The sequence below is a fragment of the uncultured Roseibium sp. genome, assembly GCF_947499295.1.
Lineage (GTDB): Bacteria > Pseudomonadota > Alphaproteobacteria > Rhizobiales > Stappiaceae > Roseibium.
This window is the reverse complement of sequence record NZ_CANMNP010000005.1, coordinates 171379-229049: the sequence shown is the minus strand read 5'-3', so window position 1 is coordinate 229049 and position 57671 is coordinate 171379. Positions and strand designations below refer to the sequence as shown.

Sequence of the window (57671 nt, the reverse complement as noted above, 5' to 3'; positions counted from 1 at the left end):
CTCCGGCGCATAGCCTGCACTTTCAATCGCCGCGCGCATGTTACCGCGAGCTGGCCGACCACCCTCACCGACACCGGTATCGAACAGGATGAGTTCGTTGCCTGTATTGACCAGAGTCGGCGTGAAGAAGGCTCTGAACTGATCAGCAGGAATGAAGTTTTCCGCCGAAAAATTGTTGAACGCGTCAGCTTCAACATTCATCCCGAATGTTTTTTGCGGTTCCGATGCCGTCACAGCGCCATCCAACAGGGTGTTGACTTCAAACTCACCGACGGAATATCGCGCCACCGGCGTTGCCATGGCCCCTTGTTTGTCTGCAGCTGCCAAGACAGCTCCGGTTGTACTGGCAAGACCGGCACCGGCAATCGCGCCGCCTGCGCCCAGCAGTGCGGCTCGCCGTGTCAGTTTCACATCAATCGTCATTCAAGTTCTCCCAAACTGCTCTTCAGCTCAACACTCGGTGATGGGGCCCGTGCATTTTCGCCAAGTTGGCCAATGGAACCGATCACAGAAACCAGTTCCGTCAGGTCAGTATCTGGCGCAGCCCGCAGAGAAGAAAAGCCATGCCTTCACAAGCAGTCAGAAGATTTCACCAATTCTTGGATCACCAAAAAGAGTGTTAAAAACATAGTTCTTACAAAGAGTTATGTACCTGGATTTTCATGCTTCTTGAATGACAGGGCGAAAATACCGTAGTTTGCGGTAACTCAGAATTGAGATCGCCCGCATGCTCCGTTCCTATATCGCTCAGGTGACCTTCCTTTGTTTGACAGCAGCTCTGCTGTTGGCAGCTTCTCAGGCAATGCGACCGGAAGGTTGGACGCTGGCCAGCCTTTATGGCTATTGGCTGATCAGGGTTCTGATCGAGGCAACCCTGTTTATTGCCTTCTTTGAGGTTATCGACCGCGTGCCCGGACTAAAGTCCCGAGTGTGGCCTGTTGCAGTGACTGCAGCAGTGGTCAGCCTGTTCCCGTTTGCGCTTTCGATAACGGCGCTCGATCTCATCCTTGGGCTACCTGAACTGGACGGCCTCACTGCTTCAGCCCTGCCAACCGCTCCCTCAACAGCGACAACCGCGAATGGGATTTCGCATATTGGCTCTTTTTTTCTTGAGGTCATTTATCTGTCTGACAATCACCTCGCGCTCTGTCTGCTGCTGACCGCACCAAAGCTGTTTGTGTTTTCGACCAACACCCAGACCGGCACCAAAGCGTTGACCGAAGCACAAAAAGACACAGCCGACGTTGCTGATTCAACGGAAAATCCTGACCTGCAAGACACAAACCTTGTGGCCGACGGCACCGGCTTTGGAAGACATTTGGAGACCCCACTTGAGGGTGACTTGCTGCGTGTTGAAGCACAGGAACACTATGTGCGGCTCGTTAGCGAGACAGACAGCCGTATGGTGCTCTATCGCTTCAATGACATCGTGGCGGAGTTGCCAGGCAATGACGGCATGCAGGTTCATCGAAGCCACTGGGTGGCATATGCGGCAGTTGTCGGCCAATCACGCGAAAACGGCCGTCTTTGGCTTGATCTGAAAGACGGCTCCAAAGTCCCGGTAAGCAGAAAATACATCGACGATGTCGATGCCCGTTTCGGCAAGGAGACCACCGCACAAAAAAAGGCGGTCAACTGACCGCCTTTAATATGATTTGAACTGGATTTTCGCAGATCAGCGCTGAAACCCGCCACCGACCGCCAGCCGCGGGCGGCTCGTTGCTCCTGTGGCGGATTGAGCAACCTGTTTCTTCTGAAACAGACCACGCTTTCCTGACACCGGCTTGAAGGCATCGGTTAGGCCGACAACCGTTTCCGCAGCTCCGAGCACGAGGAACCCGTCGTCCGGCAAGGATTTCGCCATCCGTCCGAGGATCTCGGACTTGGTGGCCTGATCGAAATAGATCAGCACATTTCGGCAGAAAATGATGTCGAATTCGCCGAGATGCGTAAAGCTCTCAAGAAGATTGAACTTCTTCCATTCGATCATGGCCCGCATGTTGGGATTGATCTGCCAGACATCGCCCTTCTGCTCAAAATATTTCAGCAGCAGCTGAATAGGCAAACCACGCTGGACTTCGAACTGGCTGTAGAGACCGGTCTTGGCCTTTTCAAGCACTTCCTGAGAAAGATCCGTACCGAGAATACGCGTCCGCCAGCCCGGCATTTTGGCCGCATCTTCCTTGAGGCAAATCGCCAAGGAATAGGGCTCTTGACCGGTGGACGCAGCCGCGCACCAGATCTTGAGCTGTTTTCGCGTCGCCCGGCTTTCCAAGAGTGAGGGCAGCATCGTGTCCTTGAAATGCTCGAACGGCGTCTTGTCACGGAAGAAGAACGACTCGTTCGTCGTCATGGCTTCAACGACTTCGTTTTCGAGCGCCCGGTTGCCACCCCGTTGCAGCTGCTGAATAACAGCACTCAGGGTTTCCAATTTCGAACTGCGCGCAACTGGCTGTAGACGGCTTTCCACCAGGTACTGCTTGTCATTTGACAGGACCAGTCCGGACCGGGTCTTCAGAAAGTTCTTGAGGAAATCAAACTCGCTTGGCGTCATCTTGTGTTCCCCTTCAATACGCGAGAGATCTTCGGACCGATCTCCTTCAAGGGAAGAATGTCACAGCACACGCCGGTCTGAGCTGCCGCACCCGGCATTCCCCAGACCACACTGGTCGCCTCGTCCTGGGTGATGATACTGCCGCCACCGGCTGCGATCGTCTTCACACCATCGGCACCATCGTGGCCCATGCCTGTGAGGATGACACCCAGTGTCGCCGAACCGTAAACTTTGGCCACGCTATCGAACAGAGGATCGACAGCCGGCTTACAGAAATTGACCGGTTCATCGTCGGTCAGTCGAATTTTGACCGCACCGCCGTCCTTTTCCAGCACCATGTGTTTGCCACCCGGTGCAACATAGATGTTTCCCGGCTTGAGCAGTTCCCCGTGTTCACCCTCCTTGGCAGGACGAAGAGCGGCTTTGCCCATGTGCTCTGCCAAAATGGAGGTGAAGGTCGGCGGCATGTGCTGGGTAATGACCACCGGTACGTCGTTCATTGCAGTTCCGACTTCCTTCATCACTTCCTGAAGAGCCTGAGGGCCTCCGGTGGAAGATCCGATTGCCAGGATCCTTGGCCGCGCTGAAGAATACGGCCTTGTCTTGAACTGTGGAGCGGCCGCAGCTGCAGGCTGAGCAGCCTGACGAAAACTTGCGCGCGTGTCTGTTGCCGGACGGGACCCCAGGGGTTTGACCGGCTGCGAAGTCCGACCAGCCCGCGTTTCAGCACGCATGGTCCGTGCTGGTCCGCGCATACGCACTGCGCGAGCACCAAGTGCCTTGACCTTCTCGATCAATTCACGACGGAAATCGATGGACGTTGTCACTTCGGAAGTGGATTCGGGCTTCGGCACATAGTCTGCCGCGCCAAGCGACAGGGCCTTCAGACTGATTTCGGCATTCCTGCGTGTCAGGGTCGAGGCCATGATGACCACGAGATCGCGTTTCTTTGCCAGCATCAACGGCAAAGCGGTCATGCCATCCATCTCGGGCATTTCGATGTCGAGCACAACGACGTCGGGATTGCTTTTTTCTATATCTTCGACGGCGAGTTTGCCGTTCCGGTGTGAGCTGACAACATTCAGCCCCTTGTCTTCGCCGAGCCAGCGGGTCAACAACCCACGAATGACGACGGCGTCGTCGACGACCATTACCTTAATCGGATCGCTACCGGGATTTGTGCCCGCGGAAGCGCTTCTCTGCGCAAATGCCATTAGAGACTGCCCAACTCAATACTAAATAAGACCAACTTCCTGAAACTTGGCTTCGACGATTTCGCGGTCGAATGGTTTCATGATGTACTCGTTGGCACCGGCACGAATGGCCCGTGCGATATGCGCAACATCGTTTTCGGTTGTGCAGAAAACCACGACGGGGTTCTCTCCACCTTCTTCACCCCTGAGGCTGGTCAGAAACTCCAGTCCGTCCATCACCGGCATATTCCAATCCAGCAGGATTGCATCCGGCATGGTCTTCCTGCACTCGTCAAGCGCCTGCTGGCCATCCTCTGCTTCCGTGATCTCGAAGTTCAAATCTTCGAGAATCCGGCGGGCGACCTTACGGATGACGCTTGAGTCATCGACTACAAGGCACTGTTTCATCAGGCGTTACTCCACTAATTAGCCGTTTCGGCCTTGTTATGCCGCAACCATTGGTTCTGTGAACATCGAACCCAGCAAACGGTCCACATCAAGAATGACCATCAGCTGACCGTCCAGGCGATGGACACCACCGGAAATCTCGGCCCAGCGACGATCAAGGTTCGACGGATTGGATTCCGCAGAAGCCGCCGGCAGCGTCAGGACTTCGCCCACGGTATCAATAACGAGACCGTAGCTTTCCTGTTTGTACTCGATACCAACGGCCATCATTTGTTCATCCTCCAGCGGAGGAAGATGGAGCCGGCGTCGCATGTTGATCGCGGTCACGATCCGGCCGCGCAGGTTCAGAACACCCTGAACTTCCGGTGCGGACATTGGCACGCGTGTAACGCTTTCGGGTACAAATACATCATGCACCTGGGAAATCGGGAGGCCAAACAGCTGGCCTCCAATCACCACGGTAACGTACTGGATCATGTCGCTTGCAGCGTTCTGATCCTCGTTGAGTTTGTGTTCCAGCACACTCATGCTGCTACTCCCATTTCACCGGAGAAGACGTCTTTCAGAGCGGCAATCAAGCCGGGACGGTCGAATTTGGCGACATAGTCGTCAAAGCCGGCCTGGCGTCCGCGTTCGATCGATGCCGGTGTCACTAGCGAGGACAGGGCCAACATCGGAATGTCACGGAAGCGTGGATCACGGCGCATCGCTTCGCAGAACTCGAAGCCGTTTATTTCCGGCATTTCGATATCGCTGACGATTGCATGGAACTTGTCACCGTTCTCCAGAAGCTCGAATGCATGCTGAGGACCGTTACAGGTCGTGACATCATAACCCGCAGCCTTGAGCACTGGTGTCAACATGTTGCGGAAGAAGGAACTGTCGTCGACGAAGAGCACTTTCTTCGTCAGCGCTTCGATATCCATCTCCTTGCGCATGAACCAGTCTTCGAAGGCCTGCGGCAGGTAGTAACCGAGGTCGATAATCTCGGTGGCACGTTCCTTGACGATCGCGGAGCCCAGGATACCCGGGCGTTCCGAGCCGACCTCGATATGCATGCGGTCTTCGACAATATCGACGATTTCGTCGACAACGAGACCCATGGACCGACCAGCGTCGGAGAACACCAGCATCGGCTGGGTGCCTTCTGTCTTGTGGCAGTCCCCGTCGTTCACGTAGACCAGCGGCATCAACGCACCGCGATACTGCACAAGGTCGCGTCCATTGGAGCGCTCGATCTTCGAGACCTCGAACTCCTCAAGGCGCGTAACCAGCGACAACGGCACTGCCTTTGGCTCCGGCGCACCGGCTCGGAACAGAAGCAGCGAGATCGAGCTCTGGCCACTGATGGCCCTGCGTGCCAGATCTTCCTGTTCGTCTTCCTCGGTTTCAGCCACAGCGCTGGAAGCATGGCTTGCCATGGCGCTTGCGATGCCGTTCGGGTCGATGATCATGATCACGGATCCGTCGCCAAGAATGGTGTTGCCGGAGAACATATCGAGGTTACGCAGCATGGTCGACATCGGCTTGACCACGATTTCTTCCGTGTGGAAGACACCGTCGACAACAACACCGAAGGTCTGGCTGCCCACCTGCATGACAACGATGAAGCCGTTGTCCGCGTCGATGGCCTTGTCTGCGTCCTCGCCTTCATAAATACCAAGGAGTTGAGACAGATGAACCAGTGGCAGCAGCTTGTTGCGCAGCCTCAGAACCGGCGTATCCTTGATCCGCTCAATGCGGTGTTCCGAATTGGTCTGTACGCGCACCAGTTCGACCACGGAAAGCTGCGGAATGGCAAATCGATCGCCGCTGGCTTCGACAATCAGCGTCGATACGATCGCCAGTGTCAGCGGGATCTTGATGATAAAGCTCGACCCCTTGCCCGTCGTAGAGCGCAGATCGACCGTTCCGCCAATCAGCTCGATGTTGTTGCGCACAACATCCATGCCAACACCGCGGCCAGAAACACTTGTCACCGATGCGGCTGTTGAGAAGCCTGCATGGAAGATGAACTTGTGGATCTGGGAATCCGTCATCTTCTCGATTTCGGCTTCAGTGGCAAGGCCACGCTCCAGGATCTTTTCCTTCACCCGGTCAACATCGATCCCCTTACCGTCGTCGCGGACTTCGATGATGATGTGGCCGCCTTCATGATACGCGGCCAGAGTGATGACACCTTTTTCAGGCTTGCCGGCCGCCCGGCGGTCTTCCGGCAGCTCCAGCCCGTGGTCTGCAGAGTTGCGAACCATGTGGGTGAGCGGGTCCTTGATCATTTCAAGGACTTGTCGGTCAAGCTCGGTATCGGCCCCGATCATTTCCAGATCGATCGGCTTTTCCAGTTCCTGGCTAAGGTCACGCACAATACGCGGCAGCTTCTGCCAGGCGTTGCCGATCGGCTGCATGCGTGTCGCCATGACACCTTCCTGCAGCTCGGCGGTCACGTTTGACAAGCGCTGCAGCGGTACCTTGAATTCACTGTCTTCGTGACGGCGAACGATTTCCAGAAGCTGGTTCCGAGTCAGCACGAGCTCAGAGACCATCGTCATCAAATGCTCAAGCGTGTCGACAGCGACGCGAATGCTCTGGTTGGATACACTACCACCAGCAGCTTTCTTCTCGCTTTTTCCTTCGGTCTTGTTCTTTGCCTCCGGCGCTTTCGGTTCCACCTTCACGGCAGCCGGTGCAGGGACAGGCTCTTCGACCTCTTCCGCGACCTCTTCGGCTTCCGTAGCCGAGGCTTCGGCAACTTCTACCTCGATTTCGGTCTCGCGGAAGGCGCGTTCAAGCTCATCAAGCGAAACTTCGCCGGGACGCAAAGGACGCTCAAGGGCCTGGTCCGCTTCTGCGTCACTCTCGTCTTCAGAATCACTTGCTTCGGCGTCTGCTTCCGCTTCGGAAGCCTCATCACCGGCGGCTTCTTCGGCCGGAGCCTCTTCACCGCCGCCTGCCATCGCAGCATCAGCCTTGGCAGACATCACTTCCAGATGTCCGATCAACTCGCTGTCGTCGCCTTGCGGTTCTTCACCACCGGCAGCTTCCAGCTCGCCAAGGATGTCCTTGATCTGGTCAATCGACGTTAGAATAAGGGACACAGCTTCTTGCGTAACCGGTGCTCCGTCACGGAACTTGCCCATAAGGGTTTCCGCAGCGTGTGCAATTCCTTCCAGCCGGGGAAGGCCAAGGAAGCCGCAAGTGCCCTTAATAGTGTGCACCAGACGGAAAATGTTATCTAAGATGGTCGCGTTGTTTGGTTCTTGTTCAAATTTGACAAGTTCAACGTCAACAACATCGAGACTCTCGTTCGTCTCAGTAATGAATTCCCTGAGGAGGTCGTCCATGTCCTGCTCTCACCCGACTTGTTACTGGTTCCGCATCCCGAAAAGGATGTCTGGACCGAAAAGTCCATGAGAGTAGGTTGACGTGAAACAGTTAAGATACGCTGAAACAGATGGAGACTTTTGTCTGACAGATTATTCTGCTGGAGACGCCGTAATTTTTACCAAGTCTTCTTGTTTATCTATCGTTAATACCATAGCGGCTTCACGAGCGAGAAGTAGAGTGTAGATCGGCTGAACCGAATGTGCATCGATGCGCTCAGGCTCTTCTCCGCCTAGAGTTTCCTTCATTCCCAAGGGGATACGCGGATTGAGGCCCTTGGCGTGTAGCGTAAATGACGGCGAAGCGGGTTCACCGGTCATTTCAACTTTGATCTCACCGCCGCGCGGCACGCACTGATTTGCGATCAGGATAAGGTTAAGGAGCAATTTGACATTATTCTTCGGCATCAGATGCCGATCGAGTTGCCAATTTAAGTCGGATTTTTCGTTTTCCATAAACCCTGTGGCAACGACTTGAGCATCTCCGAGATCGATCTCGGCACCCGCTGATCCCGCTGCCCCGAATGCCAGCCGGGCGAATTGCAGCTTTGCGGATGCCTGGCGCGCACTTTTGCGGATGAGATCCATCGCAAAGTCACGCATGTCCTCAGAGCCTTCCTCGTCCAACACTTCCAAACCGTTGGTAATGGCACCGACGGGTGAAATGATGTCGTGGCAGACACGGCTCGCCACCAGAGCGGCCAGATCAAGCGAGGTTAGCTCTTTGAGTGCGGACATGGTGGTGCTGGGCTCTTCTGTAGGTCTCGGCAAAACTGATTCGCGAATGTGATGGCAAGCGTTACACATCAGCAAAGCCGCTGCCAAGGCAACGCCAGGAGGCAAGGCAGGTCATCCAAATGAAAGTTCGCACCAATGCAAGAAAGGCGCACGATTCCGCCCGTTCTGCTGGTCTAACGCACGGGAACACAACCAACGCGCGTTGAATTTTCCTTCGCATCCTTCATCAACTGAGCGCCGCTTACAATAAATAGGAAGCGATTGACCACGGAATGAAAAAAGACAAGTCGCCCTTCGACGATGGCATAGATAAAGGGATTGCCTGCTGTCGCAAAACCTTCAGAAAGAGCGAATCCGCCGCAACCGGCAAAAAGAGGCGCGTAGGCTTCAGGGTCTCGCTCGAAGGCGGCCATATTGCCCTGATTGACGAAAATCCACTCTGCGCCGCCCCATTGCAGCTCGTATTCGCGCTTTCCCTTGCGCGGCTGCCCATCGACAAAAAAGCTGACCGGGTCGTGTCCGCCAATGGCATACCCGGTTATCGGATCTGGAACGAAAGTCTTGGGACGCGCGATACTATTCCCCGCGAAAACACACACAAGAACTGTCAAAACCAGGGAAAGACACATCCTCGTCTTTTTTTCAGGCCAGCTTTCCATTGATTCGGCTTATGTAAGGTGCGCGATTTCATGCGAATCAGCATGTCGTTGCACTAGTTTAGCATCGCGTTCCAGCCGGACCGCAACTATCGAAGCGTCTGGGGCATTATAAAGAGGAGTTGTTGAATGACACAAAAATCCTGGCGTGTGGCGTCTGTCTTGTCAGCTGCGTTCCTGTGTTTGTGTTTGTTTGCTGTCCCCCTCCCCTCTCAAGCGCAGTCCAGTGGCGATGAACCAATCCCGCCGGGCCAGACCTATGGCGAAGATGAAATCGTCAAAACCGGTCATCAGTTTTTCGGCTCAGTGTCTGGCGGCATTGCATCCGTCGTTGAACGTGCCTTTTCCCAATATGGCGAACCCAACGGCTATATTCTGGGTGAGGAAGGGTCCGGCGCGATCATCGCCGGTGCACGGTATGGTGAAGGTCACCTTTACACACGCAATGCCGGCAACCACAAAATATTCTGGCAAGGCCCCTCGGTCGGATGGGATTTTGGCGCGGATGGCGCCAGGGTCATGATGCTCATTTACAACCTTCCGACAGTGAACTCGGTCTATCAGCGTTTTGCGGGCGTGAATGGGTCTGCCTACCTGGTCGGCGGTGCAGGCATGACGGTTTTGTTGAAAAACGAGATCGTGCTTGTTCCTGTTAGGGCTGGTGTCGGCGCTCGTCTTGGGCTCAATCTTGGATACCTGAAGTTCACGGACAAGCCGACCTGGAACCCGTTCTAACGGCAAACCCGCTGCAACCAGGCATGGCAACAAGGTTTTTACCTTGTTTTGAGTACACTTGGCGGCGCGCCCTCGGTCGTCTAATGATGGAACGGTTGCGCCGAGAAAAGGAACCAGGAGCCTGACGTGATTGAAGCGGCGATGTATGTGGCACTCGGATTTTGTACGGCCGGTCTGATCGGCCTTGCGATCCTGCCTGCATTCTACCGCCGAGCGGCGCGCCTGACGGAAGAGGCGCTTCGCGCCGTAAACCCATCCAGCTATGCGGAAGTCAGGGCTGCGCAAGACCAGGCGCGCGCGCGCCACGCAGTCGAACTGAGACGGGTTGAGCGACAGCTTGAAAGCGAGCGCGAGAAGGCCTCCAAACACCATCTTGAAGCTACTCGCATGAAACGCGAGGTCGAGGCACTGGAGCGGTCGCTCCAGGAAAAGTCCGATGAGATGAATGCCAAGCAGGCCAGCATCGAAAGCGACGAAAAGGCCGCTGATCTGCTGTCCGAAGAAGTTTCCACTCTCAAGAAGAAACTGTCAGAGGCCGAAAAATCACTTGCTGAAAGCTGGACCAAATCAGCTGAAGACAATTCTTCCTCCAAAATCGAGGCAAGCGCCAAGGACGATGGCGGTTGGCTGCCTGCCAGCGACACCATGGCGCTTGCGACCATAACCGGGCTTGAGGCAGAAGTTGCAACGCTGAAGGCAAAACTGGCCAAGTACGAACCGACCGTAGCAGGTGAAGTTCAGGCGGAACGCGATGAAGCTGCCAAGGGTCGGCTGGCCGAATTGGAAGCTCAACTTGTCGACACGGAATCCAAGTATATTTCCGCTCAGGCCGAAGTGACCCGGCTGTCACTTGTTCTCGAGAGTTCCGGCAGTGCGGAAGACGAAATGAACACCGATCTGAAAGAACAGCTGGATCGGATTTCAAATGAAAGTTCAAAGCGGCTGTCAGAACTGGAAAACAGGGAACGCCAGCTCGCTCGGCTGACCGGACAAGTGAATAGGCTTCAAAACGACCTTGCCCGCGCTCCGGCTCTAAATGATCTCCGAAAAGAGTTCCGTAAGTTAGCGGACCGCGTGGCCACTGCGGACAAGGTTCTTGTCACCAAGGGTTCTGCACAGGCAGACCTCACGCCCCTCGTTTCGGAACCCGAAAAGGAAACTGGACTGGCGGCAAAGCCGAAACGGCGCGTCAAGCGCTCAGCGAACGGCGCATCCGGGGTAGAAAAACGTTCTGCCAAACGGACGGCACCCGATGCGGAAACGCCGGCCAAGTCTACCGACATTGCTTCCGCTGCAGAAGCGCTCGTCAGCCGCATCGTTGCCTCCAACAGAGGAGCTCGACCCGCGAAGGCAGTTGAGCCTGAAGCTGTGGCAGCGAACCAGCGTTCTGATGAAAATGCGCCCCAGGAAACAAAACCTACCAAACAAAAAAAGAAAGATGTGGCTTGATCTTGGAAGGTTAGGCCGGTCATCTAGGGTTTAAACGCTCAACAAAGATGACACGGCGCGTTGAGCGCCGCAAAAGAGCCCTGCCGATGCTGATTGAACGTCACAACGCTATATTGGAACTTGCCCGGCAACTGGGCCGTGTCAGCGTCGATGACCTGGCCAAACGCTTTGATGTCAGCCCGCAAACCATCCGCAAGGACCTGAACGAACTGTGTGAGCGCCGCTTGCTGGCCAGAACCCACGGTGGTGCGCTGCTTTCTTCCGGTATTGAGAACGTCGGTTATGAAGCAAGGCGGATCATCTCCAGCAAGGAAAAGGCCGACATAGGCGAAAGCGTGGCTGCGCTCATTCCCGACAACACCTCGATCTTTATCAACATCGGCACGACGACAGAGGCCGTTGCGCAGGCCTTGCTGCAACACCGCGGGCTGATGGTCATTACAAACAATATCAACGTCGCCAGTCTGATGCGTGGCTACTCCCAGATCGAGGTGGTTATCGCAGGCGGGGTGTTAAGGCACGCCGATGGCGGCATTGTCGGTGAGGCCGCGGTTGATTTCATGCGGCAGTTCAAGGTTGATTTCGCTGTAATCGGCGCTTCGGCGATCGATGCCGACGGCTCGCTGCTGGATTATGACTACCGGGAAGTGAAGGTTACAAAGACCATCATGGACAATGCCCGTCATGTCATTCTGGCCGCCGACAGCACCAAGTTCGAACGCACGGCCCCGGTCCGGGTCGGGCACTTGTCACAGGTAACCACCTTTGTGACTGACCATTGTCCCCATCCCGAGTTTGTACGCATTGCCAGCGAAGCCGAGGTGGAGATGATCGAAACCGGCCGTCAGCTGACCGAAAAATTCGCTTGATAGGTTGAAGGCCCAAGAAACAGCGAGGCTTAGCCGCCAGGCCCACGTTTATCTGCTGTTTTTCCGAGAAAAGCTGGCACGCCCAACGGGACTCGAACCCGTGTTTCCGCCGTGAAAGGGCGGCGTCCTAGACCGCTAGACGATGGGCGCGCGGGGCTCAAAGGCAAAAGCTTCAAGCCAAGGACCGTGCGTATAAGGCCGCGCAAAGCAGGACGCAACCCCTTTTGATCAATTTTTTCACGCCTGGAAGTTTATCAACGACAGAGTGTCAAAGTTGATGCGAGCCAGATGTGATCAACGTGAGACAAAATCCGTGCGGCCCAGCTTTTTTCCCGTCACGGCATCAAAGCGCAACAAGGCTGTCTTGGTGCCTTCGCGTACCAGCACAAGCAGCATTCCGTCGGAAAGATCTGCAGACAGCACCTCTGCCTCCGGTCCAACAGCGACGGTCGCTGCAACACCGCCTTCTACCGGACCTTCGTCATTTGTGTTGATCTTGTAAAGAATAGCTGCAAAGACAGCGATCAGACCGGCAAACATAATCAGGGATGAGCCAAGCAGCAGGCGTCTCAGTTTTACCTGAAGCTTCTGGGCAGCCGGGTCAAGCGGCGCCTCATCAGCGTCTTCCCGAAAATCAGGTTGTGTCATGACAGAAATTTCCCACGAAGATCCTGCTGACCTGGAGCCGGATTTCAGTTTAACGGTTGATGCAGCCGATGCCGGAAAGCGTCTGGATGCAGTGCTTGCAGCTCATCTGGAAGCTCTTAGCCGCAATAGGATCCAGTCCCTGATCAAATCCGGAGACGTCACCGTCGGCGGCGCGAAAATAGTGGAGCCTAAATACCGGGTCAATGAAGGTGATGCACTTTGTCTGACTTTACCTGAAGCGGAGGATCCGGAACCACAAGGCGAAGACATCCCGATAAACGTCGTCTTTGAGGACGAGCACCTGATTGTAGTCGACAAACCAGCGGGCCTGGTAGTCCATCCGGGCGCGGGCAACTGGACAGGCACTTTGGTCAACGCGCTGATCCATCATTGCGGCGACAGCCTGTCTGGCATCGGTGGCATCAAACGACCGGGGATCGTTCACCGCATCGACAAGGATACTTCCGGCCTGCTTGTCGTGGCAAAAACCGACCAGGCCCATCAGGGACTGGCAGCACAATTTGCAGATCACGGTCGCACCGGGCCGCTCGAACGGGCCTATGCGGCGCTTGTCTGGGGAGCGCCTTCGAGCCTCAAGGGAACGATCGACGCGAACCTTGCGCGGTCACAATCCAACCGCCAGAAGATCGCCGTGGTGAAAACATCGGGGCGCCGCGCCATAACTCACTGGCAAGTAAAGGAAAGGTTCGGAAATGACGATCAACCGGCGCTTGCCAGCCTGATGGAGTGCAGGCTGGAAACCGGCCGCACGCACCAGATCCGCGTTCACATGGCCCACATCAGCCATCCGCTTATTGGCGACAATGACTATGGGTCCGGTTTCAAAACCAAGGTTAACCGGCTCGAAGACCCGCTCAGAACCCTTGTGAGCGACTTCAGCGGGCAGGCGCTGCACGCAGGATTGCTTGCCTTCGAGCACCCCGTAAACGGTAAAACTTTGCGTTTTGAGAGCCCATACCCACCTGATTTCGCAAAACTTTTGTCCGGATTACAAAAATTTTAGGAATGAATTCTGTTTTCCGCACATGCAATCGCCTAAAATCTACCTATATTAAAATCTCTTGTGTGCCGTAATGGACACGATATTGCGTCCGTTTTCTCCCGAAAATTCTTGCTTGCGCCTTTAGCGGAGCAACCGGAGAGGCCGGATGTGGACTTGACGAAAGGGGGCGCATGTCATGGCCCAGAATGTACCGACACTCACCGCAGGGGAAGGTGGCCTGAGCCGCTACCTGGATGAGATTCGCAAGTTTCCGATGCTGCAGCCGCAGGAAGAATACATGCTCGCCAAGCGCTACAAAGAGCATGAAGACCCCGCAGCTGCTGAACGCCTGGTCAATTCTCACCTACGCCTTGTTGCAAAAATAGCTATGGGATACCGCGGCTATGGCCTGCCCATCGGAGAAGTGGTCTCCGAAGGGAATGTCGGCCTCATGCAGGCGGTGAAACGCTTCGAGCCGGACAAGGGTTTCAGGCTGGCGACCTATGCGATGTGGTGGATCAAGGCCGCCATACAGGAATACATTCTGCGTTCATGGTCCCTTGTTAAAATGGGAACCACTGCCAACCAGAAACGCCTTTTCTTCAACCTGCGCCGCCTGAAAGGCAAGATCCAGGCATTGGACGAAGGCGATCTGAAGCCGCATCAGGTAGCAGAAATCGCAACCCGCCTTGGTGTCTCCGAGGAAGAGGTGATTTCCATGAACCGCCGTCTGGGCGGTGACGCGAGCCTGAACGCCCCGGTGCGCGCGGAAGCAGACGCGGGTGAGTGGCAGGACTGGCTTGTCGACGAGAGCGACAGCCAGGAAACGCTGCTTGCCAATCAGGAAGAGCTGGACCAGCGCCGCAAAATGCTGAGCGATGCCATGGACGTCCTGAACGACCGGGAACGCCGGATTTTCGAGGCCCGCCGCCTTTCTGAGGACCCGATGACACTTGAAGACCTGTCCGGGGAATTCGGGGTCAGCCGCGAACGCGTTCGACAGATCGAAGTGCGCGCATTCGAAAAAGTTCAGAAAGCCGTTCGCAACAGCGCGCGCGCCAAGGATCAGCCCGCCGCTTAAGGTCTGATCCTTCCGAACGATCCGAGAACGCTGGAGCCACCGCTCCAGCGTTTTTCTTTTTGGTTCGGCCCCATCCTCTCGCTTGCGAAGCCTCCTGCCTGAATTTAGGCTGACCAGGTCTAAACGAAATGGATGGCCATGCGCCGGGTTCTCAAAACACTGTCGTCCAAGCGCGCCCTTGTGGCCATGATTGCCTGCGTTATTCTTGCTTTCATGACCGGGCTTCGAACCGCCGATCCGGACTTTCTGAAGTCCATTCGGGAGCTGACGTTCGATCAGTATCAGCGGCTGCATCCAAGAGAGTACCAAACCGGACCGATCCGCATCGTCGACCTCGACGAAGCATCGATTGCCGAAATCGGACAATGGCCCTGGCCACGCACAAAAATTGCGGAGATGGTCCGTGTGCTGACGGATCTCGGCGCCGCGACGATTGTCTTTGACGTGGTTTTTTCCGAACCGGACCGGACGTCGCCGGCCCAGCTTAAAAACTCTCTTGCGGCGACGACACCGAAAGAGGTGCTGGAAGCCCTTGAGATCCTTCCCGACCATGACGAGCAGTTCGCCGATACCATTGCCGAGGCGCCGGTCGTGCTCGGCTTCGCCGTAACTCCGGACGAAACCGGAAGCAAACCTGTCAAAATCGCTGGAACTGCATTTGGCGGCCAGGATCCGGTATCCTTTCTTCCGCCGTTTCCTGCGGCAGTCACGAACCTTGAAGTCTTGCAAAAGTCAGCCAGCGGCATCGGCTCCATCTCGATTTCCGAGGATGACAGAGAAGGTATTGTCCGCAGGGTCCCTCTGATTGTCAGTGACGGCGAGCAGCTTTACCCGAGCCTCGTGGCTGAAGCGTTGCGGGTCGCGCAGGGCGCCAGCGGGATCATCGTGAGGTCCACCGGCTCCAGCTCAGAGAGCGCAACCGGTGATCCAGCTGTCACCGCCATTAAGATCGGCGATTTCACGCCCCCGACAACAGCTGCAGGCGAACTCTGGCTCTATTTTACTTCTGATAGGGATTTCCCGGAACGGTATGTGTCTGCGCGCGACCTTTACAAACCTGAGAAACTACCTGAGCTTGCTGCCTTTTTCGAAGGACAAATCGTACTCGTCGGCACATCTGCCGTCGGTCTCCGCGACATAAGGGCAACTCCCCTGGGCGAACAGGTCCCTGGCGTATCCATCCACGCTCAGGCGTTGGAGCAGATCATTTTCGATCAGTATCTGTCGCGGCCCGATTGGGCCAATGGATTGGAGATCATCGCGACATTTCTGGCAGGTGCCATCATAATCCTGGCCATGCCTGCGATCGGCAGCATCGGAACCGCGGTCCTCGGCGGCTTGATGGTGGCCGGGCTGATCGGCGGGTCTTTCTATCTCTTCTGGAACAACGGTCTGCTGATCGATCCGATCTATACCAGTCTCACGGCTCTTCTCGTGTTCACCGCCGCGACTGCGCTGCTTTACTTCCTCACCGAACGGGAGAAAAAATTCGTCAGACAGGCTTTCAGCCAGTATCTGTCTCCCGACCTGGTGAACCAATTGGAGCAAACGCCGGAACAGCTGACACTCGGCGGTGAAATCAGACCGATGACCATCCTGTTCATGGACATTCGCGGTTTCACCCCGATATCGGAACAACTTACACCGGAAGAACTGGTGAGTTTTCTGAACACACTATTGTCACCCTTGTCCGATGCCATCCAGGCCGAAGGCGGAACGATCGACAAGTATATAGGCGACAGCATCATGGCGTTTTGGAACGCTCCATTGCACACACCGGACCACGCCGCGATGGCCTGCCGTGCCAGCCTTGCTATGCTCAAGGTCGTCGATGATCTGAACGCGCGGGATGCGTTCCGTTTCAAGGCTAGAAAACTGAAATCGCAATCGGTCAAGATCGGCATCGGATTGAACAGCGGCGAAGCCTGCGTGGGCAACATGGGCTCGGCCAGAAGGTTCAACTATTCGGTCATTGGGGACGCCGTCAACGTGGCCTCACGGATTGAATCAAGCTGCAAGACAGTTGGGTCAGAGCTTCTTGTATCTGAAGATACGCGCAAAGCCGCTCCGACCTTTGCCTATCTCGAGGCCGGTGAAATTGAACTGAAGGGCAAAAGCGAGCCGATCAAGCTCTTCGCCTTGCTGGGCGATGAAGGCTTAAGGAACTCGGAAGAATTCAGAGAACTGGAAGCAACCCACACCCGCCTGCTCCGCGCCGTCGCAGTAAGCGACATTCAGGCGGCAGAAGACGCACTGCAGAGCGCACTGCTGTTAGCCCCGTCCCTGATGGACTTTTACGGCCGCTTTGAGGACATGTTGGAAAATCTCAAAACCGCGAAAACTGCCAGCAGCGCCGCGCAATAGACAGCGCTGCCGGCTCGCCGAGACTCCTAGCGAATTTCGACCGCGTATGTCTCCACCGGAACGACCTTACTGATCAGTCCGGCTTCCGCCATGAACTCTGCAAAGCGCTGATAGCGACCCTCATCAAGGGCTGCCGGGCGCTTTGCAAACCTTGGCAATGTGTCCGCCCAAGCGCGCTTGTTAAGCTCATCATTCAAATGAGGATATGCCTCAATAAAGGCATTCCAGGCTTCGTCAGGATGATTGGTCAGATAGACCGTCGCAGCCTCGACTGCCGCGAGAAACTTCTCATAGCGCGGGTCTTCAACCTGATCCTTGTTCACGACATAGATCAGCTCGTCGAAAACCGGAACGCCATTCTCCTCGGGAAAAAAGGCTTTGCCTTCCTTGCCTTCAATCTCGATCTGTGTGAGCTCAAAATTGCGATAAGCGCCGATCACGGCGTCGACCTGTCCCGACATCAAAGCAGGTGACAGCGCGAAATTCACGTTGATAAGCTCAACATCGTCGACGCTGAGTCCTACCGAACGCAGCATTTGTCCAAGCATGGCATCTTCAAACCCGGACACCGAAAAGCCGATCGTCTTGCCTTTGAGGTCTGCAATTTCCTTGATCGGTCCATCTTTGAGAACAATCAGGGAATTCAGAGGCGTTTCGACCAGGGTACCAATCCAAGCGACCGGCAAACCCTCTTCGACATGCGCGTGCAATGTCGGCTGATAGGAAATTGCTATGTCGCCCTGGCCTGCGGCCACAAGCTTGGGCGGCATTGCAGGGTCTGCAGGTTCGATCAATTCAACTTCCAACCCTTCCGCTTCAAAAAACCCCTTGGTCTGAGCGGTGATAACCGGTGCATGGTCCGGATTGGTAAACCAGTCCAGCAGCACCGTTAGCTTGTCGGCGGCTTGCGCGGGCACCGCTGAAAGCATGGCGGCAGCGACAGTCAAAGACATGAGTGTTTTTTTCATTCAATCCTCCAGATTGTGGCAGTCAGTCTTCGACCTGCCATGGAACAAGAAGTCTGCTGAGATGCTCGACTGCATAGCGCAGAGCGAGCACCATGAGGGCGAGCAGGATGACGGCGGAAAACAGAAGATCGGCATTCCCGCGGGCATTCGCCTGAAGCATGATGAAGGCAAGGCCGCCTTTGGCGCCCGCCCATTCGCCAACAACAGCGCCAATCGGTGCAAAAACGGCGGCCACACGAATACCCGATACGAAAGCAGGCAATGCTGCCGGCAGGCGAAATACGTAAAGTTCGCGAAAGCGCGGAACTCTATAAAGGCGCGCAAGGTCAACAAGCCCGGAATCGAGCCGCCTCAGACCGTCATAAACCGTTGAAGTGACCGCAAAGAAAATCACCAGGATGGCCATGACGATCTTCGACGACATACCAAATCCAAGCCAGAGAACAAGAACCGGTGCAATGGCAAAGACCGGCAGGGCCTGTGTCACCAGGATGGTTGGCATGACGACCCGTCCCGCCAACGGATAAAGCCAGATCCAAACAGCAAGCGCTGTCCCGCAACTCACGCCGAGTACAAAACCGATCACCGTTTCAAGCGCGGTGATACCGGCATGGTGCAACAAAAAGGGTGCGTTTGCTGGAAACGACTGCAGCACCTCAAGCGGTCCGGGAAGCATGAAAGACGGCGGCTCAAACAGCACAACCAACAAAGTCCAAATGCCAAATATGACCAGGACGCCCACAAGAAACTTACCGCAAACTGACAGGAATGCACTCATGCCGCCTCCAAGAGGCGGTTCAACGGCTCTGGTGCCGGCTCATGATTCAGAGGCTTGTAAAAATAATCAAACCTCTGCTTTTTCAAGCAAATAGACATAGGATCTCCCGTCGTCGGACAAACCGACACTGACACTGGAGATCCGGGATTTGGCTAAGGATTCCGTCCCTTCGCCGGCATGACCCGGATCAGGTTCTAAGGGTTCGGCAACTTGCCATCTCAGTTCCGCGATACGGAACACCCCTCGGACCGAGACGGACCATGCCTAACCTTTTGGAAAAAGGCAAGACATTGGACGATCAGTTTTTGATTTTTCGGAAAAGCCGTGGCCGTTAGCCAGCTTGCCAGGAAGAAATTGCCTTTTCGACAGCGTCTTCGCCAGCCGCACCTTTTTCGAGTGTCAGGATACCGCGCTTGCCGTTTTCATACAGCATCGGAATATCGATCCAGCCCCTCTCCCTGAGAAGAGCCATGTTGCGTTGCTGCTCATTGGGCAGGCTCGAAAGAGCAATCCAGAAGAAACCAGGGGATACTTTCACCGACGCGCCAATCAGCGCATCGCCGCGGGCTTCTTCAGTCGGCTTCATCACCAAGCCTGGGACGTTGACAACATCACCGGCAGCAAAGTTTTCGGGAAATTCGTATTTGATTTCAACAAGATGACTTGCCGGAAGCGAGGTGTCGTCATTTGGCTTGATGCGAATATCAACCTTGACATCACGTTCGGGAATTTCGATTTCAGCGCTCAATACGGCTTGCGACCTGCCATCGAGATTGGTTTCCTCTTCGATGTTCCAGACAACTGCTCCCTGTGCAGCTGTTCCGGAGCCACCGGTGTCTTCACCTTCTTCGTAGAGGATGGAGCGCTGTATACCATCGTCCTGACTCGCACGTGTTTCAGAATTTGACGGTGCCTCCGGCGCAACAGCCACAAGATTATCGTCAGCCGGGGCTGGTGGTGCCGCATCGATACCGGGAACCGGAGCAGCATCGTCTGCCGGTGGTGTCGGAGCCGGTTCACTTTCAATGCTGGTCACAATCGACGGCTGCGAAGGCGCTGGTGCCGGTTCGTCAGCCTGCGGCGTGATTGTTGTGGTCGTGACGGTTCTGGCGTCCGGAGCCACAACGTCTCCATCACTGACACCTTCTCCGCCATCCAGCAACCTGTCTGAGATTTTTGAGGAATCGCTATCGTCCGCAGGAACTTCGCTTGTCTGAACCTGAGTATCCGTGCTTGGCTGCACAACAGCGGCGCTTGAGTTGCTTTCAGTTTGGCTTGCGACACGGTCTTCTGAGCCCTGTTCGCCGATTGGGAGCAGGAAATAAGCTCCTGCACCGACAACAGCCAGTGCCAGGACAGCCGCTATCGCTATCGGCAACCACCGCTTTCCTGAGCCGTCGCCACGCAAAGCGTCGGAGGCTTTCGGGCGATCCTTGCGTGAGCGCTTGGCCTTCTTGGCAGGTTCTTCCTTTGCAGCCTGTGCAGGTTCGTCGGCATATAGCCCTGCGTCCGCCGCCAATTCCGGTTCGCCAGTTTGCTCAGCAGCGACAGGTTCCGTGGCAGCCGTTTGGGGCGCGGGAGCATCAAATGCCGGTTCTTTGCGTTCAGCAGCCACCTGAGATGCAGCCTGCTCGGCGGCAGCCGGATCAACGGCTTCCTTCGCCTGCTGCACGGCCTGGCTTGTGGCCACGCCAAGACCTTCAGCTTCCACCAGGGTATCTTTCAGCGGCGAAGGCGTATCTTCCGCTTGGGGAGCAGGCGCTTCCGGCTCAACTCTCGGAGGTTCCTCAGGTGTCGGGACCGGGGTCTCTGCTACCGGTTCCGGTGCAGCCACCTGTGCCTTTGGCACCTGCCCGCCGCCTGCAGCACCCGTTGGACTGAGACCAAGACTTTCGCGTGCCGCTTCGGCTTCAACCTTGCGAATGGCCTCTTCAAGACGAAGTTGCTCAGCCGTGATCTCGGACGGCGCGAGAGGCGGTTCGTACGCTTTCAACTGATTGACGATGGCATTGCGGGCACGGCTGTAGACGCTTCTGCGAGCAGCACCGTTGTTCTCGGGCAAAGACGCGATCGTTTTCTTCAATATCGAATAGTAATCAGCCATCTTCCTGCCTACCGGCCGACTGCAGGGACTCGTCTGCGGGCCTGAATATCGGATCTTTCTCAGGCTTATAGCAAGTTTTTGAAGCCAAGAGACAATCTTCGCACGCTAAGCTTCAACCGAGTTGCCTACAATACCTTTTCTACCACTGTCTAAGTTCAAGAGACAGGCTAGCCTGTCCCTTGACGGGACGCACTGTTTGTTCTGATTCGCAGTACGCCACTATCTCGTTCAATAATGTGTTTTTCCAGACACAGATCTCAATCCTGGAAAGGATTCTGCACAAGAATTGTGTCATCCCGCTCAGGGCTGGTGGAAAGAAGCGCCACAGGAGCGCCAATCAACTCCTCCACATGACGTACATATTTAACGGCCTGCGCTGGCAAATCCGCCCAGCTGCGAGCCCCTTCCGTAGATTCTTTCCATCCCGGCAGTGATTCGTAGATCGGAATGACGCGCTCCTGAGCACCCTGCGAAGCAGGCAAGTAGTCAATCCGTTCGCCGTCAAGCTCGTAGCCAATGCAGATCTTGATTTCATCCAGGCCGTCAAGAACATCGAGTTTCGTCAATGCAATACCATTGATGCCTGATGTACAAACCGTCTGGCGTACGAGAACCGCATCGAACCAGCCGCAACGGCGGCGGCGTCCCGTTACGGTTCCAAATTCATGGCCACGTGTTCCAAGAAACTCACCTACCTCATTTTCCTGTTCGGTCGGGAACGGTCCTTCACCGACCCGCGTCGTATAAGCCTTGGTGATCCCAAGCACATAATCGACGGAGCCCGGGCCGAGCCCGCAACCTGTTGCAGCCTGGCCGGCGACGGTATTGGAAGACGTGACGAACGGATAGGTACCGTGATCAATGTCGAGCAATGCTCCTTGTGCACCTTCAAACAGAATGCGCTTGCCCTGGCGGCGCTGCTCGTCCAACAGATACCAGACCTTGTCCATATAAGGCAGCACTTTGTCAGCAACGCTCGCCAGCTCATCGTAGATGGCCTGAGCAGAAATTTCTTCTTGCCCCAGGCCGCGCCGCAGCGCGTTGTGGTGCGTCAAAAGACGATCGATCTTGGCCGGCAGCGTCGTCAGGTTCTTCAGATCCATCAACCGGATTGCGCGCCGCCCGACTTTATCTTCATAAGCTGGACCTATGCCACGCTTGGTGGTGCCGATACGCGTTCCGGTGTTGGAGTTTTCACGCAGGGCGTCGAGCTCCCGGTGAAGAGACAGAATGAGGGTCACGTTTTCAGCAACGCGCAGGCTTTGAGGCGTAACGACAACACCCTGTGCGCTCAGACGCTCAACTTCCTCGGCAAGCGCATGCGGGTCCAAAACAACGCCATTTCCAATGACGGACAACTTGCCTTCGCGCGCCACGCCGGAGGGCAGAAGAGACAGCTTGTAGCTGACACCGTCGATAACCAGCGTATGCCCGGCGTTGTGTCCGCCCTGGAACCTTACGATGACATCGGCTTGTTCCGACAACCAGTCGACAATCTTGCCTTTGCCTTCGTCTCCCCACTGCGAACCGACAACAACCACATTCGCCATTTAGTTTCTGCTCTCCTGAAGCGTCTTCGCACGGAACCGCCTGACTTGCGCTGCGCAATAGGGGCCGGTATGTGCCAACATGACAAACCCCGGCGACCGGACCGGGGCAAACGGCGCGGACTATAGACAGGTTTCCATGCTCTTGCGAGTCTTCGAACCGAAATAAATCATACGGTCCGCGTGGTTTTCAGCTGCCTGGCATATAGGATCTTTCAGGGCGACAATTAGGCAGGCCCGGAAGCATCCGGCGAAGGCTTGTCGGAGGTCTCCTCCCTGTCTCCCCCAGCCAAACGATAGATCATCGGAGATGTCCTGAGCAGCCAGACAAAACGTTCACGCTCGTTGGCGGGAATCGCTTGCCGGCTGAACATCCTAAAGATGACGAAAAGCACCAAAGCCAGATGAAGGGTTGCCGTATAGACGAAGAATGCGGCGGGACCGAACATGCCCATCAACAATGAGGCAATAAACGGTCCAAGCACCGCACCGCAGCCAAATGACAATGTCAGACCTGCAGCAATGTCGACAAACTGCCCGGGTTTTGCGTGATCGTTCGCATGCGCAGCGGCAAGCGAATAAAGAGGCAGGGCAAAACCGCCAAAAAGAAAAACCCCCATAAACAAATCGGTTTGGCTGGATGTTCCCGATATGAAGAGACAGGCAAGGCCAGCTGCAATCGTGAAGCCGATGAGAACCCATCTGCGGTCGACCCTGTCGGACATCCAGCCCGCCGGATACTGAAACAACGCACCCGCAAAGACCCAAAGAGCGATAAAGATCGCAACGGTTTCGAGCCCAAGGCCAATCGACTCGGCGTAAACCGGCCCGACCATACGAAATGCGCCATTCGTCAGACCAATCGTGAATATTCCGACCATCGCAACCGGAGACACCCGCCATAGCGCTAAGGGGTTGACGATTTTTGCCGGCGGTGCAGCCGGATTGCTTTCTCGCGTCAGGGCAACGGGAACAAGTGCAAACGCGAACAGCATCGCCAAGACGATCAGGATATCGCTTCCTGTTGCTCCAAAGATCGGCAGCATGAATTGGCCACCCATGACGGCAGCCAGATCAACAATCCTGTAAACGGAAAGGATGCGCCCCCTCGAAGCGTTGGATGCAATGGAGTTCAACCAGCTTTCCAGAACCATGGCCGTGCCGCAAAATGCTGCACCGCTGACAAAGCGCGCGATCATCCAGGGCCAACCCGCAGGTGCAAAGGCAATCGCGAGTATGGCAATCGCGCTGATGGCCGCCAGCGCCGCAAACACGCGAATATGTCCTGCGCGTGCGATCAGGAACGGTGCCAGAAGAACCCCGCAGATCAAACCTGCATAATAAAGAGAACCGAGCAGACCGATGCTGGCGTCAGAAACCCCTTCGACACGCGCCCGAACCGCGATCATGGTCATCGCCAGTCCGTTTGCTCCCAAAAGACAGGCAGCGGCAATCAACAGTGGCGATATGCGCCCTGCGAGCGGCCTCGCCTCTCCAGCGGTCGAACTCTGTGTCATTGTCGGCTTTCTTTTCTTCCTATTCCACAAATCGGATTTCGGGTGTCCGCACGTCTTACGGCATGGTAGGCGAGAGACGTCACTCCAAATCAACGAGAAATGTCAATGTCGCTTCGAAACTGGATCCTGTTGTTTATTCTCGGCGCTATTTGGGGCGGTTCCTTTCTTTTTGCCAAGGTCGCAGTTGCAGAAATTCCGCCATTCACACTGGTCTTTTTCCGAGTTTCGATTGCCTGCGCCGTTCTACTCCTCGTTCTTTGGCACCAAGGCCTGATCAAGCACCTGGAATGGCGATATGCCGTGCCGTTTCTGGTAATGGGCTTCCTCAACAACGCCGTTCCGTTTTCCCTCTTGTTTCTGGGGCAAACGGAAATTGGCGCGGGGCTGGCATCAATTCTAAATGCAACAACACCGGTCTTCACCGTAATCGTTGCAAGCTTGATCGTGAAACAGGAACCACTTCAGGCAAACCGCGTTGCCGGCGTCGTGCTGGGTGTTGTCGGAGTGGCAATCATGCTGTCGAGCAGCCTCACAGGTCTTGCCACCGATCCTCTCTGGGCGCAGCTCTGCTGTCTTGGAGCCGCAGTTTCCTATGCCTTTGCCGCAACATTTGCGAAACGCTTCAAGGATGTGCCGCCGCAGGTTGCTGCGACCGGACAACTGATCGGGTCGAGTGTGCTGATGCTGCCGGTTGCGGTTCTGACAAGCGCCGGCTGGTCTATAGGCGACCCTGGCATAACCGCATGGCTCAACGTGTTGGCCCTCAGCATCCTGGCGACCGCCTTCGCCTATCTGATCTATTTTCAGTTGCTGGCAAACGCAGGTGCCACAAACGCTTCACTGGTAACACTGATCGTGCCGGCGAGCGCGCTCTTCTTTGGCTGGCTCATTCTGGGTGAAAACCTGAGTGTACTTCAACTCAGCGGCTTCGGCGTGCTCCTGATCGGACTCGTCGTGCTTGACGGCAGAGTTATGCGCGGCAAGCAGGCAAAAACCGTTTAAAGCGGAGGCGCTGCGCTGCCAACGCCTCCTGCTGCATTATTGAAACTCGAGAGCTTTCACCTGTTTTACATGCGAAACGGCCTCTAGGCGGGACATGACTTCCTCAGGCACTCTTCCATCAACCTCGACCAGACAAATGGCATCATCACCCGGCGCAAGGCGACCCAGATTGAACGTCGCGATATTGACGCCATTGTTGCCAAGTTCCATGCCCAGATGCCCAATGAAGCCTGGCTTGTCTTCATTGGTGATGTAGAGCATATGCTGGCCAAGTTCGGCCTCCATATTAATGCCCTTCACCTGAATGACCCGAGGTTTGCCATCGGCGAAAACCGTACCGGCCACCGACCTCTCCTGTCTTTCAGTGATCACCGTCAATCTGATGTAGGTTTCGTAGGCACCCTGTTTTTCACGCCGGATTTCCTCAACCTTGACACCACGTTCCTTGGCCAGAATGGGTGCAGACACCATGTTGACGGTTTGTAAAAGCGGCGTCAGCAGACCGGTGATCGCGGCCGCTGTCAGCGCCTGAACGTTCATTTCCGACACAGCGCCTGCATATTCCAGCCTGACGCCCTGGATCGCGGTTTCCGTTAACTGACCAGCGAAGGAACCGAGTTGCTCGGCGAGCCGAACAAAAGGTGCGAGCTTGGGTGCTTCTTCCGCTGAAATTGAAGGCATGTTGAGCGCATTGCGCACTGCGCCATGCAGAAGGTAGTCGCACATCTGTTCGGCGACTTGAAGCGCGACATTCTCCTGCGCTTCCGACGTTGACGCACCAAGATGCGGTGTCGATACAAAATTGGACGTTCCGAAGAGGATGTTCTCCTTGGCCGGCTCCTCAACAAAAACGTCAAAAGCCGCACCTCCGAGTTTCCCCTCATCGAGCGCTGCCTTGACGGCTTTTTCGTCCGCCAGACCGCCACGCGCACAGTTGATGAGATAAGCCCCCTTCTTCATCTTCGCGATTGCATCCGCATTGATGATGTTGCGAGTCTTCTCGGTAAGAGGTGTATGCAACGTGATAAAGTCCGCGCGCTCAAGCAGATCGTTCAATTCAACCTTTTCGACACCGAGCGACATCGCACGCTCTGGTGTCAGGAACGGGTCATAAGCGAGAACGCGCATCTTTAGGCCGATGGCGCGGTCTGCAACGATGGAGCCAATATTGCCACAGCCGACCAGCCCAAGCGTCTTGTCGGTAATTTCACGGCCCATGAAACGGGACTTTTCCCACTTGCCTGACTGTGTCGATGCGTCAGCCGCCGGAATTTGCCGCGCGACCGCCATCATCATTGAGATGGCATGTTCAGCGGTGGTGATCGCATTGCCGAACGGCGTGTTCATGACAATGATGCCGCGCGCAGTCGCCTTGGGAATATCGACATTGTCGACACCGATACCGGCCCGGCCGATCACCTTGAGATTGTCGGCTGCCGCAATGATCTTTTCCGTCACCTTCGTGGCGGAACGAATGGCCAGCCCATCATACTGACCGATGATTTCGAGGAGTTTTTCCTTGTCTTTGCCAACATCAGGCAGGAAATCGGCGTCGATGCCACGATCCTTGAAAATCTGAACTGCTGCGGGCGAAAGTTTGTCGGAAATCAATACCTTGGGAGCCATAAAAGCATCTCCTTGAATAAATGCCGTGACCGGGCAGAAATCCGCCCGGCAGTATCACTGTGTTTTGGAGATATGCTCAGGCCGCCTGAGGAAGCTTGCCTTTTTCGAGCGCGAACGCCCAATCGAGCCAAACCGTCAGGGCCTGCAGGTCAGCTGTTTCAACTGTTGCCCCTGCCCATATTCTGAGACCGGAAGGTGCATCGCGATAGGCACCGATATCGAAGGCGACACCTTCAGCATCGAGTGTGGAGACGAGCGCCTTGGCAAATGCGGCCTGCTGATTTTCTTGCAATGCCAGAACACCTGGATCCGTGACCTTCAGACACACGGATGTATTCGACCGCGTTGCGGAATTTTCAGCCAGAAAATCTACCCACGCGGTCTTCTCGACCCAGTCGGCAAGAGCCTTGAGATTGGCATCGGCACGCGCACAAAGGCCCGACAAGCCGCCAATTCCGTCCGCCCATTTCAACGCATCGAGATAGTCTTCAACACACAACATGGAAGGAGTATTGATGGTCTCGCCCTTGAAAATGCCTTCAATCAGCTTGCCGCCTTTGGTGAGGCGGAAGATCTTGGGCAGCGGCCACGCGGGTGTATAGCTCTCGAGGCGTTCCACAGCTCTCGGGCTGAGGATCAACACACCATGCGCTGCTTCACCGCCAAGCACCTTCTGCCAGGAGAAGGTGACAACATCGAGCTTTTCGAAAGGAAGTGTTTGTGCAAAGGCGGCAGATGTCGCATCGCAAATCGTGAGACCGGCACGATCATCCGCGATCCAATTGCCATCGGGCACCCGAACACCGGACGTCGTTCCATTCCAAGTAAAGACAACATCATTGTCGAAATCGACGTCACCCAGATCGGGTAATGCGCCATATGGCGCTTTCAAGATCCTGGCATTGTCCAGCTTGAGTTGTTTGACCACGTCGGTCACCCATCCCGCGCCAAAACTCTCCCAGGCCAGCAAATCGACGCCGCGCGCGCCGAGAAGCGACCACATCGCCATTTCGACCGCGCCCGTGTCGGAAGCCGGCACAATACCGATGCGGTAATCGTCGGGAACACTCAGGATCTTGCGCGTGAGGTCTAACGCTTCAGCCAGTTTGGCCTTTCCGGGCTTGGCCCGGTGAGACCGTCCAAGCTGTGCGTCTGCCAGTTGATCAAGGGACCAACCGGGGCGCTTGGAACAAGGACCTGACGAAAAATTAGGATTGGCCGGACGCACGTCCGGCTTGGCAGTAAGTTCAGTCATATCTGTCTACCCTCGCAGATAGTTGCCCCTCGTTGGGGAGGGGTGGCCCACCTATGGGGATAAGGCGTTCCTGACGCCTGGTCAACGGAAAATGGGAAAGTTATCGCGGCATGTTTGTTTGCAGCGGGTCTTTCACTAAGACCGCCACCTGCTTGCCGCAGCTACGAAGGAATGCAAAAATTCGAGGCTTGGCGCCTCATGGACAGCGTTTTGCGTTGCGTTGCATGCGAAAGTTAACATGCGACTGAACGGCCCCATTGAGCCGGGGCCCCAAATAGAAAAAGGCCAGTCCAAGGACCGGCCTTTCTTGAAAAAGTTCGATGCGCAAATTAGAAATTGCTGCTGATCGGCCCTTGCGGTTCGTAGTAAACCGGCGCGGCAGGTGCAGCACGGCCACCGAATGTGTAGCGCGCACCAAGTCGGAACTCGTGAGCAGAGAGATCTTCGTATTCGATTCGGGCGTTTTGACCACCAGTGCTGAACTTGGCAGAGTGGGCGTCGCCAATGTTCAAATACCTATACCCACCATCCAGAGCGAGATTCGGCGTGATATCATATGACGCGCCAGCCATAAGCGCCCAAGCGAAATTCCACTTGCTATCACCTTCATATGTTCCACTCGCACCGTTCGGATTCTGGAAGCGAATGTCACTCGTAGTAACATAAGAAGCACCAATACCTGCGCCAACGTAGGGAGTGATTTTGTTCCAAGTGCCAATGTCGACATATCCATTCAACATAACGGTCCAAACATCAATGTCGGCTTTTTCAATTGAATAGTCTGGGGAACAACCAAAACAAGGTGCCTTGGACTTCACTTCAGCAGGGAATTCGTAGTCAAGCGTCAGATCCGTGCGGAAGTGATTGTTGAATTTATAGCCAACACCACCTCCCAACATGAATGTCCCGTCCATATCTTCATCGAAGAAATCCAAGGTGCCGTATTTAATGTCCGGTGCATTGTAGATCTTGTAGCCAATATCGCCGCGCAGATAGAAACCACCAACGGCGGGTGCTGGCGCTGCGGGAATATGCTCGATGACCGGGGTTGGCAAATCCGCAGCGTAGCCCGCGGAGGAAAGCACAACAGCAAATCCGGCCAAAGACAAACGCTTAAAGAAATTGTCCATGTCCTAGTCCTCTTCCAGTGAGCGCCCGCTTCAACCAATGCCGGACACATCAAACTTGTGAGGATACTGACGGGAATTCATTAATTGTGACTTAACTCTGTTCTTTAACCGTGTTTTTTTACGTTAAGGAAACCTTAACAAGAATAACACTGTTTAAGGTTCATTAAAAAGCCGTCCAAGTCGGGCGGCTTGAATACAGAAAATAAACATAAGATGATCTTCAGGCCGCAGCCGAAGCAACCACACCGGCAATGTCATTGACTACTTGGTTTACGAGATCAGCATCATCCCCTTCCGCCATCACCCTGATCAAGGGCTCCGTCCCGGATGCACGAATGACAAGACGACCGGTTTTTCCAAGTCTGGCCTCGCCATCCTCAATCGCCGTTTTCACCTTATCTTGTTCCAGCGGAGTGCCCCCCTTGTAGCGGACATTCTTTAGGATCTGAGGCACCGGCTCGAACCTTCGGCAGACTTCCGAAACCGGCTTGTTCTGATCCTTGACACAGGCCAGCACCTGAAGTGCAGCGATCAGGCCGTCGCCCGTTGTAGCGAAATCGGATAGGACAATGTGACCTGATTGTTCACCGCCGACATTGTAACCGTTGGCCCGCATGTGTTCGACCACATAGCGGTCTCCCACCTTTGTTCGTGCGAGCCCCAAACCAAGATCTTCCAGGTATCGTTCCAGCCCAAGGTTGGACATGACAGTCGCCACGATCCCGGGCGCTGACAGCCGGTTGTTGGCCTGCCAGGACTGAGCCACCAGAGCCATGAGCTGGTCGCCATCAACAACCGTCCCGTTTTCATCGACAATGATCACGCGATCCGCGTCGCCATCGAGCGCGATCCCGATATCCGCCCGCACTTCGTGAACCTTGCGCGAGAGTGCTTGTGGCGAGGTGGAACCGCAATCCTGATTGATGTTAAACCCGTCCGGCGTAACACCCATGGAAATGACATCTGCTCCCAGTTCCCACAACGCCTCCGGTGCCACTTTGTAGGCGGCTCCATTTGCGCAATCAATCACGACCCGAAGGCCTTCAAGGTTCATTTCCCTTGGCAAAGTGCGCTTTGCAAATTCGATATAGCGCTGCTGTGCGCCATCAATTCGTTTCGCGCGGCCAAGATCGCGCATGCCGGCAAGGCGAGAGGTCAGATCGCTTTCAACGAGAGCCTCGATATCCTTCTCTATGCCATCACTCAGCTTGAATCCGTCCGGCCCGAAAAACTTGATGCCGTTGTCCTGGAAAGGATTGTGCGAGGCAGAAATCATGACCCCAAGGTCGGTTCTGAGTGATCTCGTCAGCATCGCCACCGATGGTGTCGGCATTGGGCCAAGCAGAAAGACATCCATGCCAACCGAGGTAAATCCGGCAACAAGAGCATTTTCGATCATATACCCGGAAAGGCGGGTGTCCTTGCCGATGACCACACGATGCCGGTGTCCGCCGTTTCTGAAAACGAGACCGGCGGCCATACCGACTTTCAAGGCCATTTCTGCGGTCATGGGATAACAATTGGCCTGGCCGCGAATACCATCGGTGCCAAAGAATTTACGCATCAATCATGCCTGTCTGACTATTTGTTTGGCGTTCCTTGTAACGCAATCAGGAACGTCTGCGCTTCAAAATATGTGAGCAATTGTTACTAATCACTAACAAGTCTTCGGAACGTCTAAATGAAAAATGCCCGGCGATGCCGGGCATTCTCGACTTGCGATCTCTGTTTGACGGATCAGGACTGCGGTTGAGGCTCCATGCCACCACTCGCCTCGTCTCCACCGCGCTTCGCTCCCGCTGTCGGTACAGCGGATGACCGGCCTACGGGTTGATCGTCATCCGTATCGCGAACCGGCGGCTTCCCGTCCAAGAGATCCTTGATCTCGTCACCGGACAAGGTCTCATACTCCAGGAGCCCTTTGGCGATCGTGTGAAGCTGGTCCTCATGGTCTCCAAGGATCTTGTTTGCTGTCTCATATCCTTGATTTACGAAGGATTTGATTTCTGCATCCACGATCTTCTGGGTCTCGTCAGAAACGCTCTGGTTCTTGGCGACCGAGTGTCCAAGGAAAACTTCTTCCTGATTTTCACCATAAAGCAGCGGGCCGAGCTTGTCCGACATGCCGAACTGGGTCGCCATTGCACGCGCCAGCTTGGTTGCCATCTGGATGTCGCCAGTTGCGCCGGAAGTGACTTTCTCGTAGCCAAAGATCATTTCTTCGGCGACACGTCCGCCCATGGCCACAGCAAGGTCAGCCTTACACTTGGCGCGGGTCAGGGACACCTGATCTTTTTCTGGCAGACGCATCACCATACCGAGCGCGCGACCCCGCGGGATGATTGTTGCCTTGTGGATCGGATCAGACGCTTCCTGATGCAGCGCAACCAGCGCATGGCCCGCTTCGTGATAAGCGGTCAGTTTCTTTTCTTCCTCAGTCATGACCAGTGTACGGCGCTCTGCACCCATCATGACCTTGTCTTTGGCATCCTCGAATTCAGCCATCGTCACCAGACGCTTCGAACGTCGGGCGGCAAGAAGAGCGGCTTCGTTGACGAGGTTCATCAAATCCGCACCCGAGAACCCGGGCGTTCCACGTGCGAGTGTCCGCACATCGACATCCGGAGCCAGAGGCACTTTGCGCATATGCACTTTCAGGATCTTCTCACGGCCGGTGATGTCAGGGTTCGGGACAACGATCTGACGATCAAAACGGCCCGGACGCAACAGCGCCGGATCAAGAACATCGGGGCGGTTGGTCGCTGCGATGATAATGATGCCTTCATTTGGCTCAAATCCATCCATTTCGACCAGCAACTGGTTGAGCGTCTGCTCACGTTCATCATTGCCGCCGCCAAGGCCGGCACCGCGATGACGGCCGACCGCATCGATTTCGTCGATGAAGATGATGCAGGGCGCGTTCTTCTTCGCCTGTTCAAACATGTCGCGAACACGGGATGCACCCACACCAACGAACATTTCCACGAAGTCGGAACCGGAAATGGTGAAGAAAGGAACGTTCGCTTCACCTGCAACTGCTCGCGCCGTCAGCGTCTTACCGGTACCCGGAGGGCCAACCAGCAACACGCCGCGCGGGATGCGGCCGCCGAGACGCTGGAACTTCTGCGGGTCGCGCAGGAACTCAACGATCTCCTGAAGGTCTTCCTTGGCTTCATCGATACCTGCGACGTCTTCAAACGTCACACGGCCATGGGCTTCGGTCAGCAGCTTGGCTTTGGATTTGCCAAAGCCCATTGCCTTACCGCCGGACCCTTGCATCTGGCGCATCACGAATATCCAGATACCCAGTATAATCAGCATGGGCAGCCACGAGAACAGTGCGCCAAGCAGCGGTGAACTTTCCGCAGGCGGCGTTGCCTTGATCAACACGCCCTTTCCACGGAGTTCGTCGACATACTGCGCACCGTCGGGTGCATAGGTCTGGAAGGCACCACCACTATTGTAGTTGCCGGTGATCTTCTGTTCCTGAATGACAACGGATCTGACCTCACCATTGTCGACCTGTTTCATGAAGTCCGAATAAGCAATGTCATTCGTTGCGCCTTGTTGCGCAGGACTCTGAAACAGCTGGAACAATGCGATCAAAAGCAGGGCGATGATCACCCAAAGAGCGAAGTTGCGAAAATGTGCGTTCATTTTGTTCCCTTAACCGCCCGACGCGACTTATCTGCACGCGGTTATTTCTCTTCCAGCGAAGATAGGTCGCCCAAAGCCCTCTGCCAAGGCGGTGCGCCATAGTTGCGCAGATGAACTGACTATTTTGTTAAGCCAGGACGTCTATCAGATGTTGCGAGTGGGGAAAACTCTAGATTTCCCCGTTTTCGGCATCTTCGTCGAAATGGTTACCCGGCAATTTAACTCGTTTTGGCAGCCGCTCCAATTCCAAATCCTCACACATGTCGGAATTGACAGTCTCAAAACTGACACTGGCAGCGTGATTTAGCGCAATACCCTTGCCTGTCCAGATAACGGGCGAACAGTCAAAAGCCTCACGGGGCCAGCCATCCGGCCAAATAATTGTGCTTCTGGCGATCGGCGCTTTGCAAAGAGGCCCAAGAAAAAAGCCCTCTTGAAAACCGGCCCGTTCGCTTGCTTCCGGTACTTTATACCGAAATCGATTGTCCCAGATCCCGCCCCCCACAAAGGGAGCGATTGTTGCGGGGACTTTTCGACCGGGTTCTCGCCAACACCAGATTGTCTCCTCGCTGGCCCCCAACTGGCACCCCGACAGGGTTTGCCGAAACGTTTCCTTCGTCATCAGACCACTGTCCAGCGCCTGAATGCTTGAAAACCTGCGCTTGATCTGCCGTCCGCTGACCCGATCCAGCAACAACCCCAAGAGCCGCAGCCGAAACTCTTGCTCCAAAGCTCGAAAGGCAGGCAAACGCAATTTGACCGGCCCTGCGGGATGCTCAACGAAGAGACGTTCGGCAATTTCCTGCACGGACACTTCCAAAGCCTGGCGCGCTCGACGAACATGCAAACTGGTTTGAGAAATTCGCTCCGGCGTCAAACCTTCAGTTTCCAACAGTCCCAAAATGCGCCGCAACCGGCTTCTCTTGTATTTCTCATCTCCGTTGGAAGGATCTGAGCACCAGCTCAGTCCACGTTCCCTGAGGCTGGCTTCCAGCTGCGCCTTTCGTACACTTAAAAAAGGACGCAAAAGCCGCAGTCCCTCCGGGCCATCCGGCTCGTCAGCAGCCATGGCACTTAATCCGGATATACCGCTGCCTCGGGTCAGACGATCCAAAAACGTCTCTGCCTGATCGTCAAGATGATGGCCCAGCAACAGCGCCTGAGCGCCGGCATCAGACAGACGGCTTGCAATAAGTTGGTAGCGCGCAACGCGTGCCTCTTCCTGAATATTGGCCAAGGGTTTGGCTCCAACCCAACGCAGCACAGTCGCGGGCAACCCCCTTTTCCCAGCTTCCTGGACTACAAAAGAGGCCTCTTCCGCGCTCTCGGACCGCAATCCGTGGTCGACAATTACCACTTCCGAGGATCCGGACCAGCCGGTCCTTTGACGCCATTCATCAAACAGCACCATGAGGCAAAGCGAGTCCGCGCCGCCGGATACAGCAAGTGCGAGGCTTGAAAAAGAATTCAGTTTTGAAAAGAGGAAATCGACGTCTTCGACCGGGAGCCCTTGCGGCTCAACCGGTCCGTCAGGAACATTGTGCACGGCTGCGCTCGTCCCGCGCCTGTGTCAAAACCGCCGAAGCAGCGTTCGGGTATTTGTTCAAAAGTTCTGAAAACGTTGCACAGGCAGCTTCGGCTTCACCGAGACCGCGCAGGGAAACACCAAGTTTCAGCAAACTATCCGGGCTTTTCGAGTTGCCTGGATGATCTGTATAGGTCTTCAGAAATGCGTCAGCTGCTTCGCGGTAATTCTGCTGCGCCAGAAGGCTTTCCCCAAGCCAGTACTGTGCCTGTGCGGTCAGGTCGCTGTTGGGGTAATTCTCAAGAAAATTGCGAAACCCTTGCTCCGCGCCCCGATAGTCACCGTTCACGGCCAGCGAATAGGCCTGATTGTAGTCGGTGTTCGGATCACCGCTACCAATAACCGAAGCGATTTGATCGTCATCAGTCGCCAACCCGGGCCCCGGTGTCGACAAGTCGTCACCAAGGCCGTTCAAACCATCAAGGCCACCATTGGCAAGAGCTGACAGATCAATCGGCCCATCAGTCGACAACCCGTTGCCCTCGTAGCCGCCTGACTGATCCCAGTTGCCATCTCCGGAACCATCAGCCGGCAGTGCCGCTGCACTGCCGTTAGGAGCAGCCAGAGTGCCTGTTCGCGGCGATCCGTCCGCAGCCAGCCCCGGGGCAGTGCTGCCCGGAGCTCCCTGAGGCACGAATTGCGAGCGTTTGCCAGGTGTTCCGCCTTCCAACTGCTGAAAACGGTATTCATTGTCTTCCTGCATGCGGCGGATCTGATCCTGCAGTTCCCGCATCTGAAAAGACATTTGTTCCAGCTGGCCGGTCAGAACCCTGATCCGGTCTTCCAGCTGGCTGATTCTGACAGCCGATTCGTCATTCCGCCGACCGAACAACTGTGCTTCGGACGGTGTGGCAGTTGCGATGACAACCATCGCCAAAAGGAAACCTGCCAAGCCCTTCATATGTCGCATTCGCTCCTCCGGGTTGGGATCTGTTAGCATCCGTCGTCAAGTCTTTTCATCAGACTGATTTCGTTTGCAGTACAGTTCCTCGCGCATGTTGTCTTAACATGCCCCGCTCTTTACTCAAGTGCACAGAGCGCCCGGACTTCGGCTAAAGTTTGACGGTCCGTGGTATCGGCAGGGAGAAATCTGTTTCAGTCCGTCAAATACGAAAAAAGCCGGACACGTGGTCCGGCTTTTTCTTGTACTTTACAGTCCGATCAATTGGTCGCGTTGTTCAACACGGTCACCGCGCGACGGTTCTGCGACCAGCAACTGTTGTCGTTACAGACCGCAACAGGGCGTTCCTTGCCGTATGAGATGGTTTTGATCCGCGACGCGCTCACGCCCTGGCCGACAAGATAGTCGCGCGCAGCCTGCGCACGTCTTGCACCCAGCGCAATATTGTACTGCCGCGTACCACGCTCATCCGCGTGCCCTTCCACCGTGATGGTGTATTGGGAATAGCGATTGAGCCACTTGGCCTGATTGGCAAGCGTAGCCTGACCTTGCGAGTTCAGCACCGACTGGTCTTCTTCAAAAAACACGCGGTCGCCGACATTCACGACAAAATCCTGGCCGGTTCCCGGTTTCACATTGCTTGAAAGCCCGTCCGGTTTGGTCTGGGCACATGCGGCCGCGAAAAGAACGGCGAAACAGATCACGATCCATCGCGCGCTCTGACCGGCGTATTCTCGTTTGAACATTCCTGTCTCCTAATCCCCAGCCCGACTCCCGGGACTCCCGGTTCTTGGTAAACGCTTTCTAGTCAAAGCTGGTTAAAAGCCTCTTTGCAAACATGGTTAATCGTAACTTAACACGAACGCTGAAGAGACTTTGCTGTTGTTTAGTCTATGAGAGGCGACCATGACGGGTCCGAAGCGAAGGCAGGCGTATCCAGTCTCAGCTCATTGTAGCCCGTCAGATCAACGGTCCAGACTTGCGGACCGCCATTCGCGCCCGGCGTGTCGCGGAAGAACACCAGAACACGGCCGTTTGGTGACCATGCCGGCCCTTCGTTGTGGTAGCCCTCGGTGAGGATACGCTCACCTTTTCCATCCGGACGCATAACACCGATCATGAACCGTCCCTGATGCTGCTTGGTAAATGCGATCAAATCACCGCGAGGTGACCAAACAGGTGTTGAATAACGGCCGGGTCCAAAAGAGATGCGCTGCGCGTTTCCGCCGTTCGCACCCATGACATAAAGTTGCTGTGTCCCCCCACGATCCGATTCAAACACGATGCGGCGGCCGTCGGGCGAATAAGACGGGCTTGTGTCGATGGCCGCCGTATTGGTCAGGCGCGTCGTTCGGCGGGACCGCAGATCCATTTGGAAGATGTTGGCATTGCCGCCCTGCTGCAGGCTCATGATCACGTTTTGACCATCAGGAGAAAACCGCGGCGCAAACGTCATTCCCGGAAAATTGCCGACAATCTCTCTCTGGCCTGTTTCGATGTTGAGCAAGTAGACACTTGGGTCAGCACCACCATAAGACATGTAGGTGATTTCCTGGCTCGTCGGCGAGAAGCGCGGGGTCAGAACCAGATCGTCACCCCGGGTCAGGTACCGCACATTGGCGCCATCCTGATCCATGATGGCTAGACGCTTGATCCGTTTGTCCTTAGGCCCGGTTTCATCGACATAGACAATCCGCGTGTCGAAGTAGCCTTTTTCGCCAGTCAGGCGCTCATAAATCGCGTCCGCAATGATATGCGCCAGACGCCGCCAGTTTTCAGGGGTCGTGTAAAACTGCTGTCCGAGCATTTGCTCGGCAGCAAACACATCCCACAGACGGAATTCGGCGCGGAGCCGGCCGTCCGGCTGTTTGATCACTGTGCCGGTCACCAGGGCCTGAGCACTGATCTGACGCCAGTCGCCAAAGCGTGGCGTGGAATTCACGCTCATGTTTTTTTGGATGAAACTTGCCGGGTCCAGAGGGTTGAAAAGCCCTGAACGTTTGAGATCCGCTGCAATGATGCTGGTCATATCAGCAGCCAGTTTGCTGTCCCCGCCATCGGCGGAAAAGGACGGCAAGGCAATGGGAAGCGGCTCGATATTGCCCTGCGTGATATCAATCTCGACCAATGCGGACGCGGGTTGAGGAGCCAGCGTCATCAGGACTGCGGCGACCAATGCGAGCCCCGGGACCTTGTGGCCAACGAGATCAGAAAGACGTTTCAACATTCCACGCATGAGCAATATCGCTCCCTCACCAACATTGTCCGGATTTCCGGACTATCCCCCGATGATCATCTCTCTCGGGTCAAAATTGATAATCACTTCCTGCCAAGCGTCATACTTGGCAATTGGAAGAGAATAAGGCTGACAGCGCATGACTGCGCGTACAGCGCTGCTTGCCGCCGCTCCGAAGGCCGGGTTCCCGTTCGAATTGAGCACCCGTGGGTTCCCTGAAACCTGACCATCTTGCGACAGGTTGAATTGTACTCTAACTTTGAGCTCTTCGGCACCGACAGCACCGACAGGCGGGTTCCAGCAGGCAGCCACCTGACCGCGCAGGGCATCCAGTTCGGACTGGGACATGCGCACATTCTGAGCACCATTGCGCGAACCCAGCGATGCTGGTTCCTGCGAAGCGTTTCCTTGCTGTCTCTCAGGTTCAACCTTGTTCAACAGCGCCGCTATTTCTTCAGTGTTGAGGTCTTCTCTCGGCGGCTCCTGCGTCCTGCGCGGCGGCGCAGGCTTGGTGCGGGGAGCAACGCTGGTGACGATCGGTTGTGGCGCAGGGGCTGCTTCCTGCTGCGGGGCTGGTTCAGGTGCCGGTTCCGGATCGGCAGCAGGCTCAGGTGGAGGCGCAGGCGCAGGTTCGGGTGCAGCGACGGGTTCCGGCTCTGGTTCAGGTTCAGGATCAGCAACGGGCTGAGGTTCCGGAGCAGGTGTCGGTGCGGGTGACGGCGTCGGCGGTGTCGGCTGCTCAACCTGGCTCTCACCTGGTCTGTCAGTCGGTTGTGGCGGCTCTTCCACCTCGGTTTCAGACGGCTGAGTTGCAGCCACGTCGCGGACCTCGGCAGTTCGCTCACCAATGCGAAGTCGGGTAAATTCTTCAACGGGTATCAGGTCGACCGGCAGGGATTCGACCTGTGGAACAGAAAAACTCTCCGCGTCCGGAAAGGCCAACAAGCCCCAGAAAAGAATGGCCGAGTGACCGGCTAATGACGCGATGAGACCTGCGCGCATGACGCGTTACGAGTCCCGTTCTTCCAGAGTGACAAGGCCGAGCCGTTTAAACCCAGCCGCATTGATCCGGCCCATGAGTTGCATCATGGTGCCGTAATCGGCGTCCTGATCTCCGCGCACATATATGCGCTCCTCGTATCCGTTTTCCGCAATCGCCTCGAGTTTGGGCACGATTTCGTCGATGGCAATCGGTGTGTCCTGAATGAAAATCTCACCCGCCGAATTGACCGAAATCGTTATCGGTTCCGTGTCACCTTCCAGCGCCTTGGCGCGGGTCTCCGGCAGGTCAATGGGAACGCCGACCGTCAGGAGCGGAGCGGCAACCATGAAGATGATAAGAAGCACCAGCATGACGTCGACGAAGGGCGTCACGTTGATTTCGCTCATGGGCGCGTGCCGACGGCGGCGACGCCCTCTGCGCCCTCCACCTTCTTCTGCGGATCCGACCTGCATGGCCATGCCTTAGCCTCTCTCGTCGATCTGGCGTGAAAGGATCGCGGAGAATTCATCCGCAAAACCTTCCATCCGGGCAACTGCCTTGCCAACGTCGGAATTGAATTTGTTGAAGGCAATCACGGCCGGAATTGCGGCAAGCAATCCGAGCGCAGTTGCAAAAAGAGCTTCGGCAATACCCGGCGCCACGACGGCGAGATTGGTGCTTTCGGAAGCTGCGATCGCCTGAAAGGCGGTCATGATCCCCCAAACGGTGCCGAACAGACCGATAAAGGGAGCAGATGACCCGACCGTTGCCAGGATCAGCAACCTGTTCTCCAGCCGCTCCGCTTCACGCTGAATGGTGACGTCCATGACCCTGTCAATGCGTTGCTGCAGGCTACCGATGGCCGGCCGCTGGCCTTCATGACTGCGCTTCCATTCCCTCATGGCGGCAACGAACAACGCAGCCATGGAATGGTTCACACGGTTGTGGAGCGTGTTGTAAAGCTCTTCAAGCGACTGACCTGACCAGAAGACCGTTTCAAACCGTGTCATCTGGCGCCGTGTGCGGCCAATCAGCAGAATCTTGTCGACTATGATCGCCCAGCACCATACCGACGCAGCGAGCAACCCGATCATGACAATCTTGACGACGATATGCGCCTGCCAGAACAACGCAAAAAACGACAGCTCGTGTTCTGGTGCTGCCAAAGTGGATTGGACGAGTGTTTCCATTTATTCCTTAGACCTCTAGGCCGTCTGACGCTGTTGCGCTTTAAAAGAACCGGCAGCCACAGCAGAGAACCGGAATCAGACAACCAGCTCGAATAACCAGTCGCCTCTCTGACGTTTGAATTTGTCAAAACTGGGACTTTTCCAACCTTTAAGCCCCTTTCTAAAGGAATCAATTAAGGTAAATGCAAGATTAACGAAGCGATTTGTTTTGTAAGTATTTTGCTTTGTAAGGGTTTCTGTTCCCGCAAGACCACACTCAAGTCGATCACCTGGTGAAGGTTTCATCCGGCAGATGACGTTGAAGTTTTTCTGCCAAAGCAACGGGTAAGCGGGTTGGCTTGCCTTCACTCGTGATGATTGCAACCGTCACGGCCGCCGAGATCATCAATTCGTCACCTCTGTGGATCAATTGGTCCAGCTTCAATCGAGCGCCCCTGTATTCTGCGATACTCGTGTGCACTTCCAGCACATCGTCGATCCTTGCGGGCCTTTGGAAGTCGAGTGTCATGGTCCGCACTGCGAACGCAAGAGACACGCCATGGACGCCCTTTGCCAGTTCGGCATGATGAATTCCCACGAGACGAAGAAAATCTGACCGTGCACGTTCGAAGAAGCGTACATAAGCCCCGTGATACACGATCCCGGTAAAATCAGTGTCTTCATAGTAGACGCGTACCGGAAGCACATGACCGCCTTCTTCCAGGCGGCCGGCAAGGTCGGGCCAATCCGTCACATCCACACCCCTTCATGACACTTAAAAAAAGCCCCCCGATCTTCTGACCGGGAGGCCTCCATTGCCTTGAACACTTACCTAGGTTCGACGTCAGGCCGCCGCAACCTCGGAGAGGAATTTCTCCACCGAGGCACGAAGTTGCTCGGCTTGCTGTTTCATTTCGATAGTTGCCGTCAACATGTCATCGACCGCCAAGGAGTTTTCTGAAACCCCTTCATTCAGCGATGCAACTGTCGACGCGACACTGCGTGTGCCATCTGCGGCTTCCGCCACGTTTCGGGAAATCTCACCCGTTGCCGAGCCCTGCTGCTGAACAGCATCGGAAATGGTTGTTGTATAGGAATTGACTTCCTCTACCGATTCCGAGACCCGGGCGATTTCTTCCACCGCTTCGGTGGTCGACGCCTGGATCGCAGCGATCTGCGCCGAAATCTCTTCGGTTGCCTTTGCCGTTTGACCGGCAAGCGACTTTACTTCCGAGGCAACAACCGCAAAGCCCTTGCCGGCATCTCCGGCACGTGCGGCCTCAATCGTCGCGTTCAGGGCCAATAGATTGGTCTGTTCGGCAATCTCTGAAATCAGCGACACGACGTCGCCAATCTTGTTGGCAGCTTCCGCGAGACCAGAGATTTTCGAATTGGAGCTCTGGGCGGCGGTCGTTGTCTGGCTGACGATCGATGCCGTTGTTTCCACCTGACGGGAAATCTCCGAGATCGAAGCATTCAGCTCTTCGGTTGCAGAAGCAACGGCCTGCACATTGGACGATGCGTTTTCAGACGTCGTCACCGCGGCTTCACCCTGCTCGGAGGCGGATGCAGACCTCTGACTGAGCTGCGAGGAAACATCCTCGACCCGTGCAATGTTGGTTTCAACCAGTTCCAGTACGGCCTGGGACTCTGCCCGGAAGTCGCCGATCAGGGAATCGATCAGCTTCTCGCGCTTTTCACGGGCGATATGGCCAACCTTGCGTTCCGACGCCATGCGTTCGCGCTCAACGGAATTGTCCTTGAACACTTCGATGCAGCGCGCCATGCGACCGATTTCATCATGACGCTCGGTTGCTTCGACAGCCACCTCCAGATCACCATCCGCAATCTTGCGGGCCGCAACCGATAGCCGCTCCATGGGAGAGAACATGCGGCGCGTGATCCACCAGATCAGAAGAACGATCGGCACGAGGCAGGCAAATCCTGAAATGACGGCGCCGTATGTGATCCGGTCAGCAGCAGCGGACAGTTCAGTCTGCTGAACAGCATCCACAACACCATAGACCGTTCCCTGATAGGTGTTGGTGGCTTCAGCAAAACGATAATCATTGCCGTCCAGTTTGATCAGACGGTCGCCCGCGGAAATTTCGCTCAGCATGTGAACGGCTTCTGCCTTACCGGCATTGTCCAGCTGGATAGCCTTTCCGGCAACATCCACCAGGAAGAAGCGTTCGCTGTCTGCAAGTCCTGTCGGTTCATTCAACAGCGATGCCAGCGCCTGCATATTCGCAGAGAAGGCAACAGCGCCAAAGAAACGGTCGAGATAGAAGACAGGTGCTGCAAGCACCAGCGACACGGTGCCATCTTCGCCGGTGACAAACCCAGACGAATAGATTTGCCCACCGGCAAGGGTTTCGTCCTTTGCGGCGGCAAACAGTTTGCCGAATGCGGCCTGGACAGGATGACCCTGGATATCGGCAGCATCCACGTGATGGGCGAATTCCTCACCCTTGCCATAAGTGTAGGTGATGAAGCCGTCCGGGTTGGCAAGCGCAGCATCAGAGAACAGGCCTTGGCCGATAACATCCTGATAAATCGGATGCACCACCTTGTGATTGTTCACGTAGTAGTTGGATTCTGCCGGCTCAACCAGCAGATGACGCTCGTGAGCTGGATGCGGATTGTCTGTGACGAAAATCTTGCGGAGCGTCTCGTTCTGACCCTCTTTCAAGTTTTTCCAACCCACCAGGGTCTTCATCAGGCTGTCCTTGGCCTCTTCAAGAGACACGAAGAACTTCGCGCTGTACGTGACTTGGTCCAGTGCCATTTCAAGCACTTTCTGCTTTGCCTTGGTGGCACTTTCCAGCCCGTTGTCCGCCTGTCCGTTGGCAACGTCCCTGGACAACATGGACGTAACGGTAACAATGGCGACGCACATGGTCAGAGCGCCAGCCAGAAACATAAGAGCAAGTTTTGATGAAAGCCGCTTACGCATGATTCCCCCACAAATTTGGGGGATCATAGGTTGAGATTCGCCAATAAATGTTTAATCAAAGTCGAGCTAGTTCGATAAAATTACCTATAAGTTGACTTTCAAAATCACACGTAAAACTAGTCCGGGTCCTGAAACAAACCCATTTGCGGAGCGTTCGGCCGGGACGGCGTAGCCAGTCCTAGATGCTCGAATGCCATGGGTGTCAGAACGCGCCCGCGCGGTGTTCGCTGCAGGAAACCATTCTGAATCAGATATGGTTCGACAATCTCCTCAATAGCGTCCCTTGGCTCCGACAAAGCTGCCGCAATGGTCTCGATCCCAACGGGCCCACCGCCAAAATTGACGGCAATCTGATTGAGGTAGCGCCGGTCAAGACTGTCCAACCCCGCTTGGTCGACCTCCAGCTGACGCAACGCCTTGTCGGCGAGCGCACGATCAACTCTTTCCGTGCCTTCGAAGACGGCAAAGTCCCGCACGCGGCGAAGCAGCCGGCCTGCAATACGCGGCGTACCGCGAGACCGCTTTGCAATTTCGCGTGCACCGTCTTCGGCCATGCCGATCTGAAGGATCGATGCGCCCCGCTTGACGATATGTTCAAGTTCCGCGACCGTATAGAATTGCAGACGCACGGGAATACCGAACCGGTCACGCAGCGGTGTTGTCAGGAGGCCAAGCCGCGTTGTCGCGGCAACAAGAGTGAATTTTGCCAGGTCGATCTTCACCGATCGCGCCGCCGGCCCTTCACCGATGATCAGATCGAGCTGGTAATCCTCCATTGCCGGATAAAGCACTTCCTCAACCGCAGGGTTGAGCCGGTGGATCTCGTCGATGAAGAGCACGTCCCGCTCTTCCAGATTGGTGAGCAGAGCTGCAAGATCGCCTGCTTTGGCAATAACCGGACCGGATGTTGCCCGAAAATTCACTCCAAGCTCACGCGCCATGATCTGGGCCAGCGTTGTCTTGCCGAGGCCGGGCGGCCCGACGAAAAGCACATGATCAAGCGCCTCTCCACGTGCCTTGGCCGCACCAATGAAAACTTTCAGATTGGCACGCGCCTGGGCCTGGCCGACAAACTCGTCCAAAGCCTGCGGACGCATGGTGCTGTCGATCTCATCGCCGCGAATTTCCGGTGTCACAATGCGTTCGTTATCCGACATGGCTAACGACCACAAACAGCATCACCAGGAGAAACAGGGAATATGCCACCCTGATCGCATAGAATTTCTTGAACTGGCTTCGCACAAACGGATCGTCCGTTTCGATACGGCGCCCCTTGATCGCAAATGGACGATCGCCGACAGACAGCGAGAAACGGTGGTCCAGATACATGATACCGCCGATCCCCAGGACAATGAATGTTATGGCAATGACGGCATAAGTGAACGCTATCATGCGGACAATTCCTTCAAACCGAGGCGGATCAGCTTTTCCGTAGATGCATCTTCACCTGCGGACTGCATTGCCTTGGCAACAGCCGCACTTGCCTGTGGCTGAGGGTAACCGAGATTTGTGAGCGCGGAGACGGCTTCGGCAACCGGGCGCGCAGCAACATTGTCTGCCACATCCTGCGAAACGGCAATCGTTCCTTGATCGACGGTTGCCAATCCTGGTGCCTTGTCCTTGAGTTCGGTCAGGATGCGCTCAGCGACACGTTTGCCGACACCTGGCGCGCGCGAGATCGTCGCCTTGTCGCCAAGCGCTATGGCATTGGCCACTTCACTGGCTTTCAAGATACCCAAGATACCGAGCGCAACCTTTGCCCCGACGCCTTGAACGGTCATCAGGATCCTGAACCATTCCCGCTCCGCTTCTTGAGCGAAACCGAACAATCGGATCATGTCCTCACGCACCATGGTTTCAATGAACAGTACCGCCGCTTCTCCGGTTCTCGGCAAGCCCTGAAGAATGCGTGAAGGGCAGTGAACCTGGTAGCCGACACCGTGCACGTCGAGGATCACATGATCTTCCCCGTAACTGTCGACGGTCCCTTTCAGCTTTCCGATCATACCGCCCCCATCGCCGCAAGGCGTGCTGCGCTGTTGGCCCGATGCTGTGCGTGGCAGATGGCAATCGCAAGCGCATCTGCCGCATCGTCCGAGTTGAACGTCGCACGGGGCATCAGCACCTTGACCATTGCCCGGATCTGTTCTTTCTCAGCGTGTCCTGTTCCAACCACGGTCTTCTTCACAAGATTGGGCGCGTATTCTGCGACCGCCAGTCCAGCAAGCGAGGGAACCAACAACGCCACGCCACGGGCTTGGCCGAGCTTCAGCGTCGCCCCGGCATCCTTGTTTACAAATGTATGCTCAACGGCAGCTTCTTGCGGCTCGTGCTGCCGAACAACCTCGGAGAGCCCGTCATGCAACTCCACGAGACGCTCGGCCAGGCTTTTCTTGTTGTTTGAAGTCACCGTGCCGGAAGCAATGAAGGACAGCCTGTTACCCGCCGCCTCGATCATGCCCCAACCGGTGCGCCGCAGTCCCGGGTCGATCCCCAGCAATCGAATCGCATGTGTCATGGAACAAATCGGTAACAAAACTTCTTCGTTGACGCCAGCAGAAGCGGAGCTTACCAACCTAAAGCCTGTCCAAAACCCGGTCAGAGAGGCGTAGTTGGCATATGTTGTCCATCTCCGGCACTGCCCTTGTCGATCGTTTTCGGCCTTCGGCTTGAGGCAAACGACCGCCATCGCATGGATGCCGCTCACCAAAGAGATTGCATGGACGAAATTTTCACCTCGTTTACACCTGAGATGCTTGCCTTCCTGGCGCTAGTTCTGTTCGTAGCCGGGTGCGTTCGCGGGTTTGCAGGTTTCGGTGCGGGCATGATTTTCATCCCGGTTGCAACGAGTGTCATCCTGCCCGCCACCGCAGCTGCGACCTTCCTTTTCATAGACAGCATCGTGACGCTGCCCCTTCTGGTACGTGCCGTCAGGCAGTGCGTATGGTCCACAGTGTTGCCCGCCGTGTTCGGCGCAATTGTTTTTGTGCACTTCGGCGCATGGCTTCTGGCCAATACGGACATTCTTGTTTTGAGATGGGCCATCTTTGCCATCGTGACCGGGCTACTGCTGCTTTTGATTTCAGGCTGGCGCTACCGAAAGCAGCCTAATTCGGCGATTTCGTTCGCAACAGGTGGCGTCTCCGGCATTCTTGGAGGCGTATCGCAAGTGTCAGCCCCACCCGTTGTTGCCATGTGGCTGTCCAGTTCCTCCAATCCTCAAACCATCAGAGCCAATCTGATCGTCTTCTTTTCGCTGGCAAGCGTGGGGACTTTTTTCGCCTATTTGCTGCACGGGTTTTTCACCATCAAGGTGCTTCACCTGCTGGTCGTTGCGGTTCCGGTTTATGCTCTTGCGATCTTTGCAGGCACGCGCGGCTTCAAATGGGCAAATCCGAGCCTTTATCGGAAGGTCGCCTATGTCCTGATTGCCCTGGCTGCTTTGACAAGCATGCCCGCGCTGGATGGACTATTCCGTTGACGCTTCTTGTTCCAGAACCTTTTCTCGCCACTTCCCGCATTTTTCGCTCATGAGCCGTTCCAGCTCGCTCTCAAATTCTGAGCGGCTTGAACATGCTTGCGCAAGAATGCTTAGAGCGACGATTGTTGCATCGACCGCTTCTTCGCGCACATCCTCAATGGAATGGTTCTTGTAGGCACTGCCCGGGGCCTTGGTGACGGACAAAACAGCCTGAGCCAGTTCACCGGCCTCTTCGGAAAGCTTCAAGGTGCGTTCCTGCAGCGTCTTGGGATCGTCCTGGGTCAACTCGAAAATCTGGAACACTCCGAAACCTTTCAATTCTCAACGCCCGCAATGCACCAGCCTTTCGAAACGAAAAACCCCGGCCAGGCCGGGGTTTTGCAAAGCATCGTCACGCACGCTCAGGTCGCGAGCGCGGCCATGGTTTCTTCATCAACATCGAAGTTCGAATAAACGTTTTGAACGTCGTCATCGTCTTCAAGCATGTCGATGAGTTTCATCAGCGTTTGCGCCTTGTCCACATCGACGGGGGTCAGGTTCTGCGGTTTCCAGATAATCTTGGTGGAATCCGCTTCGCCGAGTGCATCTTCAAGCGCCTTGGCTACATCGTTCAGATCTTCAAAGGCGGTATAGATCGTGTGACCGCTTTCATCAGATTGAACATCTTCAGCACCCGCCTCGATCGCAGCCTCCAGAACCGCATCGGCCTCACCAGCTTCCGGCTTGTAGATGACCTCACCAACACGATCGAACATGAAGGAAACTGAGCCGGTTTCCCCAAGCGAGCCGCCACATTTGGTAAAATAGGAGCGGACGTTGGAAGCAGACCGGTTGCGATTGTCCGTCAGCGCTTCGACAACGACGGCAACCCCGGCGGGTCCGTATCCTTCGTAGCGGATCTCTTCGTAGTTATCGCCATCACCCGTTTGCGACTTGTTGATCGCCCGCTGGATATTGTCCTTGGGCATCGACTGGGCCTTGGCGTTCTGAACGGCAAGACGCAGGCGCGGATTGGAGTCTGGATCAGGGTCACCCATCTTTGCCGCGACGGTGATTTCCTTGGACAGTTTGGAGAACATCTTGGAGCGGGCCGCATCCTGGCGGCCCTTGCGGTGCATGATGTTCTTGAATTTTGAATGGCCTGCCATGGCTCTTCTCGGTTCTTCTTAAGGTGATGTCGATGAAAACTGCGCCCGCTTATAGGCAAGTTGCGGTCGAAAATCCAGCTTGCGGAAACGCCCGACCACTCATCAGGCCGGATCGGACCAGAAATGCGGCAGGACCGGCTCTAACCGCCCACCGATCCGGATCGGGGCAATCCGTTCGGCAAGTCCTGTCCGGTCATTTGTCTCTATTGCCACGCCACAGATGGTGGCGTCTCCCGTTGCAGGCGCGAACCTTGATCCAGGTATCTTGCGTTGGAACCGATTGACCGGTTCTTCCTTGTCCATTCCAAGCACGCTGTCATAAGCACCGCACATTCCGGCATCCGATAGATAGGCGGTGCCGTTCTCCAGGATCTGGTGGTCGGCAGTTGGAACATGGGTATGTGTGCCAACCACAAGGCTGACCCTCCCGTCCAGGAAATGGCCCATAGCCTGTTTTTCGCTGGTTGCCTCGGCATGCATGTCGACAATGATCGCATCTGCAACTTCAGCCAGCGGGCAGTCAGTTACAACCCTTTCCATCGCAGCAAACGGGTCATCAAGCGCATCCATATAGACGCGGCCCATCACATTGGCGACCATCACCTGCGCGCCATTTCGGGCCGTATAGAGATGGGCTCCCCTGCCCGGCGTGCCAGAAGGAAAGTTCACAGGCCGAAGCAGACGATCCTGACGCTCGATGTAAACAAGTGTATCCCGCTGGTCCCAGACGTGATTGCCGGTCGTTACAACATCTGCACCTGCGTCCAGAACATCTTGCAGAATTGCCTCGGTAATCCCAAAACCGGATGCCGCATTTTCACCGTTCACAATGACGAAGTCGAGCTGATTGGCCTCTACAAGCCCGGGCAATTTGTCGATCACAGCAGAACGACCGGAGCGGCCGACAAGATCCCCCAGAAACAAAATACGCATGTAACCTCGCTAGGCGTCCAAAAGCTGACATGCGACAGCGGCCTATAGTCAGCTGAATGCCCGGTATCCGACTTCAGTTAAAATCCCATTCAGTGGTTTGTCATGCGCTTCAATGGGCACGCGGTCAACCTCCTGAACCGCAAAAGCCACGCCGATACACAAGAGGGGGCTTTCCTTTTCGATGGCGGCGATTGCCGTGTCGTAATGACCCTTTCCATAGCCAAGACGGTTGCCGGCATTGTCAAAGCCCGACAAAGGCATGAGCATAACATCCGGACGCATTTCATCTGCAGAAGGTGCTGGTTCCAGCGTCCCAAATCCTGCCGGCACCAATTCGCAGCCACGCTCAAGTCTGCGAAACTGAAGATGAGGTTCGGCAATAGCCGGCAGACACAGTGGATGACCCTTTTGACGCAAAATGTCCATGAGCGGTCTGAGATCTATCTCGTCACGGATCGGCCAGAAACCTGAAACAACAGCCCCATCAGGGAGAGGCAAATCGTCGACATGATCAATCAGAGCGAGGCTCTTTTCGATCCGTTCGATTTCGCTCATCGCCTTTCGGCGGGCGAGTGCCTGCTTGCGAACAATTTCTTTTTTTTCGGCTAGGGAAGAATGAATTGCCATGGCCCCTTAAGTCAAAGCGATCAAATCTGTCTCGGCCCGGTCCGCCGCAAGCGCTGCGGCCGGCCAGTTCAGCCGGGCATTGAGAAAAGAAATGTGCAGCCGTCCGACCGTTGGATCTGCAATCCCGGAGAACCTACAATGTAGGTGGGCGCCGTATGCAACGGACCACGGCCCAGCGCAGGGACAGCTCCCGAAGGAATGCGTAAGGCCCCGGGGATAATGTTCCTGACGTATCGGGCAGCCGCGACTACGGCATATAGACCCGACCTCCGGCAATTACCAGAGCGGCTGGACATTCAATACAAATGAATTTGAAGACTGAATGCAAAGGGCCGCCGCATGATCCGGCATTGTTCAGGAGTTTTCCGGATTTTTGAGGCTCTTGCTCAAGCCATCGGCAAGGCTCTCAATCCTTGCCGCAGCGGTATTGACCGCCCTGGAGAGTTCTTCTTCATTCTGGCTCATGTTGTCGAGCGCCGCGTCCTGCTGCCGTTTGGCGTCTTCCAGGTCGGCTTCAAGCCTGACTATCTTGCGTTCAAGCTCCGACAATTGGTCGGTTGCCATAATGCCGGCCATGACAGTCAGACGCTGGTCGCCGATTTCCCCGAATGCGCCCTTCAATTCACCTATCCAGCCGTCGAAACGCGCAGCAAGACCCTGAAGACGCTCCTCTTCACCATCATCGCAAGCCATGCGGAAGGCTTTGCCGTTAATTGTGACGGTAATCTGCGCCATTTTTCAGTCAGCCTCCATGCGCATCCAGAACACTGCGGATAGTCTCCATCGCAGAAACAAGCCGGCGGGACACGTCCTTGTTGGCTTCTTCCAAACGGGAAGCTCGCGCTTCGCTTTCATCGAGTGATGCAGCCAGTTGAGACCGGTCTTCGCCAAGCCTTTGAAGATCATCCTGCAAGGCATTCAACGATCTGTCGGCGTCCATTCGACGCTGAACAGCCGCCTCCAGCTGACCGACGGCTGAATCAAGGCGCTTTACCGCGTCGGTGAGACTGGTTTTTTCCATACAGTCGACATCCGCCATTTATTACATGGTCCCAACGTGTTTTGCGGCGGTCCGCCAGTTCCTTTCAAACGCACATTCTGGAGATTTGACGCTTTCGCTGCCGCCCCGCCCAAGGTCCAATGACACTTCGGACATTGCGTTCACGCGAATGTTTCGCGGCGAAAAAGCAAATCTTTTTCAGGGCGTCGAGCTTAGGCATCGCAACTTCTCTCAGTCAATGGCACCATTGGCAGAATCCTCAACTCTATAACGCCCAAAAAGAAAATTTCTTCCGGGATTCCGTTGGCTCGCCTTTGTTGACTCGCCGACGGTTCCTGATATTTGTCTGGCGCCTGTTCGAAATTGACGATAGTCAGCTTCTGAGCAACGTACCTCATTCACACCTTGCCGGGTGGTCCAACTCCGGCAATGGCGCTTCAACGCAAGCAACGGGAAGACGATGACCGATATTGAAAAGCACCAGCGCATGGCAAATGCGATCCGCTTCCTTGCCATCGATGCCGTGGAAAAGGCGAAATCCGGTCACCCCGGACTGCCCATGGGGGCCGCCGATATCGCAACCGTTCTGTTTACCCAGTTTTTGAAGTTCGATCCGACAGCACCCGACTGGTCCGACCGTGATCGGTTCGTTCTTTCTGCCGGTCACGGGTCCATGCTGCTTTACAGCCTGCTGTATTTGCTCGGCTACGAAGACTTCACGCTTGATGAAGTCAAGAATTTCCGCCAGCTCGGATCGCGCACGGCCGGTCACCCCGAATATGGTCATGGTGCCGGCATCGAGACGACAACCGGCCCGCTTGGCCAGGGGCTGGGCAATGCCGTTGGAATGGCGATTGCAGAACGCCTGCAGGAAGAGCGTTTCGGCAAAGACCTTGTTGATCACTACACATACGTTCTCGCCGGCGACGGCTGCCTCATGGAAGGTATCAGCCAGGAAGCGCTGACACTTGCAGGTCACCTGAAGCTGAACAAGCTGATCGTGATCTGGGACGACAACGGCATTTCCATTGACGGTAAGGTCGAAATTACCGATTCGACAGACCAGCAGGCCAGATTTGCAGCGTCTGGCTGGAACACGTTGAGTGTCGATGGTCATGACCCGGACGCTCTTGCCGCCGTGATCCGCCAAGCCCAGGCAAGCGATCGCCCCACCCTGATCGCTGCCAAAACCACAATCGGATTTGGCGCTCCTACCAAGGCCGGGTCACAGAAGGCACACGGCTCACCCCTCGGTGCGGAAGAAATTGTCGGGACACGGGAAGCTCTCAACTGGCCGCATGAACCCTTCGACATTCCGAGTGATGTTTTGGATGCATGGCGGATTGCCGGACTTCGCTCCGCTCACGCGCACAAGGACTGGCAAAAGCGATTTGCCGAGGCGGACGCGGAAACGCGGGCCGAGTTTGACCGCCGGTATCGTGGCGATCTGCCGGCGACCTTCACCCAGGCCATTCTGGACTACAAGAAGAAGCTCGCAGACGAACAGCCGACCATGGCAACGCGCAAGGCTTCCGAAGCTGTCCTGAGCGTGATCAACGAAGTTGTTCCGGAAACGATTGGTGGGTCTGCTGACCTGACCGGGTCGAATAACACCAAGACGCCGCAGACCGCCCCGGTGACACCGGACGATTTCTCCGGACGTTACATTCACTACGGCATTCGTGAACACAGCATGGCTGCGGCCATGAACGGGATGGCGCTCCACGGCGGCCTGATCCCTTATTCCGGCGGCTTTTTGATTTTCTCCGATTATTGTCGTCCCTCGATCCGGCTTGCAGCATTAATGGGCCAGCGGGTTGTCCATGTGATGACGCACGATTCCATCGGACTTGGCGAAGACGGTCCGACCCACCAACCAGTGGAGCACTTCGCGGCTTTGCGCGCGATCCCGAACCTTACGTTCTACCGGCCTGCCGACATCACCGAAACGCTGGAATGCTGGCAACTGTCGCTTGAAGACAGATCCGGACCGTCTGTACTGGCGTTGACCCGCCAGAACCTCCCCTCTCAGCGCAAGACTTTCGAAGACGACAACCTTTGTGCCAAAGGCGCTTATGTGCTGATTGACTGTGAAGACAGCCCAGCGGTCACTATCTTCGCGTCGGGTTCGGAAGTCGAAATCGCCGTCGACGCTCATAAAGAGTTGACCGAAGATGGTATTGCGACGCGAGTTGTCTCTGTTCCATCTTTCGAGCTGTTCGAATCCCAATCGGACGACTACAAGGCAGACATCATCGGCGACAGCCCGGTCAAGATTGCCGTGGAAGCGGGCATCCGCATGGGATGGGACCGTTTCGTCGGCAATGACGGCCTGTTTGTCGGAATGACCGGCTTCGGCGCGAGCGCACCCTACAAGGAGCTTTATGAGCACTTCGGCATCACCAAGGACGCTGTTGTCTCTGCTGCGAAAGAAAAGCTCGCAACTTAATTGAGATCAATTCCCGGCGACGCCAGATCCCCCATATGTTGCCGGGCCCTGAGCACTTGAGGCTCTTCCAAGCGACCACGACACATGTGGTCATAAAGTTGGCGTTTTTCTTGGAACAAAACGCCGAAGATCGCAGGAGTGGAATATGGTAACCAAGGTAGCAATCAACGGTTTTGGCCGCATTGGCCGGAACATCCTGCGCGGCATTGTCGAATCCGGCCGCACCGACATTGAAGTCGTCGCCATCAACGATCTTGGTCCGGTTGAAACCAACGCACATCTGCTGCGCTATGATTCCGTTCACGGCAGATTCCCTGCCGAAGTGACAGTCGACGGCGACACCATATCGGTTGGTGGAGGCAAACCCATCAAGGTCACCGCCATTCGTGACCCGAAGGAACTGCCATGGGGCGAGCTTGGCGTCGACATCGCGATGGAATGCACCGGCATCTTCACCGCCAAGGAAAAGGCCTCCATGCTTCTGGAAGCCGGCGCAAAGCGCGTTCTCGTTTCAGCACCAGCTGCGGGCGCTGACAAGACCATCGTTTATGGTGTGAACCACGATGCACTGACCTCAGAAGATCTGGTCGTATCCAACGCATCGTGCACAACCAACTGTCTGTCCCCGGTTGCTTACGTTCTCAATGACACGGTCGGCATTGAAAAAGGCTTCATGACGACGATCCACTCCTACACGGGTGACCAGCCGACCCTGGACACCATGCACAAGGATCTTTACCGAGCGCGCGCCGCTGCCATGTCCATGATCCCGACATCCACTGGTGCTGCAAAAGCTGTCGGACTGGTGCTGCCGGAGCTCAATGGCAAGATGGATGGTGTGGCAATTCGCGTACCGACACCGAATGTCTCTGTGGTCGACCTCAACTTCATTGCCAAGCGCGAGACCAGCGTTGAAGAAATCAATGCAGCGATCAAGGAAGCTGCGGACGGCAAGTTGAAGGGTGTTCTCGGTTACACGGAAGAAAAACTCGTTTCCATGGACTTCAACCATGACAGCCACTCTTCCGTCTTCCACATGGACCAGACCAAAGTTATGGACGGCACCTTTGTGCGCATCCTGACCTGGTACGACAACGAGTGGGGTTTCTCCAACCGCATGGCCGACACGGCCGTTGCCATGGCGAAGCTCATCTAACCAGATGATCTGGTTGACCAGACAATCAGTCTGACATTTGGCGGGTGCAGCAGCGTTGCATCCGCCTTTTCTTTGTTTCGCACTGGGGAAGTTGCATGACAGTTGCGATCATTATTTGTGTCGTTGTCCTGCTTGGGCTCGGTTTTTATTGGCTGGACCGCTCTAAGGAAAGAAATGGGCAGCGCAATCACCGGCACTGGCAGCCTGACGTTGATCAGCAAAAGGCCGAAACGATCAAGAACCTCGAAAACCCACCAGATCGCTAGACCATCTTTTTCCAAATTTTGGAGACCACGTGCTCGAACTTCTCACCGTTATCTCACTGACGATTGTCGTTGCCATTGTCCCGGGACCTGACTTTGCAGTCGTTTTGCGCAACGCCCTGATCGGCGGCAGACTGGCCGGCATCATGACGGCGCTCGGCATCGCATTGGCACTGGGTGTTCACGTCACCTACGCGCTCGCGGGCATCGGCCTGATCGTGTCCCAGTCAATAATACTGTTCAATGCACTCAAACTGCTCGGTGCTGCCTATCTGATCTTTCTTGGAGTGATGATGTACCGGACAGCGTCAAAAGACATGCCAGGCAGCAATGGCCTTTCCGGCATGCCGCCACTCAAGGCGCTGCGTTGGGGTTTCTTCACGAATGTGACCAATCCAAAGGCGACGATGTTTGCTTTGAGTGTGTTTCTGCAGGTTACGTCGCCCATGACCCCGCTCTGGACGCAAGTCGGCTATGGCATGATCATGGCAGGCGGCGTCTTTTTGTGGTTTGTTCTGGTCACGCTGTTCTTCACGCTGCCATCCGTGCGGTCTCAGTTCATGCGCGCCAAGCTTTGGCTGGAGCGCTCCTTCGGCGTGCTGCTGACCTTGTTCGGCATTGGCATCGCTGTCTCCACCAACTCCACCCGTCCCTGACAACAGGTGTTCTCATGGCTTTCAATACACTCGACAATCTCAATGACATTACCGGCAAACGGGTTCTCGTCCGTGTGGATCTGAATGTGCCGATGGACAACGGCAAAGTCACGGACACCACACGCATCGAACGGGTTCTGCCGACGATTCGCGAACTCTCCGAAAAAGGTTCGAAGGTCGTGCTGCTGGCGCATTTCGGCCGTCCGAAGGGCGAGCGGGTGGCATCCATGTCGCTTGCACCGGTCGCACCCTCGGTCTCCAGATTGCTCGGCAAAGCAGTCGGCTTTGCAGATGACTGCATCGGCCCGGTCGCATCTGACGCCATATCCGCAATGTCAAATGGTGACGTTCTGCTCCTTGAAAACACGCGGTATCACAAGGGCGAGGAAAAGAACGACCCCGCTTTCGCCGAAGCCTTGGCCGCAAATGGCGACCTCTACGTGAACGATGCGTTCTCCGCAGCACACCGTGCCCACGGCTCGACGGAAGGAATTGCCAAACTGTTGCCGGCTTACGCCGGACGGACAATGCAAGTGGAGCTTGAGGCGCTCAGCTCTGCGCTCGGTGAACCTGTTCGGCCTGTCCTGGCCGTTGTTGGCGGAGCGAAAGTGTCTTCAAAGATTGACTTGCTGGAGAACCTCGTTTCGAAGGTCGACATGTTGGTGATCGGTGGAGGCATGGCCAACACGTTCCTTGCAGCAAAGGGCGTCAATGTCGGTAAGTCACTTTGCGAACACGACCTTGCCGATACAGCCAACAGGATCATGTCAGCCGCCAATGCAGCCAATTGCGAAATCGTTCTGCCAGCGGATGCAGTGGTTGCACGGGAATTCAAGGCAGGCGCTGAAAATGAAACTGTTTCCTTGGATGCGATACCCGCAGACGGCATGATCCTCGATGTGGGTGCAGCATCGATCCAAACCGTCGCTTCCAAGATCGATACCGCCAAGACACTGGTCTGGAACGGTCCGCTCGGTGCGTTTGAGATTGAGCCTTTCGATACGGCAACGGTTGCTGCCGCTAAACATGCGGCCGCCAACACCAAAGCCGGCAAACTCAATTCAGTTGCTGGTGGAGGTGACACGGTCGCAGCTCTCAATCACGCTGGTGCGGCAGATGATTTCTCTTATGTCTCAACAGCGGGGGGTGCTTTCCTTGAGTGGCTGGAAGGTAAGGAATTGCCTGGCGTCAAAGCGCTTGAAGCCTAATTGGCAAGTTCGGCAGGAGGACCATCATGCAGCGAAGTTTCACAAACATCCTGACGGAAGAAGTTGCTGCAACAGCGGCCTTCTACCAGGGAATTCTCGGCTTTGAATCGCGCTTTTCCGCAGACTGGTTCGTCAATCTTGCTGACCCGGACAATCCGGCCCTGGAGCTCGGAATTCTCAAACAATCGAGCGAGATCGTTCCGGCAAGGGCCCAGCGGGCCCCTGCCGGAGTGATCCTGACTTTCGTCGTTGATGACTGCGATGCTGTCTATGAGAAAGCGCTCGCGCAAAACGCAAACATTGTCGAAGCCCCTCGGGAAATGCCTTACGGACAGAGGCGCATGATCCTTCGTGATCCGGCTGGCACATTCGTCGACATCAGTTCACCCAGCGCATGATTGAAAGTGAAATGGGCCTGGCAGAAAATTTATTTTTATTTCCAAATTAAATACGAGAGTGAATTTCCTGCCATCTCTTTGTATTTAAATTGATTTAACCGGCGAGGCCCTCTTTCAACGGCCAAAAATCTTGATAGAAACACCGATGATTGACGCACCGCAACACCGGCAACGTGAATACTTGCTATGGTAAGGCTCGTTTCGCAGACACCGGATCAGGGGAGACTTTAATGGCACGTATCACCCTTCGCCAGCTGTTGGACCACGCAGCGGAAAACGACTACGGCGTTCCCGCATTCAACATCAACAACATGGAGCAGGCGCTGGCGATCATGGCTGCGGCCGATCAGACAGACGCTCCGGTGATCATTCAGGCCTCCCGCGGCGCACGCGCATATGCCCACGACGTTATGCTGAAGCACATGATGGATGCTGTAGTGGAGATTTATCCGCACATCCCGGTCTGCGTGCATCTGGACCATGGCAACGCACCCCAGACATGCATGAGCGCCATTCAGGCAGGCTTCACATCCGTGATGATGGACGGCTCGCTTGAAGCCGACGGCAAGACCCCGGCCAGCTGGGACTACAATGTCGGCGTCACCAAAACGGTGACCGACATGGCTCATCTCGGCGGCATTTCCGTTGAAGGTGAACTGGGCGTCCTCGGATCGCTTGAAACCGGCATGGGCGACAAGGAAGACGGGCACGGCGCGGAAGGCAAACTAAGCCAGGACCAGTTGCTGACCGACCCTGAGGAGGCCGTAAAGTTCGTCAGGGAAACCAAGGTCGACGCGCTCGCGATCGCCATGGGAACGAGCCACGGCGCTTATAAGTTCACGCGCCAGCCTGACGGCGAAATTCTGGCGATGAACGTGATCGAGGAAATTCACCGCCGCCTTCCGGACACCCATCTCGTGATGCACGGATCATCGTCCGTTCCGCAGGATCTCCAGGACATCATCAACCAATATGGTGGTGAAATGCCCCAAACTTGGGGCGTCCCTGTCGAAGAAATCCAACGCGGCATCAAGAATGGCGTTCGCAAGGTAAATATCGACACCGACAACCGGATGGCGATCACCGGCCAGATCCGGCGCGTTCTTTCCGAAAACCCGTCCGAGTTTGACCCGCGCAAATACCTGAAGCCTGCACGTGATGCGATGCAGAAGCTCTGTATCCAGCGTCTGGAAGCGTTCAACACGGCTGGTCAGGCATCCAAGATCAAGAAAATCATCACGCTGGCCGACATGGCTGCCCGCTACCAGGATGGCAGCCTCGATCCCAAAATTGGCTGACGCCCTCTCTCCCGGGACGTCAATTCATTCACTTTCTTGAAAGAGGGGCCTTGCGTCCCTCTTTTGCCGTCTTTAGGGACAAGAACCCGATTTGTGATTGAACAGGACCTGACCACCGTGAACCGCCCGCGCCTTCTTCTCGTTACACCGCCGGAATTCGATCTGGCCGAACTGGCAGGCAAACTCGACCAGGCCTTTGCAGGTGGCGATATCGCCTGTGTGCTGATCTATATGCCGGGTGCAAACACAAAGGACCTGCAAACAGCAGCTGAAACGCTCGTCCCCATTATCCAAAAGGGAGGAGCTGCGGCGATTGTCTATCGCGACACGCAGGCAGCCGGCCGTTCCGGTGCGGATGGTGTCCATGTCGACACATCTCTGGAGGACCTGAAACTCGCCGTTGAAAGCTTCCAGCCCGAGCGCATTGTCGGAACCGGAGGCACCAAGCTAAAACACGATGCCATGGAATGGGCGGAAACCGGAGTAGACTATATCTTCTTTGGCAAACTGGATTTGGCCGAGAAGGAAAACGCACATGCCAAGACCCTTTCTTCCGCCTCGTG

The 57671-nt window shown here is 55.7% G+C and carries 55 protein-coding genes, 1 tRNA gene, 1 other RNA gene and 1 riboswitch (2 of these 58 only partly in view); of the genes, 17 read left to right on the top strand and 40 right to left on the bottom strand.

Translation table 11 applies throughout. The features are described from left to right. Positions 1-423, bottom strand: partial view of an MBL fold metallo-hydrolase gene (locus Q0835_RS11015; protein WP_298961054.1) — the 5' portion only. Its footprint begins 549 nt before the window's first position; only the first 423 of its 972 coding nucleotides appear in the window; it begins with the start codon at positions 421-423; its stop codon lies beyond the left edge, outside the window. A gap of 304 nt (positions 424-727) precedes the next feature. Between Q0835_RS11015 and Q0835_RS11010 the strand changes: the two genes are divergently transcribed. Further along, positions 728-1639 (top strand): LytTR family DNA-binding domain-containing protein, encoded by a 912-nt coding sequence (locus Q0835_RS11010; RefSeq protein WP_298961053.1) that lies wholly within the window; start codon positions 728-730, stop codon positions 1637-1639. Positions 1640-1675: 36 nt separating this feature from the next. Here Q0835_RS11010 and Q0835_RS11005 read toward each other — a convergent pair whose 3' ends face one another. The 7 genes from Q0835_RS11005 to Q0835_RS10975 all read right to left on the bottom strand — a co-directional run bounded on the left by Q0835_RS11005 (position 1676) and on the right by Q0835_RS10975 (position 8902). Continuing rightward, entirely contained in the window at positions 1676-2554 is an 879-nt protein-coding gene (locus Q0835_RS11005; protein ID WP_298820011.1) for a protein-glutamate O-methyltransferase CheR, read from the bottom strand. Further along, positions 2551-3768 carry a chemotaxis response regulator protein-glutamate methylesterase gene (locus Q0835_RS11000; RefSeq protein WP_298961051.1) on the bottom strand — a complete coding sequence of 406 codons (1218 nt, stop codon included), beginning with the start codon at positions 3766-3768 and terminating at the stop codon, positions 2551-2553. Before Q0835_RS11000 ends, Q0835_RS11005 begins: the two co-directional genes overlap by 4 nt. A gap of 21 nt (positions 3769-3789) precedes the next feature. Next, a complete protein-coding gene (locus Q0835_RS10995) occupies positions 3790-4155 on the bottom strand; it encodes a response regulator (protein WP_265682866.1) in 366 nt (121 codons plus the stop codon). Positions 4156-4191: 36 nt separating this feature from the next. After that, entirely contained in the window at positions 4192-4683 is a 492-nt protein-coding gene (locus Q0835_RS10990; RefSeq protein WP_298819989.1) for a chemotaxis protein CheW, read from the bottom strand. Then, the gene (locus Q0835_RS10985) at positions 4680-7496 is read right to left on the bottom strand and encodes a hybrid sensor histidine kinase/response regulator (protein ID WP_298961049.1); all 2817 of its coding nucleotides are present in this window, start codon (positions 7494-7496) and stop codon (positions 4680-4682) included. The genes Q0835_RS10990 and Q0835_RS10985 overlap by 4 nt, the downstream gene beginning before the upstream one ends. 132 nt (positions 7497-7628) lie before the next feature. Continuing rightward, a complete protein-coding gene (gene chpT / locus Q0835_RS10980) occupies positions 7629-8273 on the bottom strand; it encodes a histidine phosphotransferase ChpT (RefSeq protein ID WP_298819985.1) in 645 nt (214 codons plus the stop codon). 173 nt (positions 8274-8446) lie between these two features. After that, positions 8447-8902 (bottom strand): YHS domain-containing (seleno)protein, encoded by a 456-nt coding sequence (locus tag Q0835_RS10975; protein WP_298961046.1) that lies wholly within the window; start codon positions 8900-8902, stop codon positions 8447-8449. A 156-nt stretch (positions 8903-9058) separates the two neighbouring features. Between Q0835_RS10975 and Q0835_RS10970 the strand changes: the two genes are divergently transcribed. The 3 genes from Q0835_RS10970 (at position 9059) to Q0835_RS10960 (ending at position 11982) form a co-directional block, all read left to right on the top strand. Further along, complete coding sequence (locus tag Q0835_RS10970) at positions 9059-9664, top strand: DUF1134 domain-containing protein (RefSeq protein ID WP_152499956.1); 606 nt, start codon at positions 9059-9061, stop codon at positions 9662-9664. Between the two features lie 126 nt (positions 9665-9790). Beyond that, positions 9791-11113 (top strand): hypothetical protein, encoded by a 1323-nt coding sequence (locus Q0835_RS10965; protein WP_298961043.1) that lies wholly within the window; start codon positions 9791-9793, stop codon positions 11111-11113. A gap of 86 nt (positions 11114-11199) precedes the next feature. Beyond that, complete coding sequence (locus tag Q0835_RS10960) at positions 11200-11982, top strand: DeoR/GlpR family DNA-binding transcription regulator (protein ID WP_298819979.1); 783 nt, start codon at positions 11200-11202, stop codon at positions 11980-11982. Positions 11983-12056: 74 nt separating this feature from the next. Here the strand turns inward: Q0835_RS10960 and Q0835_RS10955 are convergent. Together Q0835_RS10955 and Q0835_RS10950 are read right to left on the bottom strand one after the other, a co-directional pair. Then, a tRNA-Glu gene (locus Q0835_RS10955) sits at positions 12057-12132 on the bottom strand. Positions 12133-12276: 144 nt separating this feature from the next. Beyond that, positions 12277-12630, bottom strand: a complete 354-nt coding sequence (locus tag Q0835_RS10950) for a hypothetical protein (RefSeq protein WP_298819977.1) — start codon at positions 12628-12630, stop codon at positions 12277-12279. Between Q0835_RS10950 and Q0835_RS10945 the strand changes: the two genes are divergently transcribed. From Q0835_RS10945 to Q0835_RS10935, 3 genes are all read left to right on the top strand, one after another. Next, the gene (locus Q0835_RS10945; RefSeq protein WP_298961040.1) at positions 12629-13654 is read left to right on the top strand and encodes an RluA family pseudouridine synthase; all 1026 of its coding nucleotides are present in this window, start codon (positions 12629-12631) and stop codon (positions 13652-13654) included. The two genes, Q0835_RS10950 and Q0835_RS10945, sit on opposite strands and share 2 nt — an antisense overlap. 175 nt (positions 13655-13829) lie before the next feature. Further along, on the top strand, positions 13830-14714 hold the full coding sequence (gene rpoH / locus Q0835_RS10940; protein WP_298819973.1) for an RNA polymerase sigma factor RpoH: 885 nt from the start codon (positions 13830-13832) through the stop codon (positions 14712-14714). A gap of 138 nt (positions 14715-14852) precedes the next feature. After that, positions 14853-17078, top strand: a complete 2226-nt coding sequence (locus tag Q0835_RS10935; protein WP_298819971.1) for an adenylate/guanylate cyclase domain-containing protein — start codon at positions 14853-14855, stop codon at positions 17076-17078. A 26-nt stretch (positions 17079-17104) separates the two neighbouring features. Here Q0835_RS10935 and Q0835_RS10930 read toward each other — a convergent pair whose 3' ends face one another. From Q0835_RS10930 to Q0835_RS10910, 5 genes are all read right to left on the bottom strand, one after another. Then, positions 17105-18046: an ABC transporter substrate-binding protein gene (locus Q0835_RS10930; protein WP_298819969.1), complete on the bottom strand. Its 942-nt coding sequence runs from the start codon at positions 18044-18046 to the stop codon at positions 17105-17107. 22 nt (positions 18047-18068) lie between these two features. After that, a complete protein-coding gene (locus Q0835_RS10925) occupies positions 18069-18824 on the bottom strand; it encodes an ABC transporter permease (protein ID WP_298961037.1) in 756 nt (251 codons plus the stop codon). A gap of 147 nt (positions 18825-18971) precedes the next feature. Continuing rightward, a riboswitch (TPP riboswitch) is annotated at positions 18972-19078 on the bottom strand. A 77-nt stretch (positions 19079-19155) separates the two neighbouring features. Next, on the bottom strand, positions 19156-20928 hold the full coding sequence (locus tag Q0835_RS10920) for a hypothetical protein (protein ID WP_298961034.1): 1773 nt from the start codon (positions 20926-20928) through the stop codon (positions 19156-19158). A gap of 257 nt (positions 20929-21185) precedes the next feature. Further along, on the bottom strand, positions 21186-22478 hold the full coding sequence (locus tag Q0835_RS10915; protein WP_298819963.1) for an adenylosuccinate synthase: 1293 nt from the start codon (positions 22476-22478) through the stop codon (positions 21186-21188). A gap of 224 nt (positions 22479-22702) precedes the next feature. Next, entirely contained in the window at positions 22703-23992 is a 1290-nt protein-coding gene (locus tag Q0835_RS10910; RefSeq protein WP_298819961.1) for an MFS transporter, read from the bottom strand. 105 nt (positions 23993-24097) lie between these two features. Here Q0835_RS10910 and Q0835_RS10905 point away from each other — a divergent pair, with 105 nt between their 5' ends. After that, positions 24098-24994 carry a DMT family transporter gene (locus tag Q0835_RS10905; RefSeq protein ID WP_298961031.1) on the top strand — a complete coding sequence of 299 codons (897 nt, stop codon included), beginning with the start codon at positions 24098-24100 and terminating at the stop codon, positions 24992-24994. A gap of 36 nt (positions 24995-25030) precedes the next feature. Here Q0835_RS10905 and serA read toward each other — a convergent pair whose 3' ends face one another. From serA to ruvC, 18 genes are all read right to left on the bottom strand, one after another. Further along, positions 25031-26620 carry a phosphoglycerate dehydrogenase gene (serA, locus tag Q0835_RS10900; RefSeq protein WP_298961028.1) on the bottom strand — a complete coding sequence of 530 codons (1590 nt, stop codon included), beginning with the start codon at positions 26618-26620 and terminating at the stop codon, positions 25031-25033. Between the two features lie 76 nt (positions 26621-26696). Then, a complete protein-coding gene (locus Q0835_RS10895) occupies positions 26697-27875 on the bottom strand; it encodes a phosphoserine transaminase (RefSeq protein ID WP_298961026.1) in 1179 nt (392 codons plus the stop codon). Between the two features lie 329 nt (positions 27876-28204). Beyond that, the gene (locus tag Q0835_RS10890) at positions 28205-29005 is read right to left on the bottom strand and encodes an outer membrane protein (protein WP_298961024.1); all 801 of its coding nucleotides are present in this window, start codon (positions 29003-29005) and stop codon (positions 28205-28207) included. Positions 29006-29225: 220 nt separating this feature from the next. After that, positions 29226-30572 carry a phosphoglucosamine mutase gene (gene glmM, locus Q0835_RS10885; protein ID WP_298819951.1) on the bottom strand — a complete coding sequence of 449 codons (1347 nt, stop codon included), beginning with the start codon at positions 30570-30572 and terminating at the stop codon, positions 29226-29228. A gap of 170 nt (positions 30573-30742) precedes the next feature. After that, the gene (ftsH, locus tag Q0835_RS10880) at positions 30743-32662 is read right to left on the bottom strand and encodes an ATP-dependent zinc metalloprotease FtsH (RefSeq protein ID WP_298819949.1); all 1920 of its coding nucleotides are present in this window, start codon (positions 32660-32662) and stop codon (positions 30743-30745) included. A gap of 169 nt (positions 32663-32831) precedes the next feature. Then, on the bottom strand, positions 32832-34208 hold the full coding sequence (gene tilS, locus Q0835_RS10875; protein ID WP_298961021.1) for a tRNA lysidine(34) synthetase TilS: 1377 nt from the start codon (positions 34206-34208) through the stop codon (positions 32832-32834). Next, positions 34192-35157: a tol-pal system protein YbgF gene (ybgF, locus tag Q0835_RS10870; protein WP_298819945.1), complete on the bottom strand. Its 966-nt coding sequence runs from the start codon at positions 35155-35157 to the stop codon at positions 34192-34194. The genes tilS and ybgF overlap by 17 nt, the downstream gene beginning before the upstream one ends. Before the next feature lie 251 nt (positions 35158-35408). After that, a complete protein-coding gene (pal, locus tag Q0835_RS10865; protein WP_298819942.1) occupies positions 35409-35894 on the bottom strand; it encodes a peptidoglycan-associated lipoprotein Pal in 486 nt (161 codons plus the stop codon). A 140-nt stretch (positions 35895-36034) separates the two neighbouring features. Next, positions 36035-37306 carry a Tol-Pal system beta propeller repeat protein TolB gene (tolB, locus tag Q0835_RS10860; RefSeq protein WP_298820177.1) on the bottom strand — a complete coding sequence of 424 codons (1272 nt, stop codon included), beginning with the start codon at positions 37304-37306 and terminating at the stop codon, positions 36035-36037. Positions 37307-37426: 120 nt separating this feature from the next. After that, on the bottom strand, positions 37427-38386 hold the full coding sequence (locus Q0835_RS10855; RefSeq protein ID WP_298819939.1) for a TonB C-terminal domain-containing protein: 960 nt from the start codon (positions 38384-38386) through the stop codon (positions 37427-37429). A 6-nt stretch (positions 38387-38392) separates the two neighbouring features. After that, complete coding sequence (tolR, locus tag Q0835_RS10850; protein WP_152499922.1) at positions 38393-38845, bottom strand: protein TolR; 453 nt, start codon at positions 38843-38845, stop codon at positions 38393-38395. 3 nt (positions 38846-38848) lie between these two features. Then, positions 38849-39556 carry a protein TolQ gene (gene tolQ, locus Q0835_RS10845; protein ID WP_298819936.1) on the bottom strand — a complete coding sequence of 236 codons (708 nt, stop codon included), beginning with the start codon at positions 39554-39556 and terminating at the stop codon, positions 38849-38851. A gap of 265 nt (positions 39557-39821) precedes the next feature. Next, complete coding sequence (gene ybgC / locus Q0835_RS10840; protein WP_298961018.1) at positions 39822-40289, bottom strand: tol-pal system-associated acyl-CoA thioesterase; 468 nt, start codon at positions 40287-40289, stop codon at positions 39822-39824. 90 nt (positions 40290-40379) lie between these two features. Next, on the bottom strand, positions 40380-42491 hold the full coding sequence (locus Q0835_RS10835; RefSeq protein ID WP_298961015.1) for a HAMP domain-containing methyl-accepting chemotaxis protein: 2112 nt from the start codon (positions 42489-42491) through the stop codon (positions 40380-40382). A gap of 116 nt (positions 42492-42607) precedes the next feature. Continuing rightward, complete coding sequence (ruvB, locus tag Q0835_RS10830) at positions 42608-43648, bottom strand: Holliday junction branch migration DNA helicase RuvB (RefSeq protein ID WP_298961012.1); 1041 nt, start codon at positions 43646-43648, stop codon at positions 42608-42610. Further along, entirely contained in the window at positions 43638-43883 is a 246-nt protein-coding gene (locus Q0835_RS10825; protein WP_298819926.1) for an endonuclease, read from the bottom strand. The genes ruvB and Q0835_RS10825 overlap by 11 nt, the downstream gene beginning before the upstream one ends. Beyond that, on the bottom strand, positions 43880-44497 hold the full coding sequence (ruvA, locus tag Q0835_RS10820) for a Holliday junction branch migration protein RuvA (RefSeq protein ID WP_298819925.1): 618 nt from the start codon (positions 44495-44497) through the stop codon (positions 43880-43882). The genes Q0835_RS10825 and ruvA overlap by 4 nt, the downstream gene beginning before the upstream one ends. Beyond that, the gene (ruvC, locus tag Q0835_RS10815) at positions 44494-45009 is read right to left on the bottom strand and encodes a crossover junction endodeoxyribonuclease RuvC (protein ID WP_298819924.1); all 516 of its coding nucleotides are present in this window, start codon (positions 45007-45009) and stop codon (positions 44494-44496) included. The genes ruvA and ruvC overlap by 4 nt, the downstream gene beginning before the upstream one ends. Before the next feature lie 201 nt (positions 45010-45210). Between ruvC and Q0835_RS10810 the strand changes: the two genes are divergently transcribed. Then, positions 45211-45972, top strand: a complete 762-nt coding sequence (locus Q0835_RS10810) for a sulfite exporter TauE/SafE family protein (protein WP_298961008.1) — start codon at positions 45211-45213, stop codon at positions 45970-45972. Here Q0835_RS10810 and Q0835_RS10805 read toward each other — a convergent pair. The 7 genes from Q0835_RS10805 to Q0835_RS10775 form a co-directional block, all read right to left on the bottom strand. Then, positions 45961-46290 (bottom strand): MazG-like family protein, encoded by a 330-nt coding sequence (locus Q0835_RS10805; protein WP_298961004.1) that lies wholly within the window; start codon positions 46288-46290, stop codon positions 45961-45963. The genes Q0835_RS10810 and Q0835_RS10805 overlap by 12 nt on opposite strands. Positions 46291-46373: 83 nt before the next feature. Next, positions 46374-47120 carry a YebC/PmpR family DNA-binding transcriptional regulator gene (locus Q0835_RS10800; protein WP_298819919.1) on the bottom strand — a complete coding sequence of 249 codons (747 nt, stop codon included), beginning with the start codon at positions 47118-47120 and terminating at the stop codon, positions 46374-46376. Positions 47121-47222: 102 nt separating this feature from the next. Next, positions 47223-48053 (bottom strand): TIGR00282 family metallophosphoesterase, encoded by an 831-nt coding sequence (locus Q0835_RS10795; protein WP_298961001.1) that lies wholly within the window; start codon positions 48051-48053, stop codon positions 47223-47225. A 48-nt stretch (positions 48054-48101) separates the two neighbouring features. Then, positions 48102-48680, bottom strand: coding sequence for a 5-formyltetrahydrofolate cyclo-ligase (locus Q0835_RS10790; RefSeq protein ID WP_298819914.1), 579 nt, complete (start codon positions 48678-48680; stop codon positions 48102-48104). A 92-nt stretch (positions 48681-48772) separates the two neighbouring features. Further along, positions 48773-48927, bottom strand: a non-coding RNA gene (gene ssrS / locus Q0835_RS10785) — 6S RNA. Between the two features lie 107 nt (positions 48928-49034). Beyond that, complete coding sequence (locus Q0835_RS10780) at positions 49035-49415, bottom strand: cell division protein ZapA (protein ID WP_152499910.1); 381 nt, start codon at positions 49413-49415, stop codon at positions 49035-49037. A gap of 7 nt (positions 49416-49422) precedes the next feature. Then, the gene (locus Q0835_RS10775; RefSeq protein WP_298819911.1) at positions 49423-49719 is read right to left on the bottom strand and encodes a DUF4164 domain-containing protein; all 297 of its coding nucleotides are present in this window, start codon (positions 49717-49719) and stop codon (positions 49423-49425) included. A 421-nt stretch (positions 49720-50140) separates the two neighbouring features. Between Q0835_RS10775 and tkt the strand changes: the two genes are divergently transcribed. From tkt to Q0835_RS10735, 8 genes are all read left to right on the top strand, one after another. Beyond that, positions 50141-52129, top strand: coding sequence for a transketolase (gene tkt, locus Q0835_RS10770; RefSeq protein ID WP_298960999.1), 1989 nt, complete (start codon positions 50141-50143; stop codon positions 52127-52129). 145 nt (positions 52130-52274) lie between these two features. Then, a complete protein-coding gene (gene gap, locus Q0835_RS10765) occupies positions 52275-53285 on the top strand; it encodes a type I glyceraldehyde-3-phosphate dehydrogenase (protein WP_298819907.1) in 1011 nt (336 codons plus the stop codon). Between the two features lie 95 nt (positions 53286-53380). Next, positions 53381-53551, top strand: a complete 171-nt coding sequence (locus tag Q0835_RS10760; protein ID WP_298819906.1) for a hypothetical protein — start codon at positions 53381-53383, stop codon at positions 53549-53551. Between the two features lie 29 nt (positions 53552-53580). After that, on the top strand, positions 53581-54204 hold the full coding sequence (locus tag Q0835_RS10755; RefSeq protein WP_298960997.1) for a LysE family transporter: 624 nt from the start codon (positions 53581-53583) through the stop codon (positions 54202-54204). Positions 54205-54218: 14 nt separating this feature from the next. Further along, positions 54219-55412, top strand: coding sequence for a phosphoglycerate kinase (locus tag Q0835_RS10750; RefSeq protein WP_298960994.1), 1194 nt, complete (start codon positions 54219-54221; stop codon positions 55410-55412). Positions 55413-55438: 26 nt separating this feature from the next. Next, complete coding sequence (locus tag Q0835_RS10745) at positions 55439-55810, top strand: VOC family protein (protein WP_298960992.1); 372 nt, start codon at positions 55439-55441, stop codon at positions 55808-55810. A gap of 230 nt (positions 55811-56040) precedes the next feature. Beyond that, a complete protein-coding gene (gene fba, locus Q0835_RS10740; RefSeq protein WP_298819898.1) occupies positions 56041-57108 on the top strand; it encodes a class II fructose-bisphosphate aldolase in 1068 nt (355 codons plus the stop codon). Between the two features lie 93 nt (positions 57109-57201). After that, positions 57202-57671 carry the 5' portion of a thiamine phosphate synthase gene (locus Q0835_RS10735; protein WP_298960989.1) on the top strand. The gene runs 202 nt beyond the window's last position, so 470 of the gene's 672 nt are visible here — the first part of the coding sequence; it begins with the start codon at positions 57202-57204; its stop codon lies beyond the right edge, outside the window.

Bases quoted from the DNA above. Each gene is read 5' to 3' on its own strand.
- Q0835_RS11010 (WP_298961053.1), top strand. From the start codon at position 728: ATGCTCCGTTCCTATATCGCTCAGGTGACCTTCCTTTGTTTGACAGCA.
- Q0835_RS11005 (WP_298820011.1), bottom strand. From the start codon at position 2,554: ATGACGCCAAGCGAGTTTGATTTCCTCAAGAACTTTCTGAAGACCCGG.
- Q0835_RS11000 (WP_298961051.1), bottom strand. From the start codon at position 3,768: ATGGCATTTGCGCAGAGAAGCGCTTCCGCGGGCACAAATCCCGGTAGC.
- Q0835_RS10995 (WP_265682866.1), bottom strand. From the start codon at position 4,155: ATGAAACAGTGCCTTGTAGTCGATGACTCAAGCGTCATCCGTAAGGTC.
- Q0835_RS10990 (WP_298819989.1), bottom strand. From the start codon at position 4,683: ATGAGTGTGCTGGAACACAAACTCAACGAGGATCAGAACGCTGCAAGC.
- Q0835_RS10985 (WP_298961049.1), bottom strand. From the start codon at position 7,496: ATGGACGACCTCCTCAGGGAATTCATTACTGAGACGAACGAGAGTCTC.
- chpT (WP_298819985.1), bottom strand. From the start codon at position 8,273: ATGTCCGCACTCAAAGAGCTAACCTCGCTTGATCTGGCCGCTCTGGTG.
- Q0835_RS10975 (WP_298961046.1), bottom strand. From the start codon at position 8,902: ATGTGTCTTTCCCTGGTTTTGACAGTTCTTGTGTGTGTTTTCGCGGGG.
- Q0835_RS10970 (WP_152499956.1), top strand. From the start codon at position 9,059: ATGACACAAAAATCCTGGCGTGTGGCGTCTGTCTTGTCAGCTGCGTTC.
- Q0835_RS10960 (WP_298819979.1), top strand. From the start codon at position 11,200: ATGCTGATTGAACGTCACAACGCTATATTGGAACTTGCCCGGCAACTG.
- Q0835_RS10945 (WP_298961040.1), top strand. From the start codon at position 12,629: ATGACAGAAATTTCCCACGAAGATCCTGCTGACCTGGAGCCGGATTTC.
- Q0835_RS10950 (WP_298819977.1), bottom strand. From the start codon at position 12,630: ATGACACAACCTGATTTTCGGGAAGACGCTGATGAGGCGCCGCTTGAC.
- rpoH (WP_298819973.1), top strand. From the start codon at position 13,830: ATGGCCCAGAATGTACCGACACTCACCGCAGGGGAAGGTGGCCTGAGC.
- Q0835_RS10935 (WP_298819971.1), top strand. From the start codon at position 14,853: ATGCGCCGGGTTCTCAAAACACTGTCGTCCAAGCGCGCCCTTGTGGCC.
- Q0835_RS10930 (WP_298819969.1), bottom strand. From the start codon at position 18,046: ATGAAAAAAACACTCATGTCTTTGACTGTCGCTGCCGCCATGCTTTCA.
- Q0835_RS10925 (WP_298961037.1), bottom strand. From the start codon at position 18,824: ATGAGTGCATTCCTGTCAGTTTGCGGTAAGTTTCTTGTGGGCGTCCTG.
- Q0835_RS10920 (WP_298961034.1), bottom strand. From the start codon at position 20,928: ATGGCTGATTACTATTCGATATTGAAGAAAACGATCGCGTCTTTGCCC.
- Q0835_RS10915 (WP_298819963.1), bottom strand. From the start codon at position 22,478: ATGGCGAATGTGGTTGTTGTCGGTTCGCAGTGGGGAGACGAAGGCAAA.
- Q0835_RS10910 (WP_298819961.1), bottom strand. From the start codon at position 23,992: ATGACACAGAGTTCGACCGCTGGAGAGGCGAGGCCGCTCGCAGGGCGC.
- Q0835_RS10905 (WP_298961031.1), top strand. From the start codon at position 24,098: ATGTCGCTTCGAAACTGGATCCTGTTGTTTATTCTCGGCGCTATTTGG.
- serA (WP_298961028.1), bottom strand. From the start codon at position 26,620: ATGGCTCCCAAGGTATTGATTTCCGACAAACTTTCGCCCGCAGCAGTT.
- Q0835_RS10895 (WP_298961026.1), bottom strand. From the start codon at position 27,875: ATGACTGAACTTACTGCCAAGCCGGACGTGCGTCCGGCCAATCCTAAT.
- Q0835_RS10890 (WP_298961024.1), bottom strand. From the start codon at position 29,005: ATGGACAATTTCTTTAAGCGTTTGTCTTTGGCCGGATTTGCTGTTGTG.
- ftsH (WP_298819949.1), bottom strand. From the start codon at position 32,662: ATGAACGCACATTTTCGCAACTTCGCTCTTTGGGTGATCATCGCCCTG.
- ybgF (WP_298819945.1), bottom strand. From the start codon at position 35,157: ATGCGACATATGAAGGGCTTGGCAGGTTTCCTTTTGGCGATGGTTGTC.
- pal (WP_298819942.1), bottom strand. From the start codon at position 35,894: ATGTTCAAACGAGAATACGCCGGTCAGAGCGCGCGATGGATCGTGATC.
- tolB (WP_298820177.1), bottom strand. From the start codon at position 37,306: ATGACGCTGGCTCCTCAACCCGCGTCCGCATTGGTCGAGATTGATATC.
- Q0835_RS10855 (WP_298819939.1), bottom strand. From the start codon at position 38,386: ATGCGCGCAGGTCTCATCGCGTCATTAGCCGGTCACTCGGCCATTCTT.
- tolR (WP_152499922.1), bottom strand. From the start codon at position 38,845: ATGGCCATGCAGGTCGGATCCGCAGAAGAAGGTGGAGGGCGCAGAGGG.
- tolQ (WP_298819936.1), bottom strand. From the start codon at position 39,556: ATGGAAACACTCGTCCAATCCACTTTGGCAGCACCAGAACACGAGCTG.
- Q0835_RS10835 (WP_298961015.1), bottom strand. From the start codon at position 42,491: ATGCGTAAGCGGCTTTCATCAAAACTTGCTCTTATGTTTCTGGCTGGC.
- ruvB (WP_298961012.1), bottom strand. From the start codon at position 43,648: ATGTCGGATAACGAACGCATTGTGACACCGGAAATTCGCGGCGATGAG.
- Q0835_RS10825 (WP_298819926.1), bottom strand. From the start codon at position 43,883: ATGATAGCGTTCACTTATGCCGTCATTGCCATAACATTCATTGTCCTG.
- ruvA (WP_298819925.1), bottom strand. From the start codon at position 44,497: ATGATCGGAAAGCTGAAAGGGACCGTCGACAGTTACGGGGAAGATCAT.
- ruvC (WP_298819924.1), bottom strand. From the start codon at position 45,009: ATGACACATGCGATTCGATTGCTGGGGATCGACCCGGGACTGCGGCGC.
- Q0835_RS10810 (WP_298961008.1), top strand. From the start codon at position 45,211: ATGGACGAAATTTTCACCTCGTTTACACCTGAGATGCTTGCCTTCCTG.
- Q0835_RS10800 (WP_298819919.1), bottom strand. From the start codon at position 47,120: ATGGCAGGCCATTCAAAATTCAAGAACATCATGCACCGCAAGGGCCGC.
- Q0835_RS10795 (WP_298961001.1), bottom strand. From the start codon at position 48,053: ATGCGTATTTTGTTTCTGGGGGATCTTGTCGGCCGCTCCGGTCGTTCT.
- Q0835_RS10790 (WP_298819914.1), bottom strand. From the start codon at position 48,680: ATGGCAATTCATTCTTCCCTAGCCGAAAAAAAAGAAATTGTTCGCAAG.
- Q0835_RS10780 (WP_152499910.1), bottom strand. From the start codon at position 49,415: ATGGCGCAGATTACCGTCACAATTAACGGCAAAGCCTTCCGCATGGCT.
- Q0835_RS10775 (WP_298819911.1), bottom strand. From the start codon at position 49,719: ATGGCGGATGTCGACTGTATGGAAAAAACCAGTCTCACCGACGCGGTA.
- tkt (WP_298960999.1), top strand. From the start codon at position 50,141: ATGACCGATATTGAAAAGCACCAGCGCATGGCAAATGCGATCCGCTTC.
- gap (WP_298819907.1), top strand. From the start codon at position 52,275: ATGGTAACCAAGGTAGCAATCAACGGTTTTGGCCGCATTGGCCGGAAC.
- Q0835_RS10760 (WP_298819906.1), top strand. From the start codon at position 53,381: ATGACAGTTGCGATCATTATTTGTGTCGTTGTCCTGCTTGGGCTCGGT.
- Q0835_RS10750 (WP_298960994.1), top strand. From the start codon at position 54,219: ATGGCTTTCAATACACTCGACAATCTCAATGACATTACCGGCAAACGG.
- Q0835_RS10745 (WP_298960992.1), top strand. From the start codon at position 55,439: ATGCAGCGAAGTTTCACAAACATCCTGACGGAAGAAGTTGCTGCAACA.
- fba (WP_298819898.1), top strand. From the start codon at position 56,041: ATGGCACGTATCACCCTTCGCCAGCTGTTGGACCACGCAGCGGAAAAC.